This is a genomic window from Paenarthrobacter sp. 2TAF44, assembly GCF_052114885.1.
In the GTDB taxonomy this organism is placed as follows: domain Bacteria; phylum Actinomycetota; class Actinomycetes; order Actinomycetales; family Micrococcaceae; genus Arthrobacter.
This window is the reverse complement of the sequence record NZ_JBFRFP010000016.1, coordinates 55,563-111,487: the sequence shown is the minus strand read 5'-3', so window position 1 is coordinate 111,487 and position 55,925 is coordinate 55,563. Positions and strand designations below refer to the sequence as shown.

The window sequence follows — 55,925 nt, the reverse complement described above, 5'->3', positions numbered from 1 at the left end:
CACGCGTGTAGTTCCCGACCGTCACGGCTCCTTTTAGACCGCTAGCGCGCGGATCCAGCACCGGAAACCCACAAGTTTTCCCCACCTGTGGATAACTTGTGGGTAGGGGGTTGTTGTTAAGTGGGTAACTCCCCAGGCCGTGAAGGTGATTACTGAGGGAGGAAGGCTTGCTTCGAGATGATTTTGCGCTTCGGTGGCCAGCTAAAACGCTGGTGAGTAAATCCAGCAATGCTCCACCGGTGAACTTTCAATGAAGATGCGGCCACTATCCACAGCGGCATGCACAGTGGGCATAACTCCTGCCCGTCGATCATGGGTCCAGGATCGGTAATGCGACAGGGGTTTCTGGGGAAAGTACGTGGATGTCCACAGAACTTATCCACGCCTGTGGAAAAAGTTACGCACTTCTGTGGAAAAGAACTGTGGGCGTCCGTGGGAGGGCGAAGCCCTACTTTTGGCCTTCTTCCAGCCAAACGCCGGACGTACCCCGCCTGTGGCTGTCAACCAAGTGGGTATCGATGATCCCTACAGCTTCCATGAGCGCATACATGGTGGTGGGGCCAACGAACGCGAAGCCCTTCTTGCGGAGCGCCTTGGACAGAGCAAGCGATTCGGGCGAGGTGGTGGGGATTTCTGCGTAGGATCGGGGCGCAGGGGTGGTTTCCGGCTTGAAAGACCACACGAAGTCCACCAGCCCGCCCTCTGTCCTCAGGGCGATGGTGGCCTTGGCGTTGGTGATGGCGGCCTGGATCTTCAGGCGGTTCCTGACGATGCCTGCGTCCAGCATGAGCCGCTCGACATCCGCGTCTGTGAAAGCAGCGACGCTTTCAGGGTGGAAATCCAGGAAAGCCTTCCGGAAGGCATCCCGTTTCCGAAGAATGGTTGCCCATGACAAGCCGGCTTGGAAGGCTTCCAAGCTGATGCGCTCATACATTCCTTGCTCGTCCCGGACCGGCATGCCCCACTCGTGATCGTAGTAAGCCTGCATCAGGGGATCCGAGGCAGCCCACAACGGCCGCGCCAAGCCGTCCTGTCCGATGATGATGCCGGTTTCCTCCGTGGTCATGAATGCTCCTCTGCGGCCGTCCCGCGGACGCCAACCCTTGCTCTTGCCTTTAGGGACATTCTGCCCGTTACCTGTGACATTTTTGCCGCTGGGATCCAGTCGCTAGGACAACCCGGTGACACGCATGGTGATATTGATTCGTCCATGGGAGAGCCCACATCCTTCCGGACAGGTTCCGGGGAGGACCTTTGGGATGCCGTGATACGCAAACCTTGATGCTCCGCCGAAAACGAAAAGGTCCCCGGATTGGAGTTTGACGTCCGTATATGGCTTGGTCCGCGTCTGGGTGTTGCCGAAGCGGAAGAGGCACGTCTCCCCGATGCTGAGGGACACTACCGGAGCATCGGAACGTTCATCCTTGTCCTGATGCATCCCCATGGCGGCACCGCGATCGTAGAAGTTCACCAGTGCGGCATCGGGTGTGTAATTGCCAGCGAGTTCGCCGAGGGCCTCGTTGCCTTCCGGCCCCGACGAGTAAGCATCCGATACGGCCTTCCTGCCCAAGCGAACCATCCACTCCGGGAACTGGAGTACGGGCTGGCCGTTTACATCCGTAGCTTCCCGCGTGTAGCGGTAGGGCTGCCAATGCCAGCCAAGGCAAACGGTCCGGACAGACATCTGATGCCCTCCCGGCAGCGTGGCCGCACGCAGCGGCACCGGGCCTTTCGTCCATTCGCCAAAGCTTTGCACGATCCACCTCTGCTGCTCCAGGCTCAGCCAGCCGGGCACGTGCACGGCACCTGGAGCTATAACCCGAGGCGCGGCGTCGTGGGTGTCAGGTTGGATAACCGTCAACGGAAACAGGGCGTCCCCGCTCATGCTGCAGCCTCAAGCGTGAGGAGCCTTCGCTTCGCTGCCGTTCCGCCGAGGTAACCGCCGAAAGTGCCGTCGGACTTCACCACGCGGTGGCAAGGAACGATGACCGGCAGCGGGTTGGTGGCGCAGGCGGTTCCAACGGCGCGCACAGCTTTGGGGCTGCCGGCGGCCTGGGCCACCTGTGCGTAACTTTCGGTCCTTCCGTAGGCGATCTGCGGCAGGTGGTGGAGGACGTTGAGGCGGAACCCGCGTGCGAGCTGGAAATCCAAGGGAAGATTGAAATCTTTACGGGTGCCGCTGAAATACTCGTCCAATTGGCGGGCAGCGGCCTCAAGCCGAGATGGCGCATGCAGAATGCGGGGACTCACCGTGTTGGCCAACGACTGCAATACGGCCTCGTGGTTCTCAAGCTCGAACGCTACCCGCACCACGCCATGCTCCGTAGCCGCCAAAAGCAGCTTGCCCACAGGAGAGTCCACCACTGTGTAGGCGATGTCCAGGGAATGGCTTTCCTGTGCAGAGCGGACAAGCCTCGCATGGAGGCTGGCCAGGGCAGGCTCGATTCCGGCGTCGAGGGGTTGAAGTAGTGTGGCAACCGCGGCGCGGTCCGAAAGGGATTCAAGAGTCATCGGATTTCTCCTTTCGCCGATGCTGGGACGGATGATGTAGTCACGGCCGTGGAATGAACCAGGAGGGCTCGTACGGATTCGGGCTCGTCTCGGAGCATGGAACGGAGGGCTTTCACACCGTCGGACCCCGCACGTCGTGCGGCATCTGGTGTCCCGCCGAGAAATGACGCAATGTCCCTATATGGGAGGCCGGCCAAATAGTGGTAGGCCACTGCCTGGCGTTGTTTAGGTGGCAACTGCCCGACGGCGTTGAGTAGCTCCGCTTGGCTGTCACCCGGAATGCCAATTTTCGAAGGCCGCTCGGGTGGCTCATCGACAGGCAAAGCGCGCCGATTGCTGGAACGGATGAGGTCGATGCATTTCCGATGCGCAATAGTGACGAGCCAGGCCTCAAGGTTGGCATCTGCAGGGAGGGCGCCATAAGCCTGCAAAGCCGCAAGAAAGGTTTCGGACCAGGCGTCGTCGGCATCGTGAAGACCCACCACTGCACGGCATACCCGGAGCACAGTGCCGCCATGTTCCTGGACGACTGCTTCGAACGGCCTCTTGGTGTGGGCCTGCTGCCGGCGCTGCATCAGAAGAGCTTGCTCTGTTTCACGGCGGCAGGCTCTTCGAGCTCGAGGAGGAAGCGCTTGTTGCGCAGGCCACCCGCGTAGCCAGTGAGTTGCCCGTTGCGCCCCACCACGCGGTGGCACGGGATGATGATGCTGATGGGGTTTCGACCCACTGCGGACCCGACAGCCTGGGCCAGGTGGGGATCGCCCATCTCGAGAGCCAGTTCACCGTAGCTGATGGTTTCCCCAAAAGGAATGTGTTGGAGCCGCTCCCAGACCTTCTCTTGGAAGGCATTGCCCCGGGCTTCAAAGGGAACGTCGAAGTCGGTGCGCTTTCCTTCGAGATACTCCCCGAGTTCGCCCCGGGTCTGCTCGAAGAGTGGTTCCTCGATCCCTGCCGGGACGCCAAAGTAGTCCGGCGGAGGCATGTGCCAATGGCCTTCGTAAAAGATGCCCGTCAAAAACTCCCCACGGGCAGTCAGCGTCAGCTGCCCCAGCGGGGAATCCATGGTGGTGTGCCTGGTGTTCATATCCTGTAGACGTTCGCGGGCACCGAAATGTGAGGTGTGGGATTCCTAGGCGCGCCAGCGCGTGGTCATGAGGAATCCGACGATTGCGATGCCGAACCCAGCCACGATGTTCCACGAAGCCCAGTCCTGAACCGGGAACCGGCCCTCAGTGATATAGAACGTGATGATCCAGATCAGTCCAATGATCATGAGGCCAAACATGACCGGCTTGTACCAAACGGGATTCGGCTTGTTCTGCTGCGCGGCGGAAGTCTGCTGGGCCTGACGGGCAGGCCGCTTGCGGGGCTTGGACTCGGGCACGGATCCTCCTTGGCTGTTCGATTGAAACCCGATGCTGCCGGCCTTGGTATCCTGCAGGAAGGAAAAATTCCAGCGGTCAACGGCCACGCGGTGCTCCGGGTTGTTACTAGCTGTCAAGTCTAGCCGCAACCGGGGTAGGCCGGCGCCGCCCACGCCCTATACGAGGAGACCCTGTGGCGGACCAGCAGACGACGGCGGCTGCCGCCGTGCCGTCCGCCCAAGGGACGCAGGGAAAGCCTCCCAAGGCCCGGCGCACAGCTTCGGACGTTATCCGGAAAATCAGCCAGGTGCTGGGCGAGTTGCTCATCACCGCAGGCATTGTCCTCCTGCTTTTTGTGGGCTGGGAGCTGTGGTGGACCAACGTGGAGGCCGACGCCAAGCAGACCGAAGCCGTAAAGAGTTTTGCACAGGAATTTGCGGGACCGGTGACACCGGCTGCCAGCCAGGCTACGGATTACGGTCCGCCCGTCGTTGGGACAGCACCTGCCCACGGGAAAACGATCGGGATCATGTACATCCCGCGATTTGGTCCGGACTACACGCGGCCAATTATCGAGGGAACAGACCAGGATGTCCTGGACACACTGGGCCTGGGGCACTACGGAAACACCAGCATGCCCGGAGCCCTGGGCAATTTTGCCGTCGCAGGACACCGGCAAACGCACGGCGCTGTCCTGGATAACATCCACACCCTGGTCCCCGGGGACAAAATCTACGTCCAGACGCCAGATGGCTATTACACCTATGTCTTCCGCAACAACCAGATTGTGTTGCCCAGCCAAACCGACGTCCTGATGCCGGTCCCCACCCAACCCGGAGTCACGCCCCGTGAGAGCATCCTGACCATGACCAGTTGCAACCCGCGCTTCGGATCCCAGGAACGCATCATCGCCTATTCAGTCCTTGAGGGTTGGCAACCGGCCTCAGCGGGACCGCCGTCGGAAATCGCCACCCAAGTAGCCCAAGCCCAAGGAAAGGGGTAACGGATGTACGCCTGGATCTTTCGGAATTTGCCCGGCCCCTTGTGGGTGCGGATACTGACATCGGTGGCGCTTGTGGCCGTAGCCCTCGTCCTGATGGTGGAGTTCCTCTTCCCGTGGTTCTCACAATTCACTTCTTTGACCGACTCAACGATTGGTTTAGTGCAGCAGCCATGAGCTCAACAAAAATCCTCGTCGTGGACAACTACGACAGCTTCGTTTACACCCTGGTGGGCTACCTGCAAGAACTCGGCGCCGAGACAACCGTGGTCCGAAATGACGACGTGACACTCGCAGAAGCAAAAGAGCTTGCCGCAGCCCGTGACGGAGTCCTCATCTCTCCCGGTCCAGGAACGCCGGCAGAAGCCGGTGTTTGCATCGACCTCATCAAGTGGTGCGGCGAGGCCGCCAAGCCTATGTTCGGCGTCTGCCTTGGCCACCAGGCCCTTGCTGAAGCCTATGGCGGCGTGGTCACCCACGCGCCTGAGCTGATGCACGGCAAAACCTCGCCAGTGCAGCACGAAGGCAAGAGCGTCTTTGTCGGGCTTCCGTCGCCCGTTACGGCTACGCGCTACCACTCACTCGCTGCGGTTCGCGACTCGATCCCGGATGTCCTGGAGATCACAGCCGAGACCACCAACGGCGTGGTCATGGGCCTGCAGCACAAGACCGCTCCCCTCTGCGGTGTGCAGTTCCACCCGGAATCAGTCCTCACTGAAGGCGGCTACCAGATGCTGGGCAACTGGCTGGAGTCCCTTGGCATGACCGGCGCTGCCGAACGTGCTTCGAAGCTGAGCCCGCTGATCCAGCACTGACGTGTAGCGGCGGCTGAGGGGACGCGAGCCGTTAGTCCTTCTTGGTGGGTGTCGGCTTGGGGCTCGAGGTATCTGTTGGCGTAGGTGTGGGAGTTGGAGCCGGGGCTTTGGCTACCGTTACCGTAACTGTCTTGCCCTGATCCACTTCAGTATTGAAGGTTTCGCTTTGCGCCGTGACCTTGCCGGGGGTCACCTGGGAATTTTCCTGCTCCACCACGGCCATGACGAGGCCGTTTTCCTTCAAAAGCGCTTCGGCTTCCGACTGGGCAAGGCCTATCAGTTGGGGCATCAGCACTTTTCCGGAGGAGACCTGCAGCTCAACGTTGGAACCTGCGGCTATGGGCGCCCCGGGGGCTGGACCCGTGGTGATGACGAGTCCGATGGGAACCGTGGGGCTGTGCGTCCTCACGCTGGAGATGTTGCCCGTGATTCCCAGGCGCCGGAGGGTGTCGCGGGCGTCTGACTCGGTGCGGCCCACAATGTCTGCAGGGATAGTTACCGAGCTGGGACCGCTGGAGATGTTGAGGATGACTTCGGCGTTCTGTTCAAGCATGGAGCCCGCACTGGGCGCCGTGCCGATCGCCATGTCCTTGGCAACCTTGTCACTGGCCACACGTGCCGTTTTGGGGACCAGCTTTGCGGAGTAGAGCTCTTGCAGAGCCTGGGACTCCGACATGTTGGTCACCGAGGGAACCGCCACCTTGGCGGGTGTCGCGGGAGGCGCGTTGACGAGGCTGTAGATCCAGAATCCGGCGCCTGCGAGAACAAGGATAGTGAAGATTGCCAGCGTCGCCGCCCAAGTACGACGCCGGGACTTCTGGTGGGCGGACCGCTCCCGTTCGGGTGGGAGGTCCAGGGGAAGGGCTTCGTCCACCGGTTCCGCCATGGGGTCCTGGGTCGCGTCTTTGTAGTGCTCGACATCCAGGAATCCCACGGCTGTGGCGCTCAAGAGCTGGGTGTCCGGGTCTTCGGATGAAATGAGGTCGTTGGGGTCGGTAGGCGCCTCGCTGGTGGGGAGAGCGGGCACGGGGATGCCATTACTCGCGGCCCTGAGTGCCCGCCGGAAGGCAGCCGCATCCTGGAATCGGTCAGTCCGGCTCTTCTGCAGGGCCTTGGCAAGGACGGAATCCAAAGCCTCTGAAACTTCAGGGTTATGGACGCTGGGAAGGTCCGGTGTCTCCCGGACGTGCTGGTAGGCCACTGAAACCGGGCTGTCGCCTACGAATGGCGGCCGGCTGGTAAGCAGTTCATACAGAAGGCAGCCAGCAGAGTAGAGATCGCTGCGGGCATCAACGGTCTCCCCACGTGCTTGTTCGGGGGAAAGGTATTGGGCCGTTCCCACCACAGCCTGCGTCTGCGTCATGGTGGCAGCGGAGTCAGCCATGGCGCGGGCGATGCCGAAGTCCATGACCTTGACGTCCCCGGTATCGGCACAGACCATGACGTTGGCCGGCTTGATGTCGCGGTGCACAATGCCCGCCCGGTGGCTGTACTCCAGCGCCGCCAGCACGCCAAGGGTATAGCCGATGGAGTCTTCAACACCTAGTTCGTGCGCTTTGATCATGTCCCGCAGGGTCCGTCCTGCGACGAACTCCATCACGATGTATGGGACTCGTACGTCCTCACCCGGCCCACCCGGGACCGAGTACTCACCGGTATCGAAGATGGCCACGATGGAAGGGTGGTTCAGTGCCGCGACAGCCTGGGCCTCGCGTTTGAAACGGGCCTGGAACTGGGGATCGCGGGCCAGGTCAGCGCGCAGGACTTTGACTGCAATGGTGCGCCCCAGCAGCGTATCTGACCCACGGTAGACGTCTGCCATGCCACCACGGCCGATCAGGTCACCTAGTTCGTAGCGACCATTGAGGATGCGCTGCGAAGAGACAGGTGTGCTCTCCTCTCGGTGCGCTGGACCGGGCCGTGGCGTAGACATGGCGGCTACTTATTTGCTCGGGCTGCCGGAGCCGCTGGGGCTGGCGCTCGGGGACGTCGGATTGCTCGGTACAAGCGACTTGGACAGGTGGTATGTGACTACGGAACCAGCGGCAACCTTTGTTCCAGGCGCCGGCTCGGACCGTACGAAGGTGCCTGGTTTCTGGCCGACGGCACCATTGACGGGATCGCCCGGGACCCACCGCAGGTTCGCGGCTTCGATCAGTCCCCGGACCTCGTCTTCGCTGAGGCCGACACCGATGCTGGGCACGGACACCATTTCCGGACCCTTGGAGTACTGGACAGTGATCACTTCCCCTGGATCAACAGGACCGGTGGGGTTAAGGTCGGTTACCGTACCCACCGCGGCAGTGTTGAATACTTCCTGCCCGTTTACCTGCAGACCCAATCCAACAAGCTGGCTGCGGACAGTTTCAAAGGGTTGTCCAAGATACTCCTCGGGGATCAGGTTGATCTTCTGGGGAGTGGACTGCGTTGGTGTCGGCGAGGGGGCCTGGGACGTCTGCGTTGGGGTGGCCGATTGCGACGTTGGACTTGCGCTCCGGCTCGGGCTTGCAGATGTGGACTCGCTCGGACCGGGATTTGGCGAGAAGAAGCCCGACTGTGAAATCAGGAAACCAACCAGTGCGAACAGCACCAGCAGGATCAGGGCAACGAGTGGCCAAGTCCATGGGCTGCGCTTCTTGCGCTCCGGCTCGACGTCGTCGAAGTTGTCGTCATCGCTGTAGATAACGTCTTCTTCGTCGTTCAGCTGCCGCTCTGCCTCAAGTGCATTTGCCCGCGACAAAGGGTTGTCGGCGGAAGCGCCGGCAGCTCCAAGGGCAGCCCCGGCTGCGCCTCCAATAGCGGCGGTGGCGCCGATCACCGGAAGCGCGGAAGTCGACGTCGCGGTGTGCTCCTTGCCAAACGGCGAGGTAACGACGCCGGTGGGGGCCGTAGCGGTATTGACCGGTGCCGTGATGGGTCCAGTAGCGGCTTCGAAGAGAAGCATTCCCGGTACGGCGGCGTGGGCAGTGGTGATATCGCCGTTGCGGATAGCCTCCGCGGCCTCAGCCAGTTTGATGGCGTTGGCCGGACGGTTCTTGGGATCCTTGGCAAGCATGGACATCAAGAGGGCACGCACCGGAGTTGGCAGCGTCTCCGGAAGCGGAGGCGGAGCGTCGTTGACCTGTGCAAGGGCAATGGCGATCTGCGATTCACCGGAGAACGGACGGTGGCCGGTGAGGCATTCGTAACCGATGACGCCCAGCGAGTAGATGTCAGACGAGCCAGTGGCAGTTTGTCCTGTTGCCTGTTCGGGAGCAAGGTACTGGGCGGTGCCCATGACCTGGCCGGTCTGGGTCAGCGGGACCTGGTCAGCCAGGCGGGCGATACCGAAGTCGGTGACCTTGACGCGGTTGTCAGGCGTGATCAGCAGGTTGCCCGGCTTGATGTCGCGGTGGACCAGGCCCTGGGCATGTGCCACGGCCAGGGCGCGCGCCGTCTGGGAGATGATCGAAAGCGTCATGTCAGGCGACAGGACCTGCTCGCGCTCGAGGATGCCGCTCAACGGATGGCCCGGCACCAGTTCCATGACCAGGTAGGCAGAGCCGGCTTCTTCACCGTAATCGAAGACGTTGGCAATACCCACGTGGTTAAGGAGTGCCGTGTGGCGGGCTTCAGCGCGGAAACGCTGGAGGAAGCCTGGGTCCCCGGTGTATTCCTCCTTGAGTACCTTGATGGCAACGATCCTGCCCAGGATCTGGTCCTTGGCCTTCCAGACCTCGCCCATGCCGCCAATCGCAATGCGACTGGTCAGCTGGAACCTGCCGCCGAGTGTGATTCCCGAAGTAGGTCTCACTTATTCAACACCGCCTCAAAAATCTTCTTTGCGTTCGGACTGGTTAGCTTGGCGCCTGTGAGCACATCCACACCTTCCATGACGATGGTGACGGCCACTTGCGGATCGTTCGCCGGGGCGAACCCGGTGAACCAAGAGTTGTTCAAACCTGAATCGCCGAGCTCGGCGGTACCGGTCTTGCCGGCTACCTGGACCCCCGGGACGGCAGCGCCGCTGGCGATGCCGTTGGAGACCGCGCTGCTCATCCATTGGGTGATCTGGTTCGCGATGGGTTGGGTGGTGCTTGTACGGAGGGCCTCGGGCTTGAACTCGCTGATTACCCGGAGGTCCGGCGCCCGGACGGTCTTGATCAGATTGGGCTTCATCTGCACACCACCATTGGCAATTGCCGCCGTCATCAGGTTGATCTGCAGCGGAGTTGCCTTGACGTCGCGCTGGCCTACCGAGGATTGGGCAAGCTGCGCCTGGTCCAGATCCTTCGGGAAGACGCTGACGGCCTGCTGGAGCTTGAGCTGCTCGCCGAAGGTGTCTCCGAAGCCGAACTTCTCTGCCTGATCGCGGATCGCGTCCTGGCCGAGGTCCAGCGCGATGCTCGCAAAGGGAGTGTTGCAGGACTGTTCCAAGGCGAACGAGAACGTGGCCGTTTCACGGACGTTGCAGTTACCGCCAGCGTAGTTGGGCAGGCTCGCACTGGATCCAGGCAAAGGCAGGCTGCTGGGGTTCGGCAGTTCGCTGTCCTTGTTGTACTTGCCGGAATTCAAGGCTGCCGCAGTATCCACGAGCTTGAACACTGAGCCCGGAGACAGCAGATTACCCGTGGGCCCGCTGACATTCTGGTTCAAATTGATGCCAGGAATCTGGTTCAGCTGTGCGTAGTTCGCCGCTGCGGCGTTTCTGTCGTGGGTAGCGATCAGGTTGGGATCGTAGGAAGGCTTGGAAACCATGGCCAGGACGGCGCCTGTTTTCGGGTTGGTCACCACGATTGAGCCGCGTTGGCCTTCCGGAATAAGGTCATACGCAAGTTTCTGGATGGCGGGATCCAGCGTCAGCTCCACCGAAGCGCCCTTGGGCTCATTGCCCAGGAACATTTGGCTGACGCGGTCCAGGAACAGTTGGTCGGAATTGCCGGCCAACTGATCGCTGAGGGACTGTTCGAGCCCGGTGGAACCAAAGCCCCTGGAGAAGTATCCAGTGATGCCGGCATATAGTTCGGGCTGCGTGTACTTGCGTTGGAACGCGCAGGATTCGTTTCCCGCGACAGATTCCGCAATTGGCTTGCCGCCTACGATGATCGCCCCACGGTCATTGCAGAACGATGCCAGGATGGCCCGCTGGTTCCAAGGATTGGCGTTGAGATCGTCAGCGCCGATGACCTGGACGTAGCTGATGGCGCCGAAGATCAAGGCGAACATGGCGACGGCAGCCATCCACGAACTTCTAATTGCCTGGTTCATGGGTGCTTCACCGCTTCCGTGGGTGCGCCCGGTGTGGGTACGGCGGCCGACTTGCGGGCGGCCGGGTTGGTGCTGCTTGCAGGAGGTTTGTTGACCATCGGAGTGGTATCTATCGGCCCACGGGCCGTGTTGGAGATCATGAGCAGGAGGCCGACGATTATCCAGTTGGCCAAAAGCGAGGAACCACCAGCGGCCAGGAACGGCGTTGTGAGGCCCGTCAATGGGATGAGCCGGGTGACGCCGCCGATAACCACAAAGCACTGGAGCGCGATTGCGAAGGAGAGCCCGCAGGCCAACAACTTGCCGAACGCATCCCGGGTGCCCAATGCGGCACGGAAACCGCGCGTAAAGAGCAACAGGTACAGCATCACAACGGCGAACAGGCCAATAAGGCCCAGTTCTTCGCCAATGAGTGCCACGATCATGTCGCTGTTGGCGAAGGGCACCAGGTCCGGTCGGCCTTGGCCGAGGCCCGTGCCCACCAGGCCACCGTCAGCCATGCCGAACAAACCTTGGACGATCTGTCCACTGCCACCGGGCGACCTGCCAAAGACTTCGGGCGTGAAGGCATTGATCCAGCTGTCGATCCGGAAAGCAACGTGCGAGAAGATCTTCGAAGCGATGAAGCCGCCGCCAAGGATCAGGGCCAGCCCGATCACTACCCACGAGATGCGGCTTGTGGCGACGTAGATCATCACAATGAAGAGGCCGAAGAAAAGGACTGACGATCCGAGGTCGCGCTGGAATACGAGGACGCCAATGCTCACCAACCAGGCCGTGATCATGGGACCGAGGTCCTTGAACCGCGGGAACTGCATGGGGCCAATTTTCCGTCCCGCCAGCAGGATGAGGTCCCGGTTGGAGGAAAGATACCCGGCGAAGAATATTGCCAGTGTGATCTTGGCAATTTCACCTGGCTGGAACGTCATAGGGCCGATCCGGATCCACACGCTTGCGCCCAGAACTTCACCGGCAGAGATGCCCGGAACCAGCGGCAAAATCAGAAGGAATGCACTCGCTGCCAAGGAAATGTAGGTAAACCGGCGCAGGATGCGGTGGTCCTTGAGGAACCAAATCACGGCGATGGATACCGCCATGGCAATAAGCGTCCAACGGAGCTGATTATTACCGGTATCGTCCCCAGGCCCGTCCATGCGGTGGATCAAAGCGAGGCCGAGCCCGTTCAAGGCAACAACGATTGGAAGTATTACTGGGTCGGCATACTTGGCGCGCAGCCTCAACACGACGTGGAAGGCAAAGGCAGCGACAGCCAAGAGGCTCGACTGGAACCAGAAGTCGCTATCCAGTCCGCTTTCGGAATTGATGCTCACCAAAGCGCTGGCGCCGATGCCAACGGCAAGCGCAAGCACGATGAGCACGAGCTCAACATTGCGGCGCGGCTTGGGTGCGGTCTCAGTCTGGATCATTTTGCCGCCTCACAGGGAGTCGGTACGGGCGAAGGCGTGGGGCTGGCAATGGCCGCTGTACTTGGAATGGGAACACTTGTTGTCGCTGATGGAGTGGGGGAAGCGCTGGTGCTGGGACAGGTTCCTGACGTGCTGCCGTAGTTCTTCAGGTTCTCGACAATACGCTGCGCATCATCAAGGTCTCCGGCAGGAACGGTCTGCCGAACACTCTGTTGACCGTACTCGGGAAGGGACTCAACACGGAGGTCAGTGACAGCCTCAAGCCGGGACAGCTGGATGGGGCCGAGCCGCTGCGAAATGCCGTTGAAGATTGCTACACGGGAATCGTACTCGCCAACGTAATAGCGGGTCTGCGTCCAAGCGTAGCCAAGCCATAGGCCCACAACGACGCCGAGCACAACAACAGCAGCAACGGCGGGCATGAGCCAGTGAATGCGGCGTCTTGCCGGTTCTTCGACTTCCAGTCGGTCCTGCTCGGCTTTGTGGGTCAGGACCGTAGCCGCGCGTCGAGCAACGGTGCGGCCTGCCACCGTCGGGATTGATCCCGTTTCGGCAGCTGTAGCTGCAGCACCCACAAGCTCATGGGGACGGCTGGCGAGCTCTTCTCGAAGGACCTCAGCGGAAAGATGTTCACCCAGGTGGGGATCAGTAGTGGTGGGCGGCTCTTTGGAGGTTCCGTCGTCGTCAGCAGACTCAGCCTTCTCCGCGGTTGGGTCGCCATTGCTGAAGGATGAACCGGCATCGGCAACCTTGCCGTCATCGGGCGCTGTTGCCTTAAGCTCGCCCGGACTGGCGTTTGCGGGCTTGGTGGCGGAGGGACCTTCAGTCGGCTTATCTGCAGCAGATGATTCCGGCTCGTCCAGCGCGGCAAGCGCCGCGGGAGGAACGACGTCGACGGCGGCCGTGTTGACGTCGTCGTCGGTCTCCTCAACAATCTCCAGCACGACCACGGTGACGTTGTCCGGGGCGCCGGCTTCCAACGTGAGATTAACGAGGGTTTCCGCACATTCCCGAAGATCCTTGGTTTCCCGGAATACCCGCTCCACCACGTGCCCTGCCACATAGTTGAGGCCATCTGAGCAGAGCAACCAGCGTTCGCCCGGCTCGACGTCGAGGGCATCCAAGTCCAGTTCAGGGCTGGCGTCGACGTCACCCAGGACGCGCATCAGAACGTTTTTGTGGGGATGTGTTTCGGCTTCTTCGGGACGGAGCCGGCCTTCATCAATGAGGCGCTGAACAAAGGTGTGATCAATGCTGACTTGCTCGAACTTCTTGTTCCGCAGGCGGTAGGCCCGGGAATCGCCAATGTGGGCGAAATGCAGTTTGCGACCCTCAAGGAGCAGGGCGGTGACGGTGGTGCCCATGCCGGAGAGCTTGGGATTCTGATGCACCAGTTCAGACAGCAGCGAATTGGCGGTCTGGATCTCATCGGCGAGGATCGTGTCGGCGCCGTCCGAGTAATCATCATGATCGAGGTGGATCATGTCCAGCACCGTGGAAGCCGAGGCGACGTCTCCGCCGGCGTGACCGCCCATGCCATCGGCAACGACTGCCAGATGGCGGCCCACATATGCGGAGTCGTCATTCTTGGAGCGGATCCGTCCGACGTCGGATCGCGCGGCGTAGCGCATGATAAGTGGGCGCTCCGCCGGCGTTTCCTTGCCTTCCGGGGTCTCGGGAGAGGCCATGGACTACGGCCTCAATTCAATAACCGTCTTGCCGATTCTCACGGGAACGCCAAGCTCCACCGGCAGGGCACGGGTCAGCTGTTGATCGGCCAGGTAGGTGCCGTTGGTGGACCCGAGGTCCTCAATAAACCAGCGGCTGCCCTGCGGGAACAAGCGTGCATGCCGGCCGGAAGCGTAGTCGTCTTCCAGGACCAGGGTGGCTTCCTGCGCGCGGCCCAACAGGATGGGGCTCGCCGCCAAGGGAAGGGTGGTGCCTTTGAGCGGGCCTTCAGTGACCACCAAGTTGCGCGCATGTTGGATGGCAGGCGCCGGCGAAGAGGCCAGTTCGGGGTGCTTGCGGACCTCGCGTGCAGTGGGGGCTCCGGTCACTGCCTTGCGGCCGATCTGGAAGTCGCGGCGCATGGTGGACACGATGCTGAAGATCAAGACCCACAGCAACAGCAGGAAACCGAAGCGAAGTGCCGTGATGGTCAGTTCGCTGACGTCGTTCACGCGTGGCCACCCAGGGTCTGGGGGAGGAGGCGGAAAATGATCTTTGTACGTCCCATCGTGATGGTTGAGCCGTCAGTGAGCTCCACGCTGCCGTCCACCTTGTGCCCGTTGACGTAACTGCCATTGGTGGATCCAAGGTCAACGGCCCACGTGGTGCCGTTCTGGGTGCGGACCTCAAGGTGCTTCCTGGAAACCCCGGTGTCATCCACCAGGATGTCCGCTTCCGAAGAGCGGCCCAGCACGACCGACTGGGCATTGAGGGAATACCTTTGGCCGCCAATGTCCAGGACAGGCTGGAGTCGGGTGGGCTGCCGGGCGGGTGCAGCTGGAACATTTGGCCGTGGAGCCTGTGGTGCGGGAGCGGCGTCGTCGGAGGATTTCTCGGTCCGGGAAGTTATTTCGAAGTGTCCGGCGCGTTCCTCTTCATTTCGACGGAACGAAATCCGGACCGCGCCCTGGAGCGTGTAGCCCTGGCTGCGAACGTGCTGGATGACAACATCGCACAGTTCCTCTGCCAGCGGAGTCCCCCACTCCTGGGCGCGTCCGAAGTCTTCGTCGCTGAGGAGGACATCGAAAACATTGGGGGCGAGAGTGCGCCCGGCTGCGATGGTGATGGACTTGTTGTCCAGCTCGCGCCGTAGCTTGCTCGCGATTTCCACCGGCTCAACACGTGCCCGCGACCCCGTGGAGAAGACATTGCGGACAGCCTTTTCAATGCCGCGCTCGACTTTGTCCAGCAAACCCATGGTCCTTCTCCTTTCCTCGCCGCGGCACCCGCTGTGCCTGGTTCAATACTCGGTGCTTCGACCCGTCCACGCACACAGCAAAGTGAGCGCCGAACGGCCCTTCCACTTCCCGATACTACTGGGAGTGTCTGGGAATGGCCTTAATCCACAACGCCTTACGACGCGGAAAAGTTCGATTCCGGCCCGTCCTGACAGGGGAGCAAGGGCGTGAAATTTTCGTGCCGTTAAGCAGAAGTTGTGTGGGCTGGGACCTGCCAGCGGCGTTGTCCCCAGCCCCGTGGGGACTCGATTGGTGTTTTCTCTGGGATGTCCGTTATGCTTGATCTCGCTGCTTTTGAAGGAAACGAAGCTGGGAGACCGGTAGAACGTCCTGAAAAAGAAGTTGCGCGCGAGTGGCGGAACGGCAGACGCGCTGGCTTCAGGTGCCAGTATCCGAAAGGGTGTGGGGGTTCAAATCCCCCCTCGCGCACGCAATTGAAAGAGCCCCGGTCTTAGGATCGGGGCTCTTTTGTTTTGCCGGGTGCCTGACTCTCAGCCGCGCGGCGAACCCTTGAACCGGCGTCGTGAATTGCTTAGGTGCAAGCGCATGGCAGCCGAGGCAGCCGCTGGGTCGGCATCGGCGATGGCCGCGTATATAGAGGAGTGCTCGTGGACCACTTGCTCGAAGCGTTCCCGGGAGTCCTCCTCGTCACTGGCCAGGAGGCGTGTGCGCGGCATGGTGATCATCGTTTGGCCGAGCGCACTGATGCAGTCCGTATAAAAGGGATTGCCTGAGGCAGCAGCCACGGCCCGGTGGAACTCGAAGTCAGCCTTCATGGAATGCGCCGGGTGGCCGGAACTTGCCGTGAACTGCTCCAAGGCGCCGTGCACGGCCTTTAATTGATGCTCCGTGTGATTCAGGGCGGCCAACGCCGCGGCTTCAGTCTCCACACCGATCCTGAAGTCGAGCATCTGCAGCCGGTCTTCCATGCTGACAACCGGCCTCGTGCCCGGAGCCTGAAGAAGGCCATCCGATGGCGGGGTCAGTGCGAAGCTGCCCCGCCCACGCTCGGTTTCGACAAGTCCCTCCGCCTGCAAACGGGTCAGGGCGGAGCGAACCACTGTCCGGCTGACGCCGTATTCGCTGATGAGGGTGTTTTCGCTGGGGAGTTTCTCACCTGGCTGGATGACGCCGTCGACGATGCGGTTGCGAAGGTCGGCGGCGAGATCCGCAGTCAGGTTTCGGCTCATGGGTTCAAGATTACGCGCCGAATTCCACGGATTCGGTGGTCCACGTACGAGCCTGCCCGCTCAGCGTCACGCCGAGTCCGGGGCGGTCCGGGACGATCATGCGGCCGTTCTTGGTCTCGAGGCGTTCCTCGAACAATGGATCCAGCCAATCGAAGTGCTCTACCCATGGCTCGCGCGGATAGGCAGCAGCCAGATGGAGGTGGATCTCCATGGCGAAGTGCGGAGCCAGGCCAAGGCCACGTTCGTCGGCAAGGGCTGCAAGGCGCAGGAACTGGGTGATGCCGCCAACGCGTGGTGCGTCGGGCTGAATGATGTCGCAACTGTTGGCGTTGATAAGGCCCTTGTGTTCCGCAACGGAGGCCAGCATCTCGCCTGTGGCGATGGGCGTGTCCAAAACATGGGCAAGGTGCGCGTGACCCTCAAAATCGTAGGCGTCCAGCGGTTCTTCGATCCAGATGAGGTTGAATTCCTCAAGTTGGCGACCCATACGCAGGGCAGTAGCCCGGTCCCACTGTTGGTTGGCGTCCACCATGAGCGGTACGTCCCAGCCGATGTGTTCGCGGACGCCGGCCACGCGGCGAAGGTCTTCCTTGGAATCCGGGAGGCCAACCTTGATCTTGATACCGCCGATGCCTTCTTCGATGGACTGCGTTGCGCGTGCCTTAACCTCTTCCAATGTGGCGTTGAGGAAGCCTCCGGAGGTGTTGTAGGTCTGCACGGAGTCGCGATAGGAGCCCAGCAGCTTGGCCAGGGGGAGTCCGGCGCGCTTGGCTTTGAGATCGTAAAGTGCGATGTCTATTGCTGCCAGGGCCTGGGTTGCAACGCCTGAGCGGCCCACTGAAGCTCCCGCCCAGAGAAGCTTGGTGTAGATCCTGCCGATGTCGTTGGGGTCCTCGCCAATTATGCCCTCCGCGACCTCCTTCGCGTGGGCGTACTGGGCCGGACCACCAGCGCGTTTTGAATAGCTGAATCCGATGCCGCTGTGGCCCTGCTCCGTAGTGATCTCGGCGAAGAGGAACACGACTTCGGTCATCGGCTTCTGACGGCCCGTGAAGACCTTGGCGTCGCTGATGGGCACGGTGAGGGGCAAACGGGCCGTTGACAGCTTGATGTGTCGAATGAGATCTACGGGGCTCATGGGTTCTCCTAAGGGGCGGGCATCATTGCCTGAAACTTAGGATACAAGTTATCGACTTGTACTACAAGGAATGTTTGGTGGGAAACTTATCGCCGCAACGCCCCGAACCCGCTGATCAGAGCCTCAAGCCCGAGGGTAAAAGCAACGTCCGTGGGCCGCGCATGCTGTTCCAAGGCGAGCCTGTCGACGGCGGCGGTGAAATTGGGTACCTGGTCCGCGAGAGAACCGGCGTCGAAGATGTCTTCCGGCGCAGTGACGTCATAAGCGGCCCCAAAGACGAAGGCCTCCAAGGCAACAATCGCTGAAATGATCTTCTCTTCCGGGAAGCCGGCGTCGCGGAATCCCGCGGTCACGGCCTCGTACATGGCCAGGGTCTTCGGGGCATTCGCGACAGGCAGCACCGCAATGACGGGGATCAGCGGTGTGTGCTCCGAGAACACGTCCCGGTAGGACCACGCCCAGCGGCGCACAGCCACATCCCACGGTTCCACACCAAAAGCGGACACATCAACCATCGCGGCCAAGTGGTCCTCTACAAGCAAGAGCACGTCGTCCTTGGATGCGACGTGGTTATAGAGGGCGGATGGCGCAACGCCGAGTGAGCGTGCCAGGGCTGCCATGGTGAGTCCGTCGTAACCCTTGCTGCTGATTAACTCCAGGGCCGCCGTCGTGATGCCGTTCTGGTCCAGGATGCGTGCCATGGGCCGTCCGGCGCGCCGCCGCGCCTTGCTGGCAGAAGCGGGGGCAACGCCCGGCTCGGGTTCGGGAGCGGGTGTGGGTGCGGGCATCGGAAGCCTTTCTGCTGCCTGTATCTCCAGCATTATTCCATCGGGTCTTCCCAGTCTCTGACTTGGCCGCTATTATCAAGTGTAAATGAACGCCATTCATTTATTGGTCAGCCATCACGGACGGCCACGGAGAGGACATCATGCAGAATCTTGATCGCGACGTTGTGATCGTCGGTGCCGGACCGTCAGGGTTGACGGCGGCACGTGAATTGAAGAAGGCCGGACTCAGCGTTGCAGTGCTTGAAGCACGCGACCGCGTGGGTGGCCGAACCTGGACCGACACGATCGACGGCGCCATGCTGGAAATCGGCGGCCAGTGGGTTTCCCCGGACCAGACGGCCCTCATGGACCTGCTGGACGAGCTCGGGCTCAAAATGTATTCGCGCTACCGCGACGGCGAGTCCGTTTACATTGGCGCCGACGGCAAACGCGTCCAGTACACGGGCGACACCTTCCCCGTAAATGAGCACACCAAGGCCGAGATGGACAAGCTCGTTGCCATCCTGGACGGGCTCGCCGCGGAGATCGGACCCACCGAGCCCTGGGCGCACCCCAAGGCCCGCGAACTGGACACCATCTCCTTCCACCACTGGCTCCGCCAGAACTCCAACGACGAGGAAGCCTGCAATAACATCGGGCTCTTCATCGCCGGCGGGATGCTCACCAAGCCCGCCCACGCGTTCTCTGCGCTGCAGGCCGTCCTCATGGCCGCTTCCGCGGGCTCCTTCACCCACCTGACGGACGAAGACTTCATCCTGGACAAGCGCGTTATTGGTGGCATGCAGCAGGTTTCGCTGCTCCAGGCAGCCGAGCTGGGTTCCGACGTCGTCCTTAACAGCCCGGTTCGCACCATCAACTGGGACCTCGACCGCGTGACGGTTGAGTCTGAGCGAGCCACGGTGAACGCGCGGTATGTCATCATGGCGGTGCCGCCCAACCTGTACTCGCGCGTTTCCTTCAACCCGCCGCTGCCGCGCCGCCAGCACCAGATGCACCAGCACCAGTCGCTGGGCTTGGTCATCAAGGTTCACGCTGTGTACAGCACGCCGTTCTGGCGCGAAGCAGGCCTCTCCGGCACCGGTTTCAGCGCCGGCGCCTTGGTGCAGGAGGTCTACGACAACACCAACCACGGCGATTCCCGCGGTACCTTGGTGGGCTTCATTTCCGATGAAAAGGCCGACGCCGTGTTCGAGCTCAGCGCCGAAGACCGCAAGAAGGCCGTCCTTGAGTCGATTGCCGGCTTCCTCGGCGACAAGGCCCTGACCCCTGAGGTCTACTACGAATCGGACTGGGGCTCTGAGGAATGGACCCGAGGCGCCTACGCATCCAGCTATGATCTGGGCGGCCTGCACCGCTACGGCAAGGACCAGCTCGCGAACGTGGGGCCGATCTACTGGTCCTCGTCCGATCTCGCGGCAGAGGGCTACCAGCACGTGGACGGCGCAGTCCGGATGGGGCAGGCAACCGCAGCCCGCATCGTCGAGGCAAACAAGTTGAGCGCGCTGCCGGTCGGCTAGTACCCACGCCGAGATGGCACTTAACACCCATGTTTCCGCGTGGGATTGGTGTTAAGTGTCACCTCGGCGCGCTTAGTCCGGACTTCGGCGCGGGTTGTCTGGACGTCGGCACGCCTGCCGCTCGCTCCGCTTCAATGAGTGCGTGGGCAAGACGCTCGACGGCGGCCTGGTAGTCGGTCCCGGCTGTCACCCTGCAGCGCTCAGCCTCCCGCATAGCGCGGGCAAGTGCTGCCGTCTCGGCCGTTCTGACGTCCGTCATGGCTGGGAAGTCTATTGCCTGCCCGGGATCGAGTTCGTAGCGCTGCCACTGCTGGAGGACGCTCGCGTGGCGGGCGGCAGCTTCCGCAAAACCAGGCCGACGCCGGGGCTCAGCTGAGTGGAGACGCTCCACCCTGCGGCTGGTCGCCAGCGTTGCTGCTGCAGTGGCCATCGCGACGAAGACCATGATCAGTCCGGCCGGCGCCCATTCCACTGCGGGAACCACGATGGCCGGAAGAATCACCACCAGGCCCGCGAAGAGATCCCAGAAGATCGTGTCCGGTTCCGGGCCGCGCCCATGCGTGAGTTTTCTGTGGAGGACGAACGTGGTTGCCGCTGTTGCGAGCACCAAGGCTACGCCCCACAGGAGCATCATGGCGGGCATTTGACCACCTCCAGGCGAGTACGCGCTGCTGTGATTTCAGTATGCGCCAGAGTGTTTCCGGGCGACACCTCCCTCCGGACAATTCACCGCTCCGCGGGCGTAGCCTAGGCACCATGAGACTGAAAATGTGCAGCATCCACGTCAAGGACCCCGCTACGGCCCACGCTTTCTATACGGAAACGCTTGGCTTCGAAACCTTGATGGCCATGCCCGAGTACAACCTCTTCATCATCAAGGATCCCGGCGCAGATAACACTTCCGTGGGGCTCCTGCTGGAACCCAGTGACAACCCGATCGGCGCCAATTACATGAACGCGTTGCATGAGGCAGGGTTGGCAGCAATCACCTTTGGCGTGCCCGACGTCCAGGCTGAATATGAGCGTCTGCTGGACGCCGGTGTGACGTTCCAGGGCGAACCCAGTGAGGATTTCTCCGGGATCAGCGCGGTCTTCGACGATGGGTGCGGGAACTTCGTCCAACTCCACCAGGACTAGTTAAACACCCGTGGCCCTTAAGCAGCTGTGGCCGGGACCAAAGGGTCCCGGCCACAGTCAAGCTCAAACTACGCGTGATCGCGCTTTGACGTCTTCGGGGCATCGCGCTTGGCCGCTGCGTTGTCCTTGGCTTCCTTGGTGGCTGCCTTCTTCGCAGCTTCGTCCTTGACCCGCTGGGCCTCGGCGCGGACTGCAGCGTGGGTGGCGCGCTCCACAACCAACCACTGGGGCGGAGCTTGCAGCAGCTCGGTGATTTCCGCCGTCGTGAGTGCTTCTTCGACGCCGCCGCGGGCAAGGCCGCTGATGGAGACGTTCAGCTTCTGCGCCACCACAGGGCGCGGGTGCGGGCCGTTGCGGCGGAGCTCGGCGAGCCACTCCGGCGGGTTGGCCTGGAGTTCGGCGAATTCTTCGCGGGAGATGGACGAATCCTGGAACTCCTGGGGTGTCGCTGGCAGGTAGATGCCGAGTTTCTTGGCAACGGTTGCCGGTTTCATGGACTGGGAGTTCGAGGACGTCATGCTTCAAGGGTATCTGGCCGGTACTGTGAGTGTGTGCCAGCCGCTGAAGAATCCACCCAAACAACCGAGCCCCCCACCGAGCTTCGCTTCGCTTATGTTGCGGGTGTGACCCCTGGGAAATGGATCCGGCGATGGGAAGAGCGGATGCCGGACGTCCCGTTGCACGCGTTCATGTCCGACGACGGCGAGCAGCTTTCGGTTTTGCGCGACGGTTCCGCTGACCTTAGCTTTGTTCGGTTGCCCGTGGACAAGGAAGGCCTGAACGTCATTCCCCTCTATGAGGAGCAGCCGGTGGTGGTCGCGCCCAAGGGGCACGAGATCTCCGTGTTTGAAGAAGTAGCTCTGCGGGACCTGTCCGAGGAGAACTTCCTGGACGTGGAGGAAATGGGGGGGCCGGATATGGCTTTGCAGGTGGTGGCTTCCGGGGCCGGACTGGCCATCCTGCCGATGTCAGTCGCCCGGCACCTGAATAACAAACAGACCGTGATGCGCCTTTTAACAGGCGCTCCCGGAACGCAGATTGGCCTCGCTTGGCTTGCTGGTACGGATAGTCCGGTGATCGAGGAGTTTATCGGGATTGTGCGCGGCCGGACTGCGCAGAGTTCACGCCAGCCGTCCGCCCAGCAGGAGAAGCCGAAGAAGGCGCCCAAGCCGGATCGTCGCGGGGGCGGCGCCAAGAAGCCTGCCGTCGCGCAGCGATATGCGCCGAATCCTGATAAAGGCCGCGGCAAGGGTTCGCGCAAGAAGGGCAAGCGCTAATTATTCATCGTGGATGGTGGCCTGCTGCTGCTCTGACCGGTTGAGGTAGGCGAGCAGAAGGTCCCCGGCGCGCTCCAGGTCGCCGGATTCGAGTGCCGAGCAAATCTGCTCGTTTTCCTTGAGCCAGTCGCTGTAGAAGTGCGCGTTCATGGTGGCCTTGTGGAAGTACAGGCGCATCTCGGCGAGTACTTGGGCCATGATCGTGTTCAGCCTCCCGCTTTCGGCCAGGGCAACGATCGCCCCATGGAAATGCTGGTTGGCACTCCCCAGGCCCTCGTTGTCATTGGCGGCTGCTGCGCGTTTTCCCTCCTCGACGGCGGCCCTGACGGCGGCAATGCGCTCGGGGGAACCGCCGGCACGGATGGAACTGACCTCAATCGCGCGGCGGACAGTATAGACATCGTGGATGTCCCCTGCTTCAAGCGTGGCGACGTACACGCCCCGGTTGGGGTGACGGACCAGGAGCCGTTCGCTGGCTAGTTCCGCGAAGGCTTCACGGACGGTGTTGCGGGAAACGCCCAAGTCCTCGGCGATGGTTGCTTCCGTGAGCTTGGCACCTGGCACGAGGAAGCCTTCGGCCAGCTGGTAGCGCAGTTCCTCGGCAACCCTCTCCGCAACCGAAGGCACCCGAAGGCGCATACGGGCGCCGGCGCTGTCGATGCCAGTTCTTTCGCTGGATTCCTGATCTGCACTGGCCATGGCACCAAAATTACACGATTGCCAAAAATTAGGATCGCTGGATTGTTGAACAATCCGGTAATCTGGTGCATCCTTGATGTAACGCACATCACGAGGCAGGAATCACACCATGGCAGTCATCGACCTGAACAGCGACGTCGGCGAGTCCTTCGGACGTTGGACGCTGGGCGACGACGCAGCCATGTTCGAATCCGTTTCCAGTGCCAACGTTGCGTGCGGATTCCACGCTGGCGACCCCAGCGTTATCCGCAGCACCTGCAAGAAGGCGGCTGCGGCCGGCGTCGTGATCGGCGCCCATGTCGGGTACCGGGACCTTGCAGGATTCGGCCGCCGCTTCCTGGACATTGACCCCAGGGAACTGGCAGACGATGTGGTTTACCAGATCGGCGCCCTGCAAGCACTGGCGGCCACGACGGGTGCGAGCGTCCAATACGTGAAGCCCCACGGCGGTCTCTACAACGCGATCGTCACGCACACCGCTCAGGCAAAGGCCGTGGTTGAGGCTGTGAAATCAGTCGATCCCAACCTTCCGATCCTCGGTCTCCCCGGTTCCGAAGTCCTCCGTCTTGCAGATGCAGCCGGACTTCGTGGAGTTTCCGAAGCTTTCGCGGACCGCGCCTACAACCCGGACGGAACCCTCGTCCCACGAACCCAAGCAGGCGCCGTCCTTCACAATCCCGCCGAAGTGGCGGAGCACGTTGTGCGGATGGCCACCGAACAGTCCGTCAGGACCATCGATGGTTCCATCCTGAAGATCCGCGCAGAGAGCATCTGCGTGCATGGTGACTCACCAGGAGCCGTCGCGATGGCTACCGCGGTGAAGTCCGCTCTCGACGACGCCGCCGTCAGCATCGGCTCGTTCCTCTAAATCCCCAAGCTTGAGCACAACCCCCTCATCCCCCCGGAGGAAACCATGACCAGCACCAACGCAGCCAAGGCCGTGACAAGGAAGCCACCGGCCGGCGCCCTCAAGGCTTACGTAGCCAGCCTCACCGGCACATCGCTTGAGTATTACGACTTCGCCATCTACTCCGTGGCTTCGGCCCTGGTGTTCCCGAAGATCTTCTTCCCCGGCAACGATGAGTTCGTTGCACTACTGCTCTCCTTCTCAGCCTTTGCCGTGGGCTACTTGGCCCGTCCAATCGGTGGTGTCATCTTTGGCCGCTTGGGCGACAAGATTGGCCGCAAGTACGTCCTGGTATTCACGCTCGTACTTATCGGACTCGCGACCGTCCTCATCGGTGCGCTGCCCGATTACTCAGTGATCGGCGTGGCCGCACCCACCATCCTGGTGCTTCTTCGCCTCGCCCAAGGCATCGGCGTCGGCGGAGAATGGGGCGGAGCGGTTCTGCTGTCCAGCGAATTCGGCGATCCCAACAAGCGTGGCTTCTGGTCCTCCGCTGCCCAGATCGGCCCACCCGCAGGCAACCTGATGGCCAACGGCGTGCTCGCCATCCTTGCTGCTTCGTTGAGTAACGAGGCCTTCCTCTCTTGGGGCTGGCGCGTCGCCTTTCTCGCCTCCGCACTCCTGGTGGGCTTTGGTCTGATCATCCGCCTCAAGCTCGAAGAAACCCCCGTCTTCAAGGCAATTCAGGCCCACGGCGAACGACCCAAAGCGCCCATCAAGGAGGTCTTCACCACCGAACCCAAGGCCTTGGTTTCGGCAGCGCTGTCCCGGGTCTGCCCTGACGTTCTCTACGCGCTGTTCACGGTGTTTGTTGCGGTGTACGCCACCAAGCAACTTGGCATGACCACGGGCAATGTCCTGGCTGCCATTCTCATCGGTTCCGCATTCCAGCTGTTCCTCATTCCGTTGGCCGGCGCCCTGACCGACCGATTCAACCGCCGCCTTGTTTACGGCGTCACGGCCGCCGCTACGGCCGTCTATATTCCCCTGTTCTTCCTCATGATCCAGGGCAAGTCAGTGGTTATGTTGACCATCGGCACAGTGATCGGTCTGGCACTCCACGCCTTCATGTATGGCCCGCAGGCCGCCTTCATCACGGAGCAGTTCCCCGCCCGCCTGCGCTACGCCGGTAGCTCCTTGGCTTACACACTCGCCGGCGTGATTGGTGGAGCCGTCGCGCCCATCATCTTCACGGCTCTCTATGGTGCGGCCTCCGGTGGCTGGTATTTGATCGCCGGGTACCTCGTCCTGACCGCAGTTGTCACGATCGTGGGTATGGTCCTGGGTCGGGATCCGAAGCCTGAAGAAGACGTTCGCCTGCTTCAGGGGTCGGCCGCCTAATTGGCGACGAAGCGGATGATGGAGACCGTGATGCAAACGACCACCGCGAAGCAATCGGCTACAGCGAAGCAATCGGCTACAGCGAAAAGGGTCCGCTCCGTGCGACCCGTCGGCACCCGTGCCGTCCTTGCGGAGCTGGATGGGCTGCAGGACGTACTGGCCCTGCAGGACATGCTCTACAAGTCTCCGCTCCCGGGCCAGGTAGACGTCCTGGCAGCTGCCGAAACAGTGATGGTCGTTGGCGAATCCGCTGCGGCAACGCGCGCCATCGGCGCCCGTTTGCTCGAACTGGAACTCACCGCGACCGAGGTTACTGACTCCGGGCTGGTGGTCATCGATACCGTGTACGACGGCGATGACCTCGCCGACGTGGCGGAACTCACCGGGCTGAGCGTGGAGGGCGTCATTGCGGCCCACACAGGCCAGATCTGGACTGTTGCATTCGCAGGCTTCGCTCCCGGATTCGGCTACATGGTGGGCGAGAATGAAGTCCTCACGGTTCCCCGCCGCTCTTCACCGCGCACGGCTGTTCCTGCTGGATCCGTGGCCCTCGGCGGCCAGTACTCGGCTGTCTATCCCCGGCGTTCTCCCGGCGGTTGGCAGCTGATTGGCCGAACGGGAGCCCGGATGTGGGACCTCGACCGTCCCCAACCGGCCCTGGTTCGGCCCGGCGACAGGGTGCAGTACCGCGCTGTTCGGGAGGTTGTCACGGCCAGTGCGGAGCATCAAGCTGAACCCGAGGCTGATCACCACACGGACTCCGGCCTGAAGATCCTCAACCCCGGGGCGCAGAGCCTTATCCAGGATCTGGGCCGGAGAGGCTACGGGGCCTTGGGGGTCTCGGCGGCCGGTGCCTTGGACCGGGCATCCCTGCGCCGCGCCAACCGCCTCGTCGGCAACAGCTCGTCGGCTGCCGCCATCGAGACCGTCAACGGTGGGCTGACCGTGGAAGCGGTCGGTGACCAGGTGATTGCCGTGACAGGGGCGCCTACCAGCCTCACAGTCCGGTCGCCGTCGTCGGCTGAATTTGAGGAGTCTGACGGCGACGCCCAGGACGCCCTGCGCAGCGTCCCGATTGCTGCTCCATTCGCGTTGCTGGACGGTGAAGTGCTTAGCCTCGGACCGCCCGAGGCGGGGTTCCGGAACTACGTCGCAATCCGCGGTGGCATCGCGGTTCCCGAAGTCCTGGGGAGTCGTTCAGCCGACACGATGTCCGGGATCGGACCTGCCCCGTTGGTGATTGGGCAGGAGCTCCCGACGGGCGATGCCACGGATTCAACGGCCGTTGGAAGCCCGGAGTTGCAACCGGATTTCCCAGGTACCGGTGTGACTGTGCTCGAGGTGGTTCCGGGACCCCGTGCTGATTGGTTCGATCAATCGGCCATCGAGTCCCTAACAAGCCAGGAATGGCTGGTCACACCCCAGTCCAACCGCGTCGGCATGCGATTGGACGGTACTCCTCTCCAGCGCGCCCGCGAGGGTGAACTTCCCAGTGAGGGGACTATGGCCGGCGCCCTCCAGATCCCGCCCGCCGGCCTCCCCGTTTTGTTCTTGGCCGACCATCCCATCACCGGCGGTTACCCCGTGATCGGCGTGGTTCGCGACGAACACCTTGACCTTGCCGGGCAGGTCCCCATAGGCGGACGGATCCGGTTCCGGATGGTCCCCGATTCCCCCGACTTCACCAAGACCCCAGAGAAGTGAGTATTTGATGCGAAAGGTCCTGATTGCGAACCGCGGAGAGATCGCCGTTCGCGTCGCCCGAGCCTGCGATGACGCCGGCATTTCGTCCGTGGCCGTCTACGCGGACATCGACGCCGACGCCATGCACGTAGGTGCCGCGGATGAAGCCTATAGCCTGGGCGGAAACAGCCCTGCTGAGACCTACCTGAACGTTGGAAAGCTGCTCGCCGTTGCGGAACAGTCGGGGGCTGACGCCGTCCATCCCGGGTATGGCTTCCTCTCGGAAAACGCCGACTTTGCGCAAGCAGTCCTCGACGCCGGACTCGAGTGGATCGGTCCCTCGCCTGAGTCGATCCGACAGTTGGGCAATAAGATCACGGCCCGCGAGATCGCCATCCGTGCTGGTGCGCCTCTTGTGGCCGGCAGTGATGGGCCGGTTGCCACTGCTGCCGAAGCCCGGACCTTTGCCGAGGAACACGGACTTCCGGTCGCTATCAAGGCTGCCTTCGGCGGGGGTGGCAGGGGGCTCAAGGTGGTCCGCGAACTCGCGGAAGTGGAGGAGGCTTTCGATTCCGCAGTGCGTGAAGCCATCACAGCATTCGGGCGCGGTGAATGCTTCGTGGAACAGTACCTGGACAGGCCGCGGCACGTGGAGGCGCAGGTCATCGCCGATACCCACGGCAACGTCGTTGTGGTGGGTACGCGCGACTGCTCCCTCCAACGCCGTCACCAGAAGCTCGTGGAAGAGGCACCTGCACCTTTCCTCAGCGATTCCCAGCAGCAACAAATCTATGACGCCGCCAAAGCGATCGTCCGCGAGGCCGGCTACTACGGCGCCGGGACTGTTGAATTCCTTGTCTCCGCAGATGGGGCCGTGGCCTTCCTCGAGGTAAACACGCGCCTTCAGGTGGAGCACCCGATAACCGAGGAAACGGCTGGGATTGACCTCGTTCAGGAGCAGTTCCGTATTGCAGCCGGCCTGCCCTTGAGCATTACAGAGGATCCTCTAGCCCGCGGCCATTCGTTTGAGTTCCGCATCAACGCTGAGGACGTTGGCCGCGGTTTCCTGCCCTCCCCGGGCACGGTGGCATCGTTCCAAGCGCCCACGGGTCCCGGCATTCGTTTGGACACCGGCGTGCGCGCGGGCTCGTTTATTGCACCGCAGTTTGATTCGCTCTTGGCCAAATTGATTGTTACTGGTGCCGACCGCCAGCAAGCGCTGCGGCGTGCACGCCGTGCACTTGCCGAAATGGAGATCACCGGACTGCCCACCGTGTTGCCGTTCCACCGCGCTGTAGTGGAGTCCGATGACTTTACATCCGTAGCCAGGCTGCGCGTTCACACCCGGTGGATCGAGACAGACTTCGCAGACCAGATCCCCGTTGATTCCGAATACAACGTGGTTGCCCCGAGTGGGGTGCGGCGCACCATCACCGTGGATGTCGACGGCAAGCGGCTGGCCGTGGGACTTCCGGCTGATCTTCTGGATGGTTGGGCGCGGTCAGGGCAGGGGCTCCCCTCAGGTTCGGTTGTTACTGGGCTACCGAGTGATTACCTGGAAGGACCTGATTCAGAGGGATCCTCGCCAGTGGAGTCAGCTTTGGTCTCCACCATGGCCGGCACAGTGGTGAAGTGGCTCGTGGAGCCCGGGACCGAAGTCTTGGCAGGTGACCCCTTGCTGGTGGTGGAGGCCATGAAGATGGAAACGCAGGTGGCAGCACACCGTGCAGGTACGCTCTCCGAGGTGCTCTCGGCACCCGGCGGTGTGGTGACCGCGGGAGCCGTACTGGCGCACATTCAGTAGTAGCTACTAGTCCGTGGCCAACCCGCTATTCCGTGGCTGGGCAGCAACGGAATAGCGGCTTGGCAACGTGATGGGCGCGAATGGTTCTAGGCGTGCGTCGCCGCAGAGATGCCCAGCACACTTTCCAGCAGGTCATTCCGGAACTTGCCCGAAGGGTCGTTGGTGACGGCGAGGCTGCAGAAGTCCTCGAAGCGCGGATAGAGCGCGGCGAAGTCGTACAGGCTTGGCGTGAAGAGCTTGCCCCAGTGCGGCCTCGCGCCGAAGGGACGCAGTGCTTCCTCCAGTTCCGGGAGTACCGCTTCCACCTCGGCTTGCAGTGGCTTCCACGTGAAGTGAAGGGCGACGCTTTGCTGCCGGTAGAACGGGCTGAGCCAGAACTCATCAGCGGCTACTGTACGGATTTCGGAGATGAACAACAGCGGTGCCAGCTTGTCCGCGAGCTCTCGGATAGCTTCAAGCGCGGCCGGTGCCTGCTCCATCGGCAGCAGGAATTCGCTCTGCAGCTCCTCACCGTTGCTTGGTGTGAATTCGTGGCGGAAGTGCGGCAGGCGGTCCAGCCATTTGCCGGGCTCGTCCAGCTGACCCGTGCAGTTCTCCGCAGACATGTCCGGCAAGGGATGCATCGCCGCCGTGGCTGCGGTTGCTCCGAACAGGTCCGGCAACAGAGCTTCGGTGTCCAGCGCCTTGAGCCAGACCTGCGGGATGGACTCGCCGGTGTAATTGGTGAAGAAGCTGACGCTGTACGCGGCAGATGCGATGTTTGCGAAGTCAGACAGGGTCCGCTCCCATGGAAGTCCCGTGAGCACACGCTGCCGCATCTGATAGCTGGGCCGGACGGCCAGTTCCAGGCCTGTGACGATCCCAAGGGCGCCGAGTCCCACAACGCTGGCGAGGAACTCGTCGTCGTCCGGCGTAAGCGTCACTAGCTCGCCGTTTGCACGCACCAGATCAATGCTTTCGACGGCGCCAGCCAGGGAGGGATTGCCGACTCCACTGCCATGCGTCCCGGTTTGGATCGCTCCCGCTACCGAGATGTGGGGGAGTGAAGCGAGGTTGTGGATGGCATAACCCTGTTCCTCAACTGCCCGGCATAGTGCGCCATAGCTGATGCCGCCGCTGACCTTGACGGTGCCCTTTGAGGGATCAAGTGAGATTTCCTGGGGCAAGGCATCCAAGAGAATGTGGATGCCATCGGTGTCTGCGACCTTGTTGAACGAGTGGCGGGAACCGAGGGCCTTGATCCGCGGCGCGTTGGCCACAAGCTCCCGCAGCTGGTCCACGGACGTGGGCCTCTGGACTTCGGCGGACGAGTACTCGAGGTTTCCTGCCCAGTTCTTCATTGCATGATCTTCCCACTTGGTGACTTATCGGCTCCCGCAATTGTTAACGTTCACAACTAATTGCGTCAAGAGGCGTCCAACTGGTTGAAGCAGTCTTAGCTGGAGCCTTGGGACGCTAGTGCTTCAGTGGTCGGCGAGCCAGCCAGGCCGCGACAATCGCGCCGGAGATGTTGTGCCACAGGGAGAAGACGGCAGAGGGCAGCGCAGCCAGCGGACTGAAGTGTGCCGTGGCAAGGGTGGCGGCCAAACCGGAGTTCTGCATGCCCACCTCGAAGGCCAGGGCGCGCCGGGCCTTGTCATCCAGGCGCCCCAGCTTGCCTGCCAGATAGCCCAGGCCCAGCCCAAAGCCATTGTGGAGGACGACTGCCAGGAACACGATGGCGCCGGCGGCGACGATCTTGCTGGCGCTGCCTGCCACGACGATCGCCACGATCAGTGAAATCACGACGGCGGACGCCCACGGAAGTGCCGGAAGCACCTTTGCGACCAGCTTGGACAGGAAGAGTCGAGCGAGCAGGCCTGCGATGACCGGAAGCAACACGGTCTTCACGATGTCCAGCACCATGGCGCCAGCATCAATGTGCAGGAATGACCCGGCCAGCAGGAGCGTAAGTGCCGGCGTGACGATGGGAGCGATCAACGTGGAAACCGAGGCAACAGCGACCGACAAGGCCACGTCACCCTTGGCCAGGAAGGCCATCACGTTGGACGCCGTACCGGACGGTGCGCAGCCCACAAGAATCAGGCCGACAGCGAGCTCGGGCGGTAGTTGAAGCAAGACAGCGATCAGCCAGCCTGCCCCAGGCATGATCACGTAGTGCGCAACGATGCCCAGTGCCACAGCCCACGGCCGTCGCGCCACAGAAGCGAAGTCGGGCGGCGTCAGCGTGAGGCCCATGCAGAACATGATGACGCCGAGCAGATAGGGGACGGCGACGCCCATCGGCTTGAACACTTCCGGAAGGAGGAACCCGAGGACGCCAGCCACCACAACCAGGATCGGGAAAACCGTTACGGCTATTCGCGCGACCTTTGCTTCTGCGGCGAGGGCCGCGTTGACGGGCGCAGGGGACGAAGTTTCGGTCTGGGAATTCGTTGCCTCAAGCATTTATCCATGCTCACATTGGTCCGCGGGCATGATCGAGTTCGTTACTTTGAAAGTGGCATATATGTCAGATGACTGTTCTTTAGTTGGGATCAGCCGTTCAGCTTCCCCGCGAGCCGCTCACGCATGTGGATACTGGCTTCGTTGAGCCCGATGAACTCCACCTCACGCCCGTGGTTGCGGTACTTCTCAGTGACGGAATCCAGCACAGCAATAGTGGATGCATCCCAAAGGTGCGAGTTATGGAGATCGATGACCACACGATCTATTCCTTCCGAGGAATCCTTTGCGTAGTCGAACTGTGTGTACAGATCATTTGACGACGCGAAGAAGAGCTCGCCATCCACCGTGTACGTTGCCACGGTCTCACCGTTGAGCTCCAGTTCGGTCCGCTCTACGGTGGCGAAGTGGGCTACACGCCGCGCAAACAGCACCATCGCGGTCAAAACGCCGACGCCGACACCCACCGCCAGGTTATGTGTTGCCACAACAGCGGCCACAGTGATCAGCATGACGGCGGTCTCTGACTTGGGTAGCCGCTTCAAGGTGGATGGCCGAACAGAGTGCCAGTTGAAGGTGATCAGGGAAACGAAGATCATCACGGCAACAAGCGCCGCCATGGGAATCATGCCCACAACGTCCCCAAGGACTACCACCAGGATCAGCAGGAACACGCCCGCCAAGAACGTTGAGAGCCGGCTCCGTGCGCCCGATCCCTTGACGTTGATCATGGTCTGTCCGATCACGGCACAGCCACCCAAGCCCCCGAGGAATCCTGTGACAATGTTGGCCACCCCCTGACCCCAGGAGACCCGTGTCTTGTTGGACCGCGTGTCCGTGATGTCGTCCACGAGCTTGGCTGTCAGGAGTGATTCCAACAGGCCAACGAGGGCCATGGACAATGCGAAGGGCGCAATGATCTGGAACGTCTCCAGGTTCAGCGGGACATTCGGCAGGAAGAACCCCGGCAGGCTGTGGGGGAGCTCGCCTTTGTCACTGACCGTGGGAACATCGATATGCCCCAGAACGGTAACCAGGGTAATGACCACGATCGCCACGAGCGGCGCAGGAATGGCCGTGGTCAGGCGGGGTAGCCCAAAGACCATGGCGAGTCCCACGGCAACAATTGGATAGACCATCCATGGGACATTGAAGAGCTCGGGCATCTGCGAGATGAACACCAAAATTGCCAGTGCGTTCACGAAGCCGATCATCACCGACCGCGGAATGAAGCGCATGAGTCGCGTGACACCGAGGACAGCCAGGATGATCTGGAAGACACCTGCCAGGATGATCGTGGCGATCAGGTAGTCGAGTCCGTGCTCCTTCATCACGGGAGCGATGACCAATGCCACGGCCCCTGTCGCTGCAGAGATCATGGCTGGACGACCACCCACGAGAGCAGTCACCACGCCCATGGTGAAGGAAGCGAAAAGCCCAATCCGGGGATCCACCCCCGCAATCACCGAAAAAGCAATGGCCTCCGGAATGAGCGCCAGTGCAACTACCAGTCCAGCCAGGGATTCCGTCAGCAGGCGGCGGGGCGAGCGGAAAGTCACCCGCAGTGACATGAGTTGCTCGGGAGTCATAGCGTCCTTACAGTGCAGTCTGGCGGTAACGCTCAATCTGCTTTAGACGCCGCTGGAGGCTGTCGCGCCGCGGGTGCGGAACGACGTCGGGCGCCTCAGCGGTGAGGTCAATGTGTTCGGTTCCGTACTGCCACAGCAGGAGGTCATCCAGGAGGCGGTCGGGGCCCGGGGAGTAGCGGTGATCCAGGGCTTTGCGGACCTCTGTGATCCGGTTGGCACTCAAGAGCCCCGCGAGTTCCACGGTTTTGGTGAGTCCGTGGGCCGCAAGGAGTTCGGCAGCCCACCCCCAGTCGTCATCAACTTTACGGTCAACGTGGGGCAGGAGCGTACGCCAGACGTCCCGAACCCGGTTGGGAGTCAGCGGGGAAGCACCCTCGCCGTGCAGGTCCCAATAGCTTCTGACCTCTTCGTAGCGCTCGTGGAGGTCAGCGAAGGCGCTCTCCACGGTTTCCAGCATGGCCGCAGTGGCGGTGAACTGGCGATCGAAATGCGGAGTCCAGGCGCGCGGATCCTCCGCCTTGAAGCGGATATCATGCTCGATCTCGCTCCAGGCGTGCGCAAAAACCGTGCGGATCTGGCACTCGAAGAAGTAGCTGCCGTTGGCCGGCATGTCCGGGTTGAAGACATGCTGATACTCCTTGACTGCCTCGTTCTGGATGGTGCGCAGGATGAGGTGCCGGCTGGAGTATCCGTACGTGCCCGATTCGATGGAACCGATGTCCTTTTCGCGGTCTCCGCGGCAATCGAAGAGCTGGCGCTGGCGCTTGATGATGTTGGCTACGGCTGCGTTCTCGGCGGGCAGTTTGGTGATGACGCGGATGCCCACCATGTCATTCAAGGTGCGGAAAGGGTCCGGGAATTTGAGGACCCGCGGGCCGCCCGGCTCCAAAGGATCATCCGTGCGTGAGATTTTTTCGCGGAACGACTCCACTGTTTTGGTTCGTCCGGTGACAAACAGGGGAGTGACCTCGGCGTCGTTGAGCATGTCCCTGAGGGTGAGCAGCACATCCCGTGTGACCCGCTTCAGGGCAGGGCGAACGCGCTCATAGAGCGCCACGTTCGCATCCACTGCATCGCGCTGGTCCTGGTCCAGGCTGTCCCAATTGCTTGCCATGCCCCCAGCTTACGGGGCGGGTCCGACACTGGCGCGGGCCACCCGCCGTCGGGGTGCCCTAGCCAAAGTTGCGGGACGTCACGATAGGCTCGGTACAAAGGAGGGCGCAATGTTGCGGCACAAGTACAGCTACGGCGAACACCCCAGTCAATGGGGCGAACTCTTCATACCTGAACCGAACAACGGAAACCATCGCGGCGCGTCAGCCGTCGCGGGTGGCGTCGCGGTTGTGATCCACGGCGGCTACTGGCGCTCACAGTACGGCGCCGAGCTCGGCGAGCCCTTGGCCCGGGACCTCGCGGCGCATGGAATAACGGCCTGGAACCTTGAATACCGGCGGGCCGGCAACGGCGGTGGTTGGCCCCATACGTTCGAAGACATTCTGGCCGGCATTGACCATCTCGCCGAAATCGCCGGAAAGCACGAGCTCCACCTTGGCAAGGTAGTCGCTTTGGGGCACTCGGCCGGAGGTCACTTGGCTGTGTGGGCGGCCGGACGGCAGCGCCTCTCGGCCATCGGAACGCCCGACGCCGACCGCCAACTCGTGCGTGGATCTGAAGATAACGCCGTGCACCTGACCGGCGTTGTCAGCCAGTCCGGCCTGCTGAACCTGGCCGCGGCCGAAAAGCTGAACCTCAGTAACGGTGCCGTCTGCAACCTTATGGGTGGCGATTCAGCTAGATACCCCAAAAGGCATAAATACGCAGATCCCATGAGTTCACTGCCTATTGATGTTCCAGTTTTCGCCGTTCATGCCACCGACGACGAAGACGTTCCAGCCAGCCAGTCCGAGGCCTATGTCGCAGCGGCAACCGCAGCCGGCAGCGCAGCGCAATTGCTGCGTGTCCCCGGGGATCACTTCGATCTCATAGATCCAAAGGCCGTGGCCTACAAGAAATGCCGCGAATTGGTACAACGCCTGCTCTCCTGAATCACTGGTAGCGCCCGCCCTTCCTCTGGCAGAGTGGTCCCATGCTGACTGTGATTGGCGAGGCCTTGGTTGACGTTGTGCAGCGCCCCAGCGGAATCGAGGCGCACGTTGGCGGAAGCCCACTCAACGTCGCCGTTGGCTTGGCGCGCTTGGATCATCCCGTGCAGTTCATTGGGCGGTTTGGCCAGGACGCGTACGGCGATTCCGTCGCGGCGCATCTTCGGTCCAGTTCGGTGATGGTCCCTCTTCCGCCCGACGGCAAACCCACCAGCGTAGCCACGGCAGTGATCGACGACGACGGCGCGGCCACCTACACCTTCGATCTCACCTGGGATTTGCCGGGCCTTGGGGAGCGATTGCCGCTCATGCTGCAGGGCGCCACTTTGCTGCATACGGGTTCGATAGCCACCGCTTTGGAGCCTGGTGCCGCGGACGTGCTTGCCGCCGTCGAGCATGCCCACCCGGGGAGCACTATCAGCTTCGATCCCAACTGCCGCCCCAGCATCATTACTGACCGCGAGTACGCACGGAGGCAGGCCGAACGCTTCGTAGTGCTCTCCGACGTGGTGAAGGCTTCTGACGAAGATCTCGAATGGCTGTATCCGGGAGCTGATCCGCTGGAGTCCGCACGCCGCTGGTTGTCTCTGGGCGGCACGGAAGGACCCGCATTGGTGGTGGTCACGCGGGGCGCGCGTGGTCCGTGGGGAATCACAGCCATCGGCGAGACCCAGGTCCCCGCACCTTCCGTGACGGTGGTGGATACTGTTGGTGCCGGCGATTCGTTCATGGCGGGGCTGCTGTCAGCGATAGTTGATCGCGGGCTTGACGGTGCGCAAAACCGCGGAGCACTCCGAGCCATGCCGGCTGAGACCCTTGCCGCCATCATGGACCACGCGACGCGTGCTGCCGCAGTCACGGTGTCACGGGCTGGCGCCAATCCGCCGACGCGGGCCGAGCTCAACCATAGGGCTGTTGCAAGCTAAAACTGTTGCCGGCGAAGTCCGGCCAAGAGGAGGTGCGCCATGAAAGACCACGATCCTTATGCTGGGACGCCCGCGCCGGAATTACAGGTTGCGAGCGAGTCATTCAGCGGCGGCGATACTCTCGGCCCCGATCAACGGAGCGGGATTCTGGGTGCGGGCGGCCAAGACATTTCTCCTCAGCTGAGCTGGAGCGGAGCTCCGGAAGGAACAAGGAGTTTCGCGGTCACTATGTGGGACCCGGATGCTCCCGGTCCCGGGGGCTACTGGCATTGGGCGGTACTTAATATTCCTCCTGAAGTATCAAGCCTTCCGGCCGGCGCGGGTGGCCCGGACGGTCACGCGTTGCCCGCTGGCGCGTTCCAGTTAAAGAACGACGGCGGCCGCACCGGCTACCTTGGGGCGGCCCCGCCCAGAGGGCATGGACCGCATCGGTACATAGTGGCCGTACATGCGCTGGACGTGGAGGACCTGGGCATCGAAAAGCATTCCGAAGCACGCATACTTGCTTCAGCCCTTCCCTCGCACACCTTGGCGCGCGGAACCATCACGGGTATGTTCGAGCGTTAGTGGCGGCCTTTGGGTTCTCAACAGCCACGTAGACTGACATGATGCGGCTCGTAGCAAGTGATATTGACGGCACCATTCTCGGTCATGACGGCAAGATCAGTGATCGGACCGTCAAGGCCTTCAAAGCATGCCGGGATGCCGGGGTGGAGCTTGTGTTCGTCACGGGCCGCCCGCCGCGGTGGTTGTACCCGCTTCAGGAGCAGCTCGGCCACAGCGGAATCGTGATCTGTTCCAACGGCGCAGTGGTGTGGGATCTCGAAATGGAGAAGCCCATTTCTTCTTGCACCTTGGATATCAAATCCATTTTCGAAGCGCGCCGAATCATCAAGTCCCTGCGGCCGGATGCGTTGTTCGCAGTGGAAACTCTGACTGGTTTCCAACTGGAGCCGGGCTTTCTCGAGAATGAAACCAGTGAGCTCCTCGCGGAGTTCACTCCCGCACCGCTGGATCAGACGCTAACGGCGGATGACGCCGTCGTGAAGTTCCTGGCGATAACCCGTAAGGGCACCCCGGACGAATTCCTTGCCGAAGTTCAGCCCGCTGTTGCCCATCTGGTCAGCACCACGCACTCGGCGCCGCGCACGGCGATGCTTGAGATGTCCGTGCCCGGCATCAACAAGGCCGTCACTCTCGCCAAGTACGCCGAGTCGCTGGGTATCGAGGCCGCTGACGTGGTGGCCTTCGGGGATATGCCCAACGACATCGAGATGCTTCGCTGGGCCGGCCACGGCTATGCCATGGCCAGCGGCCACCCGGAAGCCATCCTCGCTGCGGGGCAGCAGGCACCGCACTTCGACGACGACGGCGTGGCCCAGATCCTCGAGGCGAAACTGATGGAGCAAACGGTCTAAAGCCATTGCATCACGGATGACGGACGCCGCTACCTGCCAGCACTGCTCGGTAGCCCTCCACGTATGAGGAGAAGGCGAACTCGAAGCCAGTCCCGCGCAGCCTTTGGTTGGAGCAGCGTTTGTCGCCAGGGCCGGCGGGGGCGTCTTCCAACGCCGTCGGTGGTTCAGGGCTACCCATTTCCAAGGCAAGAAACCGCATGACGTCACCCATCTCGGCCGCATGGTCGTCTACACCTACGTAGACCGGATCCGGGTCCTGATCCATGGTGGTGAGGTGGACGATCATGGCCGCGGCGTCGTCCCTGTGCACACGGTTGGTGTGCCGGGGGCGTGCTGGAATCACGGCTTGCCCTGACCGGACTTGGTCGATTAGTCGGGTTCGCCCCGGACCGTAAATGCCGCCGAGCCGCAGGATGATGGGTTGGGTTCTGGTACCCCGGGTGCGGGCAAGGAACAGATTTTCAGCCTCCACCAGCACTTTGCCGCTGAAACGCGTGGGCTCGGTGGGTGTGGTTTCGTCCACCACCGCTCCGTCGGAGTCCTTATATACGGCTGTGGAGGAGACGAATAGCATGCGGGCCGGTTCGACAGAATCGCGTTCCAAGGCGTACAGAATATTTTGCAAGCCTTTTATATACGCTGTCCGGTATGCCTCCTCGGTGGAGGAATCGGCGGCTACAGCGACCACAACAATGTTCACATCTCTTGGGACGGCTGGGACTTCACATGAGAGGTCCGCGCGCATGCCCCGAATCCCCGCGGGGAGCTTTTCCGGAGAACGGCGGAGACCGATGACCTCATGGCCCAGCGCTGCGAAACGCAGTCCGGCTTCGGTTCCAAGGTCGCCGCACCCGGCAATCAACACAGTCATGCAACTAGTTTGGCAGCCATGACGTGCGCAAAGCTGTCACCAACTTCCCAGTCTCCATACAACCCGCGTTCAACTTGCGCCCGTAGGCTTTCAGCCACAGACCCGTTTAGCTTGTTGGATGTAGGGGAATCATGGCCAAGCGCAGGATCAACGACTTCAACACCGCTCCGTTGCGGCGGATCGAACCGGATCACCACTGGAGGTCGCTTCGCGAGGGGGACCGCGTGAGTGTGGCACTAACTCCGGGGTACGAATCGGCTGGCATAGTGGACGCCGTTACCGGTGATGCAACGGCAGTTTGGGTGGAGCTCGACGGCGGTCGCGGACGCACGCTGGTGCACATCAGCGATGACGTGGCGGTGGTCCCCCTGGAGAAGGCGACGGTCGCCGAGGAGTCGTAGGCGCCAATGCACCATGGGCTACGCTTCGGATGTGACGCTGCCATATTTCCTCCGCAAGGACGGCACTGCGGGCCCACTGGCCTTGGCTCATCGCGGATTCTCCATGAATGGCTTGGAGAACTCCATGGCTGCTTTCCGTGCCGCCATTGAGCTGGGCACCCTGCACCTTGAAACGGACGTTCACACCACCTCAGATGGCGTCCTGCTCGTTTTCCACGACTCTTCCTTGGAGCGGGTCACAGATTCCTCCGGGAGGATCGCCGCATTAAAGGCAGCCGAGGTAGCCAAGGCCCGCATCGGCGGAGTGGAACCAGTGCCGACTTTCGACGAACTTGTGGCAGCCTTCCCCGATGCCCGCCTGAACCTGGACGTGAAGGACTGGAATTCCGTTAAACCGATGGCCGAGGCTATCGAGAAGCATGGCATCCATTGCCGGGTGTTGGTGACGAGTTTCTCTGACCGGCGTCGTCGTGCTGTCTTGAAACTCCTCAGCCAGCGGACGGCTTCCTCGGCTGGCAGCACCCTGACCGCGGTCTTCGTACTTCTTGGACCCGTGCTTCCCGCGGGGCTGGGCCGCAAGATGCTCACCGGCGTCGATGCTTTCCAGGTGCCGGTCCGCTATGGGCGATTGCCCGTGGTGACTCCAGGTTTTGTTCGCCGCGCCCATCGCTTGGGCGTCCAAGTTCACGTCTGGACCATCAACGAGCCCGCTGAAATGGTGCGTCTATTGGACCTGGGTGTGGACGGCATTGTGTCCGACCGGCTGGACCTGCTGAAGGACGTCCTGGTGCGCCGCGGGCAGTGGGTCTAGCCCCATTTTGTTCGCACCGAGATGGCATTTAATACCGATTCCGCTTCGGAACATTGGGTTCAAATGCCATCTCGGTGGGAACTTACTCAGTACCCTTTCTATTTTGGGCAGGCTCGGATTAGGGTCGAAGTATCCGTACTCTTCGGTGGCACATGGCTCGCCAACCACGTGCCGGCATCGGAAGGAAGGAAAATCTGACATGGCATCGGAATCTCACACCACCACGGATCACGACGAGATTCGCAAGTGGGTTGAAAGCAACGACGGTAAACCGGCCAGCGTCAAAAAGACCGGCGACAAGAACGACGTAGGTATCCTGCGCATCGATTTCCCGGGCGGAGCTGGCGAAGATTCGCTGGAACACATCAGCTGGGACGAATGGTTCGACAAGTTCGAGGAGAGCAAGCTGGCTTTTCTCTATCAAGAGAAGAAAGCCAGCGGCGAGGACAGCACTTTCTTCAAGTTGGTAAGCCGCTAGGCCTGCACGGCACGCAAATCGAGTACATCGGAAGGATGATTACCGTGGCTGAGCGAGGAAACTCAAAGCACGGACCGCATCTGGATGATCAGATGCAGCACGAAACCGAAGGAATGATCAGGGGGAACAAACCATCCCATGTGGAAGAAGGACGGGAGACCGAGCCCTTCCCTGATGAAACAGATGCGCAAGAAGTCCGGGAGGCCTTGAACCCGAATACCCCTGCCGACGCCGCAGCGGAGGAGGGAGGGTCAAGTGAGTGAAGCACTGAAAAAGTACGCGGATCTTTACCGGCAGCCTGGACCCTGGTGCTCGGTCTATCTGGAGGCAAGTACGGGAACAGTTGACAGCCTCGAAGCTGCAGACGTCCAACCTGACAATGTAAAGGATGCGTTGGCGGGTCAGGGAGCGTCCAAGGAAGATCTGACCGCCATGGAATCCGCCATCCAACCCGCCGAGGGACTGCCCGCCCCGGTTAGCCGCTTTGTGTTGGTGCGGGATGGGCAGGTGATGGTTAACGAGCTGTTGCCCGGGCCACTCTCGGGGCCCGAAAGAATTTCCATGGACTCCATTCCCGGCCTGCTGCCTTTGATGAAGCACCAGCCGGACGAGTTCCCATATGTCGTGGCCGAAGTCAGCCGCGATGAGGGCGAAATCCGACTGCATCGGGCCGGCAGGCCGACTGTTGAGGAGAGCCAGCACGTCCAGGGCTCGGACGAGAATCTCAAAAAAGTTCCCAGCGGCGGTTGGTCACAGGGCCGGTATCAACATCACACTGAGGAGATTTGGCGGCGAAATGCCGATCAGGTGGTGAATGAAATCGACAAGGTTGTGAGGGAAAAACGAGCCCGCCTGCTGGTCCTTGCCGGTGACATCAGGGCGCGGCAACTCGTTGCCGATCAACTGTCCGAGGCGAGCAAGGCCATCCTGCGCATGGTGGATGCCCATACCCTGGCCCCTGGTTCCGACCGTCAAAAGTTCGACGACGAGGTTAATTCCTTGGTTGCCCAGCAGTGGGCAGAGGAACAACAGCAGCTGATGGAGCGCTTGGCCGAGCAGGAAGGGCAGGCCAACCCCGAGTCGGCTACTGGAAACGGGGCTGTGGTTCACGCCCTCCAGCAAGCCCAGGTGGATGTGCTGATCCTCGATGATCAAGCGCTCTCCGAACACACCCTGCTAGCGCTGGGCGCTGAACCGTGGATCGCCAGCTCTGAGGACGAAGCGTTGGGAGCTGAAGTTCTAGGAAAGGTCCCTGCACCCGCGGCTATGGTGCGTGCTGCGGCTCTAACGGATGCCCGCGTTCAGCTGGTCCCCTCCGCTGCCTTGCCTGACGGCGTCCATGTGGCAGCCCTGCTCCGGTGGCCCACTGGACCGGAACGGCCGGGAGCGGCGTAATCCATTCCACAAGAAAGGCCAAGGCGCTGCGCCTTGGCCTTTCCTTTGGGCGATTCTTTTCTATTCGTTGTGGGCTTCGATGGCTGCCTTACGGACCTGGCTGGCGCGGATCCGGTCGAGATCGAACTTGTCCCTGCGATCGAAAGTGAAGATGCCGTTCTTTTCCTGGAAGACGTCCGTCAGCTGCGTATAGCAGTAACCGAACATGTCCGGGTTATCCAGGAGCACGCCACATAGTGCGTCGAAGCGAGCATAGAACTCCTCCTCGGTGCTGACGCGCTGCCCGTAACCCCACGACGTCGATACATCAGTTCCGAGGCCCGCTTCTGCTGACGCTTGGCGCGCCTCCGTTTCGTTCCACCAAATGCCGCCGAATTCGGACACGAAATACGGCTGGCCGGCGTAAGGAACGGAGTATTCCTCACCCTGCGGGTTCCGGTTTACAAAGGGCTTCACGTCCGAAAGGCCCTGCTGCTCGATCCGGAACTTCTCTGGATTCTGCTCGTAGGAATGGGAATCGTAAATGTCGGTTTCGCGGATGCGGTGCGAGTACCCCGATGCATCGATGACAGGCCGCGTGGGGTCGGCCAGTTTGGTGGCAAGGAACATGGCCTGCGTGACGTCATCCAATACCGTCAGTCGATCGTGCAGGACCTGGTGTGTTTCGTTCAGCGGGCACCATCCGATGATCGAGGGATGGTTGAAGTCGCGCTGCAGCACCTCAAGCCATTGGGCTATGAAACTCGCTGTCGGCTTCTGGTTGTGGCCAACGGTTCCTCCTCCGGACACGCCCCAGTCGCCGAACTCGCCCCAGACCAAGTAGCCGAGTCTGTCTGCATGGTAGAGAAAACGCTCTTCGAAGACTTTTTGGTGGAGCCGTGCACCGTTGAATCCTGCCGTCATGGCCAACTCGATGTCCTTGACTAATGCTGCGTCATCCGGCGAGGTCATCAGCGACTCCGGCCAATAGCCCTGATCCAGCACCAGTCTTTGGAACACGTTCTTGCCGTTGAGACGAACCACTCTGCCATCAAGGGCAACTGAACGAACGGCTGCGTAGCTGCTGACGCGGTCAACCGCGGTTCCGGCAGCGTCCCGAACCGTCACCTCAAGGTCATAAAGGAAGGGATCCTCAATGCACCAAGGGCGCAGGGATTCGGCGGGAATGCTCAGCCGCAATGTTGGCGTAAGGTCCAAGTCTGCCTTGGCCGTGGCTTCCACCCTCAGATCGTCCTTATCGCTGAGGACAGCGGTCACCGTGTGCCCCGTGCGGTTCTGGCTGATCGGAACCTCAATCGTGATGCTTGAGTCGGCCAGGTTGGGAGTCATTCGGAGCCGTTTGATGTGGACCTCGGGTACAGCTTCCATCCAGACCGTCTGCCAGATTCCAGTGGTGCGGGTGTACTGGCAATGAGTGTTGTTGTACCAGGTTGCCTGCTTGCCCCGGGCCTGCATTTCGTGCCGCGAATCGCGGGCCCGGACAACAATGACCGCTTCCGTGCCGGGTTCGGCCACTCCACCAAGATCGGCGGTGAAGGGGGTGAAACCACCCCTATGGCGGGCCACTTCAATGCCGTTCACCCAGACAGTCGCGTCGTGATCCACAGCGCCGAAGTGCAGGAGGACGTTCTGGCCGGCCCACTCCTGGGGAATGGTCACCGTACGTCGGTACCAAACAGCTTCCATGAAATCCACGTGCTCAATTCCGGAAAGGGACGATTCCGGGGCGAACGGCACCAGAATCTCATCCGTGAGCTCGCGCTTGTCAACGCCGCGCTCCAAACCGGAGTCGCCGGCGTCGATCTCAAAACCCCAGGTTCCGTTGAGGTTTATCCAGTTCTCGCGGACAAGTTGGGGACGAGGATGCTCGGGCTTGGGAAGGGCCTGCATCATGATGGGCTCTGTCAACGCATCTCCTTGGAAGGGGAAGGGTTCAATTTCCAGTCAAGCGCATCGCCGGAAAATGTGCATCTACCGGCCCGCCTGCTCGGCGCACGGCACTAAATTGTCTCTGTCCGCATTGTCTGTGGTCGCCGCATTGGAATCGTGACGTGAGATGGTGTTTGTACACCAGCCGCTGCGCGAGGAGATTGACGTGACGAGTTTCCGCTTGGCCATCATTGATGACTATCAGCAGGTCGCCAGCGACTACGCCCCTTGGGATTCACTGCTCGACGACGGCGTGAAGGTCAGCGTTTTCAGCGCACCCTTTGTTTCGGAAGAGCAAGCCGTGGCAGCCTTGGCGCCGTTCGACATCATTGTGGCGATGCGTGAACGGACGCGCTTCCCTCGTCGCGTGCTCGAGTCATTGACCAACCTGAAACTGCTCGTGACTACGGGCATGGCCAATGCTGCGATCGACCTTGAGGCAGCGTCGGAGCGGGGCGTCCTGGTGTGCGGAACGGGCGGTTCGCCGGCAGCGGCACCGGAGATGACGTGGGCGTTGCTGCTCGCTTTTGCCCGCAACCTGGTTGTGGAGGAAAACTCGCTGCGGGCAGGCGACTGGCAGACGGCCGTCGGGTTTGAACTCGAAGGCAAGACGCTGGGAATCGTCGGCCTCGGCAAGATAGGGAAGCGGATCGCGGGCTACGCGAAAGCCTTCGGCATGGATGTGCTCGCTTGGAGCCAGAACCTTACGGCAGAGGCGGCCGAGGAGGCTGGTGCTCGAAAGGTCACCAAGGAGGAGCTGTTCCGGGAATCCGACGTGGTGACGTTGCACCTACGCCTGTCCGATCGGACCGAGGGCATAGTCGGTTCGGAAGAATTGAGGCTTCTGGGGCCCGAAGGCGTGCTCGTAAACACCGCACGGGGGCAACTGGTAGATGAGGCAGCGTTGATTCGTGCACTGGAGGAAGGCTGGATTCGTGGCGCTGCCATGGACGTCTTTGATGAGGAGCCCCTGCCGGCTGGGCATGCTTTGCTTCATTCATCGCGAACCGTGCTCTCCCCACATATCGGCTACGTGACACACGAAAGCTACCGCCAGTTCTATGGCGGTGCCTTCGAGGACGTTAAGGCCTGGCTTGAGGGCGCGCCCATTCGTGCGCTGAACGACTGACGCCATCTTCGTAATGGGCAACCGCTTTCCCGGCAAAAGCTGGCAAGATGGACCCATGCGTATCCTCATCGCCCCGGACAAATTCAAGGGATCCCTGACCGCCGCGGAAGCCGCATCAGCCATGGCCGAGGGCGCCTTACGCGTCTATCCAGACGCCATAACTACCCAATTTCCGGTAGCTGACGGTGGCGAAGGTACCCTCGACGCCGCCATCGCCGCTGGCTACGAAGAGCGGAACCACGCCGTTGTGGGTCCAATTCTCAAGCCGGTCGGAGCTTCCTGGGCCATCCGTAAAGATTCTTTCGGCGGAGCCACTGCCGTTATCGAAACCGCTCAAGCCTCCGGTTTGGCCTTCATGGAGCCCACCCCTGACAATTCGTTGCGTGCCCACAGCTACGGCTGCGGACAGCTCATCGCTGCGGCGTTGGACGCCGGCGCCACTGAAATTGTGTTAGGACTTGGCGGTTCCGCAATGTCCGACGGTGGTAGTGGCGCCCTGCGTGCGCTGGGGCTCAAGCCCGTGGACGCTGCCGGAAACGTGGTCCCCCTCGGCGGAGGCTTCCTTGCCGGCGTCGTAGCCCTGGACATCTCCGAGTTGGATCCGCGGCTTTCGCGCGCCAAGTTCCGGATCGCCGTCGACGTCCAAAACCCGCTGTTCGGCCCGGATGGCGCCGCGTATGTTTTCGGCCCCCAGAAGGGGGCAGACGAAGACGCTGTTGAAAAGCTCGACGCCGGCCTCCGTAACTGGGCCTCACTCCTTCGGGAAGCCACGGGCCGGGACGTCAACGTTCCGGGAGCCGGAGCGGCAGGCGGGTTCCCGGCGTCGTTCCTTGCCTTTACCGACTCGGCACTTGAAGGCGGCTTCGCGCTGGTCGCCGGGCTCACAGGCCTTGCTTCGCACCTCAGCGAGGCGGACCTCGTGATTACGGGCGAGGGTTCCATGGATGAGCAGTCGCTCACCGGTAAAGCGCCCATCGCCTTGGCCGATGCCGCAAGCGTGCACGGAATACCCGTGGTCGCTGTGGCAGGCCGAATTACGGTGACACCTGAGGATCTGGCCAAACACGGGATCGTAGCTGCGGCCCAGTTGTTGGACGTCGCCCAGCGCAAGGACGGTGTTCCCGACGTCGCCGACGCCGTTGCCAACGCGGCCAAGTACGTTGCGTGGGCTACAAGTCAGGTGCTTGAGGGGGCGTAGCTTCTTCTGGGCTACTGCCTGTAGCCCTCGACCTCGCTGATGGGGCGCGGTTCGGCGTCGTCGGGATTCTCACCAGCGTGCTTCTTGGCCCGGCGCTGGCGGAGCAAGTCCCAGCACTGGTCGAGTTGAGCCTCAAGCTGGGCCAAGCGGGCACGGCTGCCGTCGCCGTCGACGTCGTCCTCAATTCCGCCCCCGACCGCTGCATCCCGCAGGCGGTGCTCCTCTTCCACGAGTGACTGAATCCGTTCCAGAAGATCCTGCTCGTCCATGGTTCGCTCTCCTTGGTTCACTGGATAGTTGCTTATACGAACGTAGTCTGGCTGGCCGGATGCGTCTACGGGTGGCCGACGGCATACTGGGGACATGAAATTCACTACGACCATCGTCGGCGATGGCAACAAGGCTGGCATTGAGGTTCCCGAGGATATTGTTAGTGCGCTCGATGCCGGCAAGCGGCCCCCAGTAGTTGTAACCATCAACGGCCAGAGCTATCGCAGCAGCATCGCGGTGATGGGTGGGAAGTACATGGTGGGTGTCAGCTCCGCGAACAGGGACCTGACTGGGGCGTCCGCAGGCGACACCGTGGACGTGAATCTGGAAGTGGACACCCAACCGCGTGTAATCGAGGTTCCGGACGACCTCGCTGCGGCCCTTGAGGCGGAGCCCGAGGCGAAAGCCTTCTATGGGACGTTGAATTACAGTGCCCAGCGCCGATACGTGGAACCGATTGGAGACGCCAAAACGGAAGAGACCCGGGCTCGGCGGATCGCGAAGGCTGTCGCTGATTTGAAGGCGGGGAAGAAGTAGGGTTTAGGCCGGGCCGCCGCGCGGGGCGTTTCAGTCCTGGCGTCGGCTGTAAGTGCTCACAACGTTGCCTTTGCTCGTGGCGTACTGATCCTCCAGAACGAGGCGGCTCAATGGGTCGCCGTCCTCAAAGAGTCGCCGTCCACTGCCGGCAACCACGGGGTGGGTCATGAGGGTCAGCTCATCCAGGACGCCCGCGAACAGCAGTTGTCGCACTACGGAGATGCTGCCGCAGACTGCGATCTCTCCACCGTCACGCCCTTTCAGGTCAGTGACGAACTGCTCCAGCGGCCCATCGATGAGGTGCGAGTTCTCCCATTCGAGGGGCTCGGACAGCGTGCGAGATGCCACGAACTTCTCCACGGGGTTGATGAAGGCGGCAAAATCTTCGTCTTGCGAAGCATTCGGCCAATATCCGGCCCACTCCTGGTAGCTGATTCGGCCTAGAACCACCGTGTCCACAGTGTTGATCATCTTGGTCAGTCCCTTGCCCAGTTCGTCGTCGAAGCTGTCGAACTGGAACTTGAACGGGTCCTGAACTACGCCATCCACGGAGTGGAACAGGCCGGCGGTTACCTTGCGCATCGGTTCTCCTTTTAGGCTGCCGCCGTTGCCAGGCGACGACGGGACGGCAGTTCAGTGACGTTGCTCGACTCAGTGTTCAAGCGGACGGGAACTTCGAAGAGTTCCGCGTAGACCTGAAGCTCGCCGAGCGCGTCCGTGTCAACGGTGGCTTCGGAAAGGTCCATCTCGACGTTCAGGCCGCCGCCAAGGCTCTTGGTTCGCTGCACCACGGGGTAGAGGCCCTGCACGCTCGAAGTAGTGACGTGACCGGTTGCGGCAATCTGGATCTGTTCGACGTCAACGTCGCCTCGAACAACGACGGAGAGGTTCTCGCTGGTCAATGTTCTGCCTTTCATCAGATTGCTGCCACGCTGCAGCGTCCCCAGCGTATGTGCACGGTGTGACCTGCGCAACATTACGGCGGCACGGCTTGCATCGGCGGTGGCCGCCAGCCAGGCCACTGTTAACGCAGGCGTCGATGTTCTGCGCTGCGCTTCAGGGTCAGCGTCATAAGCACTTGCCGGCGTCACGTTGACCCGCATCGGCCGAAGAAGCTGATGGGACTGGTCAGCTAACCGGCCGAACGCTCAGCTACGTCACGGACGTCGAGGTTGAAGCGCTCTACAGCCGAAACCAGGTCGGCATCCTGGGTATGACCGGTCGCTGGATTACCCTTACATGCAGTGCCCCCAAAATACAGTGATGGTATCCCGGCGATCATGACGCCAAATCCTCCTATTTCTTTATTATGACTTCTGATCAGGCTTACAGTCGGCATTATTCCATTGTAATTTCCGTTTTCTGCAGCGACCCCTCAACGACGTGTTAGAGTAAATTTCGGTAAACGGAACAAGAATGATTGGTGTCATTAAGACCGTTCGCATGGACGACGGTCTGGCTTGACCCTTCGGGAATAATTTTCCGAGCCAGACGCATCGAGTAAACATACGGATAAGTTATGGGGACCCGTTGAATAATCCATTTAATTCCCAGTTGCCACGCCTTGGGGTAGGTCCAATGTCGCGGCTTACCGTTCAAGCCATGACTGATGTTGCCTATCGGCAACAGGCACCAATCATGGCGATTGCAAGTCGGCGCCAGATTGACCATAAAGAGGCAGGCGGCGGGTATGTGGAAAATTGGACCTCGGCCGAGTTCGCCTCTTCTCTTTCGGCAAATGACCCCTCCGGCCTCATTGCAATCTGCCGCGACCACGGAGGACCTTGGCAGCAACCACTTCAATGGTCTGCTGATCCAGTGGTGGAGCTCGAGAATGCACTCGCCTCTTTCCGGAGCGATATCGACGCGGGCTTCAACCTTCTGCATATCGACACGTCCAAGGCGTCGAGCGGTTCAGTCGATATCGAGAGCGCCCTCGATCGACTAACTCTGCTCTACAGAGGGGCCTGGGAGCATGCCCGCCTCAAGGGTCGAGACATTTCCTTCGAAATTGGCTTTGAGGTTCAAGGCGAGGAGATGAACGATCCCCGGCAATTTCAAGTGGAACTGAACCGAGCCCTTGATGGTCTTTCCGCAGCAGAATTGCCGATGCCTGTCTTTGTCGTTGCCCAGACGGGCACGAAGGTGGTCGAGGACAAGAATACCGGCGCCCTGGTGCGGGGTGACCGGAACAGGGTCCTCGACGGAATCAGTGTCCTTTCAGCGCTCTGCCATGACGCCTCTGTCCAGCTGAAGGCTCACAACGTTGACTATTTAGACCCCGCCGAGGTCACTCAGCTCATGACGGCCGGCGTAGATGCCATTAACGTTGCGCCTGAGTTCGGGGTCATCGAGACACGTGTCCTTCTCCAAGCCATGCGGGACCTAGATGCCCGTGATCTCCGTGAGGCTTTCGTCAGTGCTGCAGTGGAATCAGGCAGATGGAAGTCCTGGATCGTGGCAGGCAAGACATACGATCCCGAAACGCTCGCCATCTTGTCCGGACACTACATATTCAGTTCGGAAACTGGGAAGCGGATTCGAAACGAGGTCGACCGAAGACGCGCCGAGATGGGACAGCCGTCCGTTGATATCGAAATACTCGACGCGCTCCGCTCGAGCATCGAGGGCTACCAATCCGCAACGCAAAAGACAACGAACAAGACGGAGGCACACGTAAATGGCTGACTGGATTCTTGGCCTTGGTGGATCTTCGCACGACTACTCAGCTGCCCTCATGCACGGCAACGACATCATTGTTGCTATCGAAGAGGAACGCATCTCTCGGGTTAAGTACGGCCTCGGTAACGGCTTCCAAAACCCTATCCGGGGAGCCATTCAGTATTGCTTGGATTACGCCGGAATCGGACTAGACGATATTCATTCAGTTGTCTCAAGCGATTTGCTCCCGCATCGGGTCCGCTCAATGTTCGCGGCGGACCAGTTAACCCTCTACCCTCACCACCTTTCTCACGCGGCATCCGCGTGGCTCCTGACTTCGCCAGGAGAAGAAGGAGGCGTCATCGTCTATGACGGGCTTGGGTCGGTCGCCGAACATCCGGGCCCGGATATGCGCGCCAAGCGTGAGACGTTCACGTTCTATGCAGTGTCCTCGCTAGGCGATTTCACCCGTGTTGGTGGGACGTACGGCGAAGGATTTGTCGAACACACAATGTTTCCAATGGGCTACACCAATTCGGTAGGACAGATTTACGAGATCGTCAATGCAGCTGTTGGGTTCGCCGGCCTCGAGTCAGGCAAAACGATGGGGCTAGCAGGCTGGGGTAGTCCTCAGTACTTGGATGAATTTGCTAAGCATGCCCGGATTGGAGACTCGCTGGACTCGCTCTTCCAATTCAGCCCCTTCGATGGCTTCCTAGAAGAGCTTCAAGCAATTAAAGACCGCGATGGTGACACTTTCGCCACTCATGCGGATCTGGCAGCGACGGTTCAGACGATTCTCGAGAGGGTGCTGCTGCGCGGGTACGAGCTCCTTCGCGACGAGGCCCCCACTGGAACGCTAGCAATTGCGGGCGGTTGTGGGCTCAACACGGTTGCCAACGGAGTTCTTGCCGCACGGGCAGCAGCCGACGGGAGGAGAGTGCTTATCCCACCTCACTCCGGCGATGCCGGTCTTTCATTTGGCGCCCTTTATCTCTTCGCAAAGGAACGTGATGCCGAAGTTCAGGTCACCTTCCGAGGTAAAGCAGTCGATGATCGGGTCGCTCGGCCGTCCAAAACGTACGCTGCAGATGCGGCCCGCGCAGAAGTACGAATGTTCTACCCGGATCTTCTTGTTGAGCCGAGCCTGATGAGTCCTGAACAACTGGCTGCCCGTTTGGCAGATGGAGAAATCATTGCTGTATTCGAGGGTTCATCCGAATTCGGACCTCGCGCCCTTGGCGGCCGCTCAATTCTGGCCGACCCGCGCAAAAGCATGGTCAGGGAGCGAATTAACCGTCAAATCAAATATCGGGAGCCTTTCCGCCCCATAGCTCCTCTCATCCTGGATAGTGAATTTAGCGACTACTTCGAGCCGTCGAGTGCAGCGGACCCTTTCATGCTGAAAGTCGCGCAGGCAACTGAACTCTGCAAGGCATCAGCTCCTGCTGTAGTTCATATTGACGGCGGCTCGCGAGTTCAAACGGTGCCCTCAGAAGGAGACAGCTTTCTTACAAGAACGCTTCGCGAGTTCTTTGCCATCACAGGGGTGCCGATCCTGGTAAACACGTCGTTCAACAGGCGTGGTGAGCCCATTGTCGAGACTCCTCTCCAGGCGCTCCGTGCCCTCCATGAAATGCCTCTCGACGGCCTCTGGCTGGAAGGCCAGTTCGTAACCCGCGTTCCATCGCACTTTCCCCCCGCTGTCAGATGAATGTCGCGTCTCGTGTGATCCCTACGGACGCAGGGCGAAAAGTAGAAATTCTGGCGGGTGTTGACGCGCGAAATCTCATCGTGCGTAAAACCGCAGAAGAAGGGGCGGACGCCTCCCCTTTGCTGGAACAGGCGAGACACCTGCACTACATGCATGACACCCACAATCTGCGCATGTACCCAGAGGTCATTCGGACCTTCGACACTGGCTTTGACATGACTTTTGTGCGCGGCGAAACGTTGTCCTCGTACCTCGATAAATCCAGTCATGCGGACGACGCCATTGCCAATGCTGTTGACGCATTATTCGATCTTGCTCTCACGCTACGGAAGCCGTGGCACCAGGAGGCCGAGCATAGGATCAACTTCCTTCGCGCAGAAGCACTGGAGCGGCGGGGCCGGTTTAAGCGAGCCATCGCCAAGACACACCTATCCTTGAAACCGTCGACGCGATCTCTCGTTTCGCTGCTCGATCAGGTCGTAGCGGACTCCTCGAACTGGGTCTCGCGTGCCATCGACAGCCAAAATGTGGATCAACGGGCCAGACTTTCAATAGCCGTTCACGGTGATTTTGTGCCCTCAAACGTCATTCTCCATGGGCCAGAAACGACGTTTCTAGACGTGCGTGGGGTCTGGTATCAAGGGGTCCCTTTATGGGATCCAATCATGGATCTGGCATCTTTCTGTGTCTTTGCAGAGTCGATTTGGCCAGCTCTGGCGGACTCTGGATTTGCCACGCCCATGCGCCATCCCTTTAGGGAGGGCGAAGTTTTGACGGCCGCCTTAAAATCCATCGCGCTCCAAGCATGGCTTCGAAACGACGCGCATTGGCGGGCGCGGTTCGACGTTTACCGGGGCTTTCGTGTCCTAGGCAATATTGCAAACCATCTCACCACGACTCGCCAAGACGGATTTGACCACGCGATAGCTGTGCTGGGCCCCTACCTATCAATCTCCAAGAGGATTGCTGCTCATGCCACCTGATGTTCGGAATCGGTCGCTTGTCTTCGATTTTGACGGCACTTTGGCGTACCCGAAAGCTCCAATTGGGAAGGACATCTCCGATCGGCTTGGCCTGATTCTTTCCGTCGGAAGAACGTGCATGGGCATCATCACGAGCGCGCCCGCGAAAGACCTTCGGAAACGCATCCCGTCGGTTTTATGGACGTTTGCATGTTCCGATAATCTGATTCTTTTGCCTGACGGGGGAACTTCTCGGATTCCGGAGGGGCAGCCCTCGCCCGAGCCCCCCGGACCATCTGCTAGCTCCGTTGATTCCCTAACGGCCCTCGCTAACTCGGTTGCCCGCGAGCTCGGCCTTCCAAACCCAATGCTCTCGATGTCCGGAAGTCAGCTTCTCGTGTCCTTCACATCCGAGACCGCGGCGCAACAATCGCGCGAGGGCCAAGCACGCGACGCATATTTTCTTCTTGCAGGCCGGGCCAACCTTGGAGTTAACGTCTACCGGGCGGGACAGCGGTCGGTCTCTGTCGTAGCCGACAATTGGAATAAATTGCGAGCGTTGGAATGGCTGGCGACGAGATGGGGCATTGCCCTTGAAGACCTGACCTATATGGGTGATGACTTCGGGCCTGGAGGTAACGACGAGCCCATCCGCAACTCCGCAGCGCATGTTGTGTCGGTCGAGACCCCCCAAGAAACGTTCCTCCGCGTCGACGCCCTGATGAAAGAAGAAGACCTATGAATGAAGCTCACTGGGACCGGCTGGAGGCGACCAGGGCGTACGCAGGTCGCGTGAAGTTGACCGACTACCTCGTTCGCCTGCCCAGCGGCGAGTTGGGCCATTACGAAGTTGACGAGAGCATGCCCTTTGCCGTGGCCGTGCTGATCGAGCAAGACGATGAAATACTTTTGACCCGCCAGTACCGCTTCCCTCTAAACGCCTGGATTTTTGACTTACCGGGAGGTGCCGGCGAGGAAGGAGAACTTCCTGAGATTGCCGCGCGCCGTGAAGTGCAGGAAGAGCTCGGACTAAGCATTGATTCCATAGTGGCCCTTCAACACTTCTTCCCAAATCCTGGACGGTCAGCTTGGCCGGTTTATTTGTTTCTCGCCAAAGTCGCCGAGGAAGGCCTGGCTGCTCTAGACGACCCTTGGGAACGAGTAGCAGGTCGGCGCGTTAAGAAGTCCCATGTCAGGGAAATGATCGCGGCGGGCGAGCTTGTTGATCCGTCTCTTCTCATAGCTTGGCAGAGCGCTACGGCGAAGGGCCTTCTCGGTGTTTAGCGACAGAGCCCCTACCGCCCAGAGAAACAACTCTCTTCTCTTCGGCGCGGTCATGGTTGATGCCGTAGGAGTTGGGTTCTTCCTCCCGATCTCTCTCCTAGTGCTCATTCGACGTAATGGACTCGACTCGGTCGACGCAGGTGCCGCAGTAACCGTCGGGGCGCTCGTGGCCATCTGTACGATTCCGAGCGCGGGCCAGCTGGTGGGTCGACTCGGGCCGCGTCGCGGGCTACAGACCAGCAATTTACTTTCTGCAGTAGGAGCTGGCCTCTATCTGGTTGCGTATTCGTCCCCCTTGGCAGCGGTAGCGAGTTTTGTCGGAATGTTCGGTGACAAGGTATATGGCGCCGCGTGGCCGGCGCTTGTTGCCTCGATGTTCGGCCGCGACAGGGTTGGGAGCTGGCTGGCGACGGCGAATGCTGTTCGTACAGGCGCCGTGGCAGTCGGTTCCATCGCTGCGACTGTGCTTTTGGCCAGCGGTTCAACGCGCGCACTGACTTGGGCAGTGGTAGCCAATACCGCAAGCAAGACGCTCTCTATGCTGGCTGTCGCATGGCTGAGATCCGAGAAGTGGGCTCCATCCGAGAAAACTTCTTTCAAGGATGTACTTGAACCTTTGGCAAACCGTTCATTTATGCGTCTCCTGACAGGGCAGACACTCTTATCAGTTGCTTGGGCGGTGACGCCGGTAGTCTTTCCGCTCCTGCTCGTGGCCGGCCTCGGATTACCCGTTTTCTGGGCCACAGTTGTGCTCGCCGTGCGTTATGGCGTGATCGCTCTCTTGCAAATCCCTATCAGAAAAGCGACCAATAGCTGGTCAGATTCAACCGTCATGGGAACGACGTACGTCCTAGTCCTTGCCTCTCTCATCCTCTGCTCCGTGATGCTGTCGTCTCGTAGCCACAATTTTTCAGTGACGGGATCGGCGGCTCTCATCGCAGTGGTCGGTATAGCACTGGCGGAAATTCTCTCAAAACCAGCCGCGTCGCAAGCAGCTGTACTGGCATCGCCCACCGGCCGCGAAATACCTTTCATGGCCCTCTTTCAACTCTCCTGGACCCTGTCATATGCCGCTGCGCCGCTACTAGTAGGAGTAGGCGTCGAGAAGCCGCTCTTTATGTGGGTTGCCCTGATTCTGCTAGTCGGAGCTGGTGGCTTCGTCCAATTGATCCCCCAACTGAAGGAATGGCATGCAAAGCTTCGATGAGGATGAGACCGCTAGACAAGATGACTGTGAGTTGATAGCCGCAGCCGCAATAACGGCCGTTGACATCAACGCGCCTGCCCAAAGTCTTCCGCGCTGGAAACAGGCAGAGCTGCTTTACGAAGCTGCTCGTATTGCGGTGTCCGAGGTACTGCCTGGCGACCCTTCTTGGTCAACCCTGCAAAATCTGGACGCCCCTCAATCGCGAGCCCTGTACAGAACCGCTGTCATGTCGCTCGAGCTGAGCAAAGCGAATGGGAACGGTAAAACTCGGGAACTTGCTGAGCGCGTGCGTGAAGGCGCAAGGCTCATCTACTTCACTAGTCCCTTTACCTTTTCGATCCAGACGGCGACCAAAGACAGGGTAGTCTCAGGACCTCAGATTCGCGTCGTAGTGCCATTTCGAGACGATTCAACGCGGCAATCTCGGTTTCAGAATCTGATCACACTCGTCGAACGTCTGAATCAACAAACCCTACGGAAACAAATTCGAATCGTGGTCGTGGAAGGCGACATCTCTGAGCGTCACGAGTACTTGCTTTCATGCCTGGTCGATGAATATGTATACGTTCAACATTCGGGTCCGTTCAACAAATCGATGCTCGTAAATCGGGGTGTTGCATCATCCAACGGTGACGAGGATATTCTGATTCTCGACGGCGACCTCTATCTGCCTGACAACTTTATTGAGCTAATCGTCCACGCTCGGCAAGAGAAGGGGAGGAACTTCGTGCCGGGAAACAGGGGGCTTTTTCTCGACAGCAAGTCCTCCGATGATCTGCGCAATCATGACACACCTGACGCCGCCATCGAGCTTTCCGGCTATGCACTAGCCGATCCTCGAGGTCTTTGCGTCGCTACCAACGTTAGAGACTTCCGAGCCATTGGCGGCTTTGATGAATCGTTTATTGGTTGGGGAGGGGAAGATCGGGACTTTCACATGAGGCTGAATGCGGCGAGACGTGTTGGTCGACTCAGGGGTGATTTGTTTCACTTGGCTCATCAGCGTCCCGACATGAATCCGTACACAGAGTCACTCGCCTGAGGCTGCCCCGAGCCCGGACAGGTGGTTAGTTGGTTAGGCTGCCAGTGTGAATTGGCGGCGTTCGTACTCTAACGGGCTGAGACAGCCGATGCTGGAGTGGCGCCTTCGGCCGTTGTACCACCCGTCGATCCAGGTGTAAGCGCTGCGGCGTGCAGCGTCGAGATGGAAGAACCGCGCCAGATCCGCCCGCGCCAGCTCACCCCTAAACCGCCCAAAAACAGCGGTCTGATCATCACTGAGGAATTCCACCGCCACGCCCTCACACTACCGAACCACGAGGCTTAGCGTTCAATCCTGTTCCATTACTACCAAGACCCCGGCCCGCTCCTGCTGCACGATCTCCAATTTGCCAGGCCAGCAGCGCGCGGCTGTCCGTCAGCTTTTCGGCCCCCAGCGGGCAACGATGGCATCCTCAATAGCTTTCCGCTGCGAGATCCCATGTTCAGCAATAGCTTGGTCCAGCAGTTCCATAACCGATATGGAGATTCGAGGGCCGATTGCGATGGTGGCCTCCCGCTTCTTTGTCGTCGCAGCAGCGGGAGTCTGTTGGAGGGCGGGCGCGGCAGCGGGTTGAGTCTTAGTGCGGGCGCGACGATGTCTACGGGATCCAGGCGCTCGTCCGGCGCCGGTTTGGGGCCGCAACGGGCTGGAAGGACCGGCCTGTCTTTCATAGTCTCTGTCATCGGATGATCTTCTCTGCTAGTTCCTTGTAGGCGTCAACGACAGGCGAGCCCTTTCGGTACTC

At 60.9% G+C, this 55,925-nt stretch carries 56 protein-coding genes and 1 tRNA gene; 29 read left to right on the top strand and 28 right to left on the bottom strand.

Annotated features, from left to right (window positions below; genetic code table 11):
- Positions 1-448 precede the first annotated feature (448 nt).
- From AB4Z15_RS16580 to AB4Z15_RS16555, 6 genes are all read right to left on the bottom strand, one after another.
- Positions 449-1,066, bottom strand: a complete 618-nt coding sequence (locus tag AB4Z15_RS16580) for a DNA-3-methyladenine glycosylase I (protein WP_442005241.1) — start codon at positions 1,064-1,066, stop codon at positions 449-451.
- A 102-nt stretch (positions 1,067-1,168) separates the two neighbouring features.
- Positions 1,169-1,885, bottom strand: coding sequence for an alpha-ketoglutarate-dependent dioxygenase AlkB family protein (locus tag AB4Z15_RS16575; RefSeq protein WP_442018156.1), 717 nt, complete (start codon positions 1,883-1,885; stop codon positions 1,169-1,171).
- Positions 1,882-2,511: a methylated-DNA--[protein]-cysteine S-methyltransferase gene (locus AB4Z15_RS16570; RefSeq protein WP_442018155.1), complete on the bottom strand. Its 630-nt coding sequence runs from the start codon at positions 2,509-2,511 to the stop codon at positions 1,882-1,884. The genes AB4Z15_RS16575 and AB4Z15_RS16570 overlap by 4 nt, the downstream gene beginning before the upstream one ends.
- Positions 2,508-3,086, bottom strand: a complete 579-nt coding sequence (locus tag AB4Z15_RS16565) for an RNA polymerase sigma factor (RefSeq protein WP_442018154.1) — start codon at positions 3,084-3,086, stop codon at positions 2,508-2,510. The genes AB4Z15_RS16570 and AB4Z15_RS16565 overlap by 4 nt, the downstream gene beginning before the upstream one ends.
- Complete coding sequence (locus tag AB4Z15_RS16560; RefSeq protein ID WP_442018153.1) at positions 3,086-3,595, bottom strand: methylated-DNA--[protein]-cysteine S-methyltransferase; 510 nt, start codon at positions 3,593-3,595, stop codon at positions 3,086-3,088. Before AB4Z15_RS16560 ends, AB4Z15_RS16565 begins: the two co-directional genes overlap by 1 nt.
- Before the next feature lie 45 nt (positions 3,596-3,640).
- A complete protein-coding gene (locus AB4Z15_RS16555) occupies positions 3,641-3,895 on the bottom strand; it encodes a cell division protein CrgA (RefSeq protein ID WP_442018152.1) in 255 nt (84 codons plus the stop codon).
- Between the two features lie 158 nt (positions 3,896-4,053).
- Here AB4Z15_RS16555 and AB4Z15_RS16550 point away from each other — a divergent pair, with 158 nt between their 5' ends.
- Entirely contained in the window at positions 4,054-4,878 is an 825-nt protein-coding gene (locus AB4Z15_RS16550; RefSeq protein ID WP_442018168.1) for a class E sortase, read from the top strand.
- 170 nt (positions 4,879-5,048) lie between these two features.
- Entirely contained in the window at positions 5,049-5,690 is a 642-nt protein-coding gene (locus AB4Z15_RS16545) for an aminodeoxychorismate/anthranilate synthase component II (RefSeq protein WP_224094520.1), read from the top strand.
- 31 nt (positions 5,691-5,721) lie between these two features.
- On the opposite strand, the gene pknB is transcribed toward AB4Z15_RS16545, so the two are convergent.
- From pknB to AB4Z15_RS16510, 7 genes are read right to left on the bottom strand one after another with little or no spacing between them, the layout of a single operon-like run.
- Positions 5,722-7,623, bottom strand: a complete 1,902-nt coding sequence (gene pknB / locus AB4Z15_RS16540) for a Stk1 family PASTA domain-containing Ser/Thr kinase (RefSeq protein WP_442018151.1) — start codon at positions 7,621-7,623, stop codon at positions 5,722-5,724.
- A gap of 9 nt (positions 7,624-7,632) precedes the next feature.
- On the bottom strand, positions 7,633-9,483 hold the full coding sequence (locus AB4Z15_RS16535) for a protein kinase domain-containing protein (RefSeq protein ID WP_442018150.1): 1,851 nt from the start codon (positions 9,481-9,483) through the stop codon (positions 7,633-7,635).
- The gene (locus AB4Z15_RS16530) at positions 9,480-10,937 is read right to left on the bottom strand and encodes a penicillin-binding transpeptidase domain-containing protein (protein ID WP_442018149.1); all 1,458 of its coding nucleotides are present in this window, start codon (positions 10,935-10,937) and stop codon (positions 9,480-9,482) included. The genes AB4Z15_RS16535 and AB4Z15_RS16530 overlap by 4 nt, the downstream gene beginning before the upstream one ends.
- A complete protein-coding gene (locus tag AB4Z15_RS16525; protein WP_442018148.1) occupies positions 10,934-12,364 on the bottom strand; it encodes an FtsW/RodA/SpoVE family cell cycle protein in 1,431 nt (476 codons plus the stop codon). The genes AB4Z15_RS16530 and AB4Z15_RS16525 overlap by 4 nt, the downstream gene beginning before the upstream one ends.
- Positions 12,361-14,052, bottom strand: a complete 1,692-nt coding sequence (locus AB4Z15_RS16520) for a protein phosphatase 2C domain-containing protein (protein WP_442018147.1) — start codon at positions 14,050-14,052, stop codon at positions 12,361-12,363. Before AB4Z15_RS16520 ends, AB4Z15_RS16525 begins: the two co-directional genes overlap by 4 nt.
- Positions 14,053-14,055: 3 nt before the next feature.
- On the bottom strand, positions 14,056-14,544 hold the full coding sequence (locus AB4Z15_RS16515; RefSeq protein WP_442005230.1) for an FHA domain-containing protein FhaB/FipA: 489 nt from the start codon (positions 14,542-14,544) through the stop codon (positions 14,056-14,058).
- Positions 14,541-15,290, bottom strand: coding sequence for an FhaA domain-containing protein (locus AB4Z15_RS16510; RefSeq protein ID WP_442005229.1), 750 nt, complete (start codon positions 15,288-15,290; stop codon positions 14,541-14,543). Before AB4Z15_RS16510 ends, AB4Z15_RS16515 begins: the two co-directional genes overlap by 4 nt.
- Before the next feature lie 386 nt (positions 15,291-15,676).
- On the opposite strand from AB4Z15_RS16510, the gene AB4Z15_RS16505 reads away from it, so the two are divergent.
- Positions 15,677-15,759: transfer RNA gene (locus tag AB4Z15_RS16505), tRNA-Leu, on the top strand.
- A 62-nt stretch (positions 15,760-15,821) separates the two neighbouring features.
- On the opposite strand, the gene AB4Z15_RS16500 is transcribed toward AB4Z15_RS16505, so the two are convergent.
- The 3 genes from AB4Z15_RS16500 to AB4Z15_RS16490 all read right to left on the bottom strand — a co-directional run bounded on the left by AB4Z15_RS16500 (position 15,822) and on the right by AB4Z15_RS16490 (position 18,479).
- Positions 15,822-16,520, bottom strand: a complete 699-nt coding sequence (locus AB4Z15_RS16500) for a FadR/GntR family transcriptional regulator (RefSeq protein ID WP_442018146.1) — start codon at positions 16,518-16,520, stop codon at positions 15,822-15,824.
- 10 nt (positions 16,521-16,530) lie between these two features.
- Positions 16,531-17,658 (bottom strand): L-talarate/galactarate dehydratase, encoded by a 1,128-nt coding sequence (locus AB4Z15_RS16495; protein WP_442018145.1) that lies wholly within the window; start codon positions 17,656-17,658, stop codon positions 16,531-16,533.
- A gap of 86 nt (positions 17,659-17,744) precedes the next feature.
- The gene (locus tag AB4Z15_RS16490) at positions 17,745-18,479 is read right to left on the bottom strand and encodes a TetR/AcrR family transcriptional regulator (RefSeq protein WP_442018144.1); all 735 of its coding nucleotides are present in this window, start codon (positions 18,477-18,479) and stop codon (positions 17,745-17,747) included.
- An 80-nt stretch (positions 18,480-18,559) separates the two neighbouring features.
- On the opposite strand from AB4Z15_RS16490, the gene AB4Z15_RS16485 reads away from it, so the two are divergent.
- Positions 18,560-19,963: a flavin monoamine oxidase family protein gene (locus AB4Z15_RS16485; protein ID WP_442018167.1), complete on the top strand. Its 1,404-nt coding sequence runs from the start codon at positions 18,560-18,562 to the stop codon at positions 19,961-19,963.
- A gap of 58 nt (positions 19,964-20,021) precedes the next feature.
- On the opposite strand, the gene AB4Z15_RS16480 is transcribed toward AB4Z15_RS16485, so the two are convergent.
- Positions 20,022-20,606, bottom strand: a complete 585-nt coding sequence (locus tag AB4Z15_RS16480; RefSeq protein WP_442018143.1) for a hypothetical protein — start codon at positions 20,604-20,606, stop codon at positions 20,022-20,024.
- 113 nt (positions 20,607-20,719) lie between these two features.
- On the opposite strand from AB4Z15_RS16480, the gene AB4Z15_RS16475 reads away from it, so the two are divergent.
- Positions 20,720-21,100 (top strand): VOC family protein, encoded by a 381-nt coding sequence (locus AB4Z15_RS16475; RefSeq protein ID WP_442018142.1) that lies wholly within the window; start codon positions 20,720-20,722, stop codon positions 21,098-21,100.
- 68 nt (positions 21,101-21,168) lie between these two features.
- Here AB4Z15_RS16475 and AB4Z15_RS16470 read toward each other — a convergent pair whose 3' ends face one another.
- Positions 21,169-21,618 carry a DUF5997 family protein gene (locus AB4Z15_RS16470; RefSeq protein ID WP_223935217.1) on the bottom strand — a complete coding sequence of 150 codons (450 nt, stop codon included), beginning with the start codon at positions 21,616-21,618 and terminating at the stop codon, positions 21,169-21,171.
- 33 nt (positions 21,619-21,651) lie between these two features.
- Between AB4Z15_RS16470 and AB4Z15_RS16465 the strand changes: the two genes are divergently transcribed.
- A complete protein-coding gene (locus AB4Z15_RS16465; RefSeq protein ID WP_442018141.1) occupies positions 21,652-22,377 on the top strand; it encodes a LysR family transcriptional regulator substrate-binding protein in 726 nt (241 codons plus the stop codon).
- Here the strand turns inward: AB4Z15_RS16465 and AB4Z15_RS16460 are convergent, their stop codons facing one another.
- Positions 22,378-23,076: a GntR family transcriptional regulator gene (locus AB4Z15_RS16460; RefSeq protein WP_442018140.1), complete on the bottom strand. Its 699-nt coding sequence runs from the start codon at positions 23,074-23,076 to the stop codon at positions 22,378-22,380.
- Between the two features lie 109 nt (positions 23,077-23,185).
- On the opposite strand from AB4Z15_RS16460, the gene AB4Z15_RS16455 reads away from it, so the two are divergent.
- From AB4Z15_RS16455 to AB4Z15_RS16440, 4 genes are read left to right on the top strand one after another with little or no spacing between them, the layout of a single operon-like run.
- Positions 23,186-23,944 carry a LamB/YcsF family protein gene (locus AB4Z15_RS16455; protein WP_442005221.1) on the top strand — a complete coding sequence of 253 codons (759 nt, stop codon included), beginning with the start codon at positions 23,186-23,188 and terminating at the stop codon, positions 23,942-23,944.
- A gap of 45 nt (positions 23,945-23,989) precedes the next feature.
- Positions 23,990-25,324, top strand: coding sequence for an MFS transporter (locus AB4Z15_RS16450; protein ID WP_442018139.1), 1,335 nt, complete (start codon positions 23,990-23,992; stop codon positions 25,322-25,324).
- Between the two features lie 18 nt (positions 25,325-25,342).
- Positions 25,343-27,028, top strand: a complete 1,686-nt coding sequence (locus AB4Z15_RS16445; RefSeq protein WP_442018166.1) for a 5-oxoprolinase/urea amidolyase family protein — start codon at positions 25,343-25,345, stop codon at positions 27,026-27,028.
- A 7-nt stretch (positions 27,029-27,035) separates the two neighbouring features.
- Positions 27,036-28,811: an acetyl/propionyl/methylcrotonyl-CoA carboxylase subunit alpha gene (locus tag AB4Z15_RS16440; RefSeq protein ID WP_442018138.1), complete on the top strand. Its 1,776-nt coding sequence runs from the start codon at positions 27,036-27,038 to the stop codon at positions 28,809-28,811.
- Positions 28,812-28,897: 86 nt separating this feature from the next.
- Here AB4Z15_RS16440 and AB4Z15_RS16435 read toward each other — a convergent pair whose 3' ends face one another.
- From AB4Z15_RS16435 to AB4Z15_RS16420, 4 genes are all read right to left on the bottom strand, one after another.
- On the bottom strand, positions 28,898-30,151 hold the full coding sequence (locus tag AB4Z15_RS16435; RefSeq protein ID WP_442018137.1) for a D-arabinono-1,4-lactone oxidase: 1,254 nt from the start codon (positions 30,149-30,151) through the stop codon (positions 28,898-28,900).
- Between the two features lie 115 nt (positions 30,152-30,266).
- Positions 30,267-31,259 carry a bile acid:sodium symporter family protein gene (locus tag AB4Z15_RS16430; protein WP_442018136.1) on the bottom strand — a complete coding sequence of 331 codons (993 nt, stop codon included), beginning with the start codon at positions 31,257-31,259 and terminating at the stop codon, positions 30,267-30,269.
- An 89-nt stretch (positions 31,260-31,348) separates the two neighbouring features.
- Positions 31,349-32,845 (bottom strand): SulP family inorganic anion transporter, encoded by a 1,497-nt coding sequence (locus AB4Z15_RS16425; RefSeq protein WP_442005216.1) that lies wholly within the window; start codon positions 32,843-32,845, stop codon positions 31,349-31,351.
- 7 nt (positions 32,846-32,852) lie between these two features.
- A complete protein-coding gene (locus AB4Z15_RS16420; protein ID WP_216924310.1) occupies positions 32,853-33,959 on the bottom strand; it encodes a GTP pyrophosphokinase in 1,107 nt (368 codons plus the stop codon).
- A gap of 109 nt (positions 33,960-34,068) precedes the next feature.
- Between AB4Z15_RS16420 and AB4Z15_RS16415 the strand changes: the two genes are divergently transcribed.
- The 4 genes from AB4Z15_RS16415 to AB4Z15_RS16400 are packed head-to-tail and all read left to right on the top strand — an operon-like array spanning position 34,069 to position 37,291.
- Positions 34,069-34,890 (top strand): alpha/beta hydrolase, encoded by an 822-nt coding sequence (locus AB4Z15_RS16415; RefSeq protein ID WP_442005215.1) that lies wholly within the window; start codon positions 34,069-34,071, stop codon positions 34,888-34,890.
- 41 nt (positions 34,891-34,931) lie between these two features.
- Positions 34,932-35,873 (top strand): carbohydrate kinase family protein, encoded by a 942-nt coding sequence (locus tag AB4Z15_RS16410; protein ID WP_442018135.1) that lies wholly within the window; start codon positions 34,932-34,934, stop codon positions 35,871-35,873.
- A 39-nt stretch (positions 35,874-35,912) separates the two neighbouring features.
- Positions 35,913-36,440 carry a YbhB/YbcL family Raf kinase inhibitor-like protein gene (locus AB4Z15_RS16405; RefSeq protein ID WP_442018134.1) on the top strand — a complete coding sequence of 176 codons (528 nt, stop codon included), beginning with the start codon at positions 35,913-35,915 and terminating at the stop codon, positions 36,438-36,440.
- 41 nt (positions 36,441-36,481) lie between these two features.
- The gene (locus AB4Z15_RS16400; protein WP_442018165.1) at positions 36,482-37,291 is read left to right on the top strand and encodes an HAD family hydrolase; all 810 of its coding nucleotides are present in this window, start codon (positions 36,482-36,484) and stop codon (positions 37,289-37,291) included.
- 10 nt (positions 37,292-37,301) lie between these two features.
- Here the strand turns inward: AB4Z15_RS16400 and AB4Z15_RS16395 are convergent, their stop codons facing one another.
- Positions 37,302-38,162 (bottom strand): NAD-dependent epimerase/dehydratase family protein, encoded by an 861-nt coding sequence (locus AB4Z15_RS16395; RefSeq protein WP_442018133.1) that lies wholly within the window; start codon positions 38,160-38,162, stop codon positions 37,302-37,304.
- Positions 38,163-38,293: 131 nt separating this feature from the next.
- Here AB4Z15_RS16395 and AB4Z15_RS16390 point away from each other — a divergent pair, with 131 nt between their 5' ends.
- From AB4Z15_RS16390 to AB4Z15_RS16370, 5 genes are all read left to right on the top strand, one after another.
- Complete coding sequence (locus tag AB4Z15_RS16390; protein ID WP_442018132.1) at positions 38,294-38,563, top strand: hypothetical protein; 270 nt, start codon at positions 38,294-38,296, stop codon at positions 38,561-38,563.
- A 13-nt stretch (positions 38,564-38,576) separates the two neighbouring features.
- Positions 38,577-39,374, top strand: coding sequence for a glycerophosphodiester phosphodiesterase (locus tag AB4Z15_RS16385; protein WP_442018131.1), 798 nt, complete (start codon positions 38,577-38,579; stop codon positions 39,372-39,374).
- Between the two features lie 199 nt (positions 39,375-39,573).
- Complete coding sequence (locus AB4Z15_RS16380; RefSeq protein ID WP_442018130.1) at positions 39,574-39,852, top strand: hypothetical protein; 279 nt, start codon at positions 39,574-39,576, stop codon at positions 39,850-39,852.
- A 44-nt stretch (positions 39,853-39,896) separates the two neighbouring features.
- Positions 39,897-40,115 (top strand): hypothetical protein, encoded by a 219-nt coding sequence (locus tag AB4Z15_RS16375; RefSeq protein ID WP_442018129.1) that lies wholly within the window; start codon positions 39,897-39,899, stop codon positions 40,113-40,115.
- Complete coding sequence (locus AB4Z15_RS16370; RefSeq protein WP_442018128.1) at positions 40,108-41,247, top strand: baeRF2 domain-containing protein; 1,140 nt, start codon at positions 40,108-40,110, stop codon at positions 41,245-41,247. Before AB4Z15_RS16375 ends, AB4Z15_RS16370 begins: the two co-directional genes overlap by 8 nt.
- 60 nt (positions 41,248-41,307) lie before the next feature.
- On the opposite strand, the gene AB4Z15_RS16365 is transcribed toward AB4Z15_RS16370, so the two are convergent.
- Positions 41,308-43,140: a glycoside hydrolase family 2 protein gene (locus AB4Z15_RS16365; protein ID WP_442018164.1), complete on the bottom strand. Its 1,833-nt coding sequence runs from the start codon at positions 43,138-43,140 to the stop codon at positions 41,308-41,310.
- A gap of 202 nt (positions 43,141-43,342) precedes the next feature.
- Here AB4Z15_RS16365 and AB4Z15_RS16360 point away from each other — a divergent pair, with 202 nt between their 5' ends.
- Positions 43,343-44,305, top strand: a complete 963-nt coding sequence (locus AB4Z15_RS16360) for a D-2-hydroxyacid dehydrogenase family protein (protein ID WP_442018127.1) — start codon at positions 43,343-43,345, stop codon at positions 44,303-44,305.
- Positions 44,306-44,360: 55 nt separating this feature from the next.
- Complete coding sequence (locus AB4Z15_RS16355; RefSeq protein ID WP_442018126.1) at positions 44,361-45,503, top strand: glycerate kinase; 1,143 nt, start codon at positions 44,361-44,363, stop codon at positions 45,501-45,503.
- Positions 45,504-45,514: 11 nt separating this feature from the next.
- On the opposite strand, the gene AB4Z15_RS16350 is transcribed toward AB4Z15_RS16355, so the two are convergent.
- Positions 45,515-45,772: a DUF2630 family protein gene (locus AB4Z15_RS16350; protein WP_442018125.1), complete on the bottom strand. Its 258-nt coding sequence runs from the start codon at positions 45,770-45,772 to the stop codon at positions 45,515-45,517.
- Positions 45,773-45,866: 94 nt separating this feature from the next.
- Here AB4Z15_RS16350 and AB4Z15_RS16345 point away from each other — a divergent pair, with 94 nt between their 5' ends.
- Positions 45,867-46,310 (top strand): YdeI/OmpD-associated family protein, encoded by a 444-nt coding sequence (locus AB4Z15_RS16345; protein ID WP_442005202.1) that lies wholly within the window; start codon positions 45,867-45,869, stop codon positions 46,308-46,310.
- Positions 46,311-46,340: 30 nt separating this feature from the next.
- Here the strand turns inward: AB4Z15_RS16345 and AB4Z15_RS16340 are convergent, their stop codons facing one another.
- On the bottom strand, positions 46,341-46,892 hold the full coding sequence (locus AB4Z15_RS16340) for a dihydrofolate reductase family protein (protein ID WP_442005201.1): 552 nt from the start codon (positions 46,890-46,892) through the stop codon (positions 46,341-46,343).
- An 11-nt stretch (positions 46,893-46,903) separates the two neighbouring features.
- Complete coding sequence (locus AB4Z15_RS16335; protein ID WP_442005200.1) at positions 46,904-47,212, bottom strand: hypothetical protein; 309 nt, start codon at positions 47,210-47,212, stop codon at positions 46,904-46,906.
- A gap of 736 nt (positions 47,213-47,948) precedes the next feature.
- Here AB4Z15_RS16335 and AB4Z15_RS16330 point away from each other — a divergent pair.
- The 7 genes from AB4Z15_RS16330 to AB4Z15_RS16300 all read left to right on the top strand — a co-directional run bounded on the left by AB4Z15_RS16330 (position 47,949) and on the right by AB4Z15_RS16300 (position 55,180).
- Positions 47,949-48,998, top strand: coding sequence for a hypothetical protein (locus AB4Z15_RS16330; protein ID WP_442005199.1), 1,050 nt, complete (start codon positions 47,949-47,951; stop codon positions 48,996-48,998).
- Positions 48,991-50,685, top strand: coding sequence for a carbamoyltransferase C-terminal domain-containing protein (locus AB4Z15_RS16325; protein WP_442018124.1), 1,695 nt, complete (start codon positions 48,991-48,993; stop codon positions 50,683-50,685). Before AB4Z15_RS16330 ends, AB4Z15_RS16325 begins: the two co-directional genes overlap by 8 nt.
- Before the next feature lie 80 nt (positions 50,686-50,765).
- Positions 50,766-51,668 (top strand): hypothetical protein, encoded by a 903-nt coding sequence (locus tag AB4Z15_RS16320; protein ID WP_442005197.1) that lies wholly within the window; start codon positions 50,766-50,768, stop codon positions 51,666-51,668.
- Positions 51,669-52,044: 376 nt separating this feature from the next.
- Positions 52,045-52,389: an HAD hydrolase family protein gene (locus AB4Z15_RS16315; RefSeq protein ID WP_442005196.1), complete on the top strand. Its 345-nt coding sequence runs from the start codon at positions 52,045-52,047 to the stop codon at positions 52,387-52,389.
- A gap of 50 nt (positions 52,390-52,439) precedes the next feature.
- Positions 52,440-52,931, top strand: coding sequence for an NUDIX hydrolase (locus tag AB4Z15_RS16310; protein WP_442005195.1), 492 nt, complete (start codon positions 52,440-52,442; stop codon positions 52,929-52,931).
- A complete protein-coding gene (locus tag AB4Z15_RS16305; RefSeq protein ID WP_442018123.1) occupies positions 52,924-54,138 on the top strand; it encodes an MFS transporter in 1,215 nt (404 codons plus the stop codon). The genes AB4Z15_RS16310 and AB4Z15_RS16305 overlap by 8 nt, the downstream gene beginning before the upstream one ends.
- Positions 54,122-55,180 (top strand): galactosyltransferase-related protein, encoded by a 1,059-nt coding sequence (locus AB4Z15_RS16300; protein ID WP_442005193.1) that lies wholly within the window; start codon positions 54,122-54,124, stop codon positions 55,178-55,180. The genes AB4Z15_RS16305 and AB4Z15_RS16300 overlap by 17 nt, the downstream gene beginning before the upstream one ends.
- Positions 55,181-55,925: the final 745 nt, after the last annotated feature.

Bases quoted from the DNA above. Each gene is read 5' to 3' on its own strand.
- AB4Z15_RS16580 (WP_442005241.1), bottom strand. From the start codon at position 1,066: ATGACCACGGAGGAAACCGGCATCATCATCGGACAGGACGGCTTGGCG.
- AB4Z15_RS16575 (WP_442018156.1), bottom strand. From the start codon at position 1,885: ATGAGCGGGGACGCCCTGTTTCCGTTGACGGTTATCCAACCTGACACC.
- AB4Z15_RS16570 (WP_442018155.1), bottom strand. From the start codon at position 2,511: ATGACTCTTGAATCCCTTTCGGACCGCGCCGCGGTTGCCACACTACTT.
- AB4Z15_RS16565 (WP_442018154.1), bottom strand. From the start codon at position 3,086: ATGCAGCGCCGGCAGCAGGCCCACACCAAGAGGCCGTTCGAAGCAGTC.
- AB4Z15_RS16560 (WP_442018153.1), bottom strand. From the start codon at position 3,595: ATGAACACCAGGCACACCACCATGGATTCCCCGCTGGGGCAGCTGACG.
- AB4Z15_RS16545 (WP_224094520.1), top strand. From the start codon at position 5,049: ATGAGCTCAACAAAAATCCTCGTCGTGGACAACTACGACAGCTTCGTT.
- pknB (WP_442018151.1), bottom strand. From the start codon at position 7,623: ATGTCTACGCCACGGCCCGGTCCAGCGCACCGAGAGGAGAGCACACCT.
- AB4Z15_RS16530 (WP_442018149.1), bottom strand. From the start codon at position 10,937: ATGAACCAGGCAATTAGAAGTTCGTGGATGGCTGCCGTCGCCATGTTC.
- AB4Z15_RS16525 (WP_442018148.1), bottom strand. From the start codon at position 12,364: ATGATCCAGACTGAGACCGCACCCAAGCCGCGCCGCAATGTTGAGCTC.
- AB4Z15_RS16520 (WP_442018147.1), bottom strand. From the start codon at position 14,052: ATGGCCTCTCCCGAGACCCCGGAAGGCAAGGAAACGCCGGCGGAGCGC.
- AB4Z15_RS16510 (WP_442005229.1), bottom strand. From the start codon at position 15,290: ATGGGTTTGCTGGACAAAGTCGAGCGCGGCATTGAAAAGGCTGTCCGC.
- AB4Z15_RS16500 (WP_442018146.1), bottom strand. From the start codon at position 16,520: ATGAGCCGAAACCTGACTGCGGATCTCGCCGCCGACCTTCGCAACCGC.
- AB4Z15_RS16495 (WP_442018145.1), bottom strand. From the start codon at position 17,658: ATGAGCCCCGTAGATCTCATTCGACACATCAAGCTGTCAACGGCCCGT.
- AB4Z15_RS16490 (WP_442018144.1), bottom strand. From the start codon at position 18,479: ATGCTGGAGATACAGGCAGCAGAAAGGCTTCCGATGCCCGCACCCACA.
- AB4Z15_RS16480 (WP_442018143.1), bottom strand. From the start codon at position 20,606: ATGCCCGCCATGATGCTCCTGTGGGGCGTAGCCTTGGTGCTCGCAACA.
- AB4Z15_RS16475 (WP_442018142.1), top strand. From the start codon at position 20,720: ATGAGACTGAAAATGTGCAGCATCCACGTCAAGGACCCCGCTACGGCC.
- AB4Z15_RS16470 (WP_223935217.1), bottom strand. From the start codon at position 21,618: ATGACGTCCTCGAACTCCCAGTCCATGAAACCGGCAACCGTTGCCAAG.
- AB4Z15_RS16460 (WP_442018140.1), bottom strand. From the start codon at position 23,076: ATGGCCAGTGCAGATCAGGAATCCAGCGAAAGAACTGGCATCGACAGC.
- AB4Z15_RS16455 (WP_442005221.1), top strand. From the start codon at position 23,186: ATGGCAGTCATCGACCTGAACAGCGACGTCGGCGAGTCCTTCGGACGT.
- AB4Z15_RS16450 (WP_442018139.1), top strand. From the start codon at position 23,990: ATGACCAGCACCAACGCAGCCAAGGCCGTGACAAGGAAGCCACCGGCC.
- AB4Z15_RS16445 (WP_442018166.1), top strand. From the start codon at position 25,343: ATGGAGACCGTGATGCAAACGACCACCGCGAAGCAATCGGCTACAGCG.
- AB4Z15_RS16440 (WP_442018138.1), top strand. From the start codon at position 27,036: ATGCGAAAGGTCCTGATTGCGAACCGCGGAGAGATCGCCGTTCGCGTC.
- AB4Z15_RS16435 (WP_442018137.1), bottom strand. From the start codon at position 30,151: ATGAAGAACTGGGCAGGAAACCTCGAGTACTCGTCCGCCGAAGTCCAG.
- AB4Z15_RS16430 (WP_442018136.1), bottom strand. From the start codon at position 31,259: ATGCTTGAGGCAACGAATTCCCAGACCGAAACTTCGTCCCCTGCGCCC.
- AB4Z15_RS16425 (WP_442005216.1), bottom strand. From the start codon at position 32,845: ATGACTCCCGAGCAACTCATGTCACTGCGGGTGACTTTCCGCTCGCCC.
- AB4Z15_RS16420 (WP_216924310.1), bottom strand. From the start codon at position 33,959: ATGGCAAGCAATTGGGACAGCCTGGACCAGGACCAGCGCGATGCAGTG.
- AB4Z15_RS16415 (WP_442005215.1), top strand. From the start codon at position 34,069: ATGTTGCGGCACAAGTACAGCTACGGCGAACACCCCAGTCAATGGGGC.
- AB4Z15_RS16410 (WP_442018135.1), top strand. From the start codon at position 34,932: ATGCTGACTGTGATTGGCGAGGCCTTGGTTGACGTTGTGCAGCGCCCC.
- AB4Z15_RS16405 (WP_442018134.1), top strand. From the start codon at position 35,913: ATGAAAGACCACGATCCTTATGCTGGGACGCCCGCGCCGGAATTACAG.
- AB4Z15_RS16400 (WP_442018165.1), top strand. From the start codon at position 36,482: ATGCGGCTCGTAGCAAGTGATATTGACGGCACCATTCTCGGTCATGAC.
- AB4Z15_RS16395 (WP_442018133.1), bottom strand. From the start codon at position 38,162: ATGACTGTGTTGATTGCCGGGTGCGGCGACCTTGGAACCGAAGCCGGA.
- AB4Z15_RS16390 (WP_442018132.1), top strand. From the start codon at position 38,294: ATGGCCAAGCGCAGGATCAACGACTTCAACACCGCTCCGTTGCGGCGG.
- AB4Z15_RS16385 (WP_442018131.1), top strand. From the start codon at position 38,577: ATGGGCTACGCTTCGGATGTGACGCTGCCATATTTCCTCCGCAAGGAC.
- AB4Z15_RS16380 (WP_442018130.1), top strand. From the start codon at position 39,574: ATGGCATCGGAATCTCACACCACCACGGATCACGACGAGATTCGCAAG.
- AB4Z15_RS16365 (WP_442018164.1), bottom strand. From the start codon at position 43,140: ATGATGCAGGCCCTTCCCAAGCCCGAGCATCCTCGTCCCCAACTTGTC.
- AB4Z15_RS16355 (WP_442018126.1), top strand. From the start codon at position 44,361: ATGCGTATCCTCATCGCCCCGGACAAATTCAAGGGATCCCTGACCGCC.
- AB4Z15_RS16350 (WP_442018125.1), bottom strand. From the start codon at position 45,772: ATGGACGAGCAGGATCTTCTGGAACGGATTCAGTCACTCGTGGAAGAG.
- AB4Z15_RS16345 (WP_442005202.1), top strand. From the start codon at position 45,867: ATGAAATTCACTACGACCATCGTCGGCGATGGCAACAAGGCTGGCATT.
- AB4Z15_RS16340 (WP_442005201.1), bottom strand. From the start codon at position 46,892: ATGCGCAAGGTAACCGCCGGCCTGTTCCACTCCGTGGATGGCGTAGTT.
- AB4Z15_RS16330 (WP_442005199.1), top strand. From the start codon at position 47,949: ATGGCGATTGCAAGTCGGCGCCAGATTGACCATAAAGAGGCAGGCGGC.
- AB4Z15_RS16325 (WP_442018124.1), top strand. From the start codon at position 48,991: ATGGCTGACTGGATTCTTGGCCTTGGTGGATCTTCGCACGACTACTCA.
- AB4Z15_RS16300 (WP_442005193.1), top strand. From the start codon at position 54,122: ATGCAAAGCTTCGATGAGGATGAGACCGCTAGACAAGATGACTGTGAG.